The sequence below is a fragment of the Trichococcus sp. ES5 genome (assembly GCF_900067165.1).
Taxonomy (GTDB): Bacteria; Bacillota; Bacilli; order Lactobacillales; family Aerococcaceae; genus Trichococcus; species Trichococcus flocculiformis.
Genome location: NZ_FJND01000003.1, coordinates 184,799 through 242,469 on the forward strand (window position 1 = coordinate 184,799; position 57,671 = coordinate 242,469).

50 protein-coding genes and 1 riboswitch are annotated in these 57,671 nt (G+C 43.8%); of the genes, 42 read left to right on the forward strand and 8 right to left on the reverse strand.

The annotated features are described in order from the left end of the window. The 5 genes from TES5_RS15510 to TES5_RS04435 form a co-directional block, all read left to right on the forward strand. On the forward strand, positions 1–231 hold a 231-nt coding region (locus TES5_RS15510), incomplete at its 5' end, for a transposase (RefSeq protein WP_232309285.1). 205 nt (positions 232–436) lie between these two features. Then, complete coding sequence (locus tag TES5_RS04420) at positions 437–1,756, forward strand: PTS sugar transporter subunit IIC (protein ID WP_068560220.1); 1,320 nt, start codon at positions 437–439, stop codon at positions 1,754–1,756. Between the two features lie 65 nt (positions 1,757–1,821). Beyond that, positions 1,822–2,172 (forward strand): PTS sugar transporter subunit IIA, encoded by a 351-nt coding sequence (locus tag TES5_RS04425; RefSeq protein WP_068560222.1) that lies wholly within the window; start codon positions 1,822–1,824, stop codon positions 2,170–2,172. Positions 2,173–2,346: 174 nt separating this feature from the next. Next, entirely contained in the window at positions 2,347–3,390 is a 1,044-nt protein-coding gene (locus TES5_RS04430; RefSeq protein ID WP_068560224.1) for a LacI family DNA-binding transcriptional regulator, read from the forward strand. A gap of 114 nt (positions 3,391–3,504) precedes the next feature. Beyond that, complete coding sequence (locus TES5_RS04435; RefSeq protein ID WP_068560227.1) at positions 3,505–4,395, forward strand: DUF1801 domain-containing protein; 891 nt, start codon at positions 3,505–3,507, stop codon at positions 4,393–4,395. 249 nt (positions 4,396–4,644) lie between these two features. Here the strand turns inward: TES5_RS04435 and TES5_RS04440 are convergent, their stop codons facing one another. Further along, positions 4,645–5,424, reverse strand: coding sequence for an SMI1/KNR4 family protein (locus TES5_RS04440; RefSeq protein ID WP_068560230.1), 780 nt, complete (start codon positions 5,422–5,424; stop codon positions 4,645–4,647). A gap of 182 nt (positions 5,425–5,606) precedes the next feature. Between TES5_RS04440 and TES5_RS04445 the strand changes: the two genes are divergently transcribed. From TES5_RS04445 to TES5_RS04490, 10 genes are all read left to right on the forward strand, one after another. Then, entirely contained in the window at positions 5,607–6,164 is a 558-nt protein-coding gene (locus tag TES5_RS04445; RefSeq protein WP_068560232.1) for a LemA family protein, read from the forward strand. A gap of 36 nt (positions 6,165–6,200) precedes the next feature. Further along, positions 6,201–7,109 (forward strand): zinc metalloprotease HtpX, encoded by a 909-nt coding sequence (htpX, locus tag TES5_RS04450; protein ID WP_068560236.1) that lies wholly within the window; start codon positions 6,201–6,203, stop codon positions 7,107–7,109. 227 nt (positions 7,110–7,336) lie between these two features. Next, positions 7,337–8,086 (forward strand): hypothetical protein, encoded by a 750-nt coding sequence (locus tag TES5_RS04455; protein WP_068560239.1) that lies wholly within the window; start codon positions 7,337–7,339, stop codon positions 8,084–8,086. Positions 8,087–8,260: 174 nt separating this feature from the next. Further along, positions 8,261–9,346 carry a D-alanine--D-alanine ligase gene (locus TES5_RS04460; RefSeq protein WP_068560242.1) on the forward strand — a complete coding sequence of 362 codons (1,086 nt, stop codon included), beginning with the start codon at positions 8,261–8,263 and terminating at the stop codon, positions 9,344–9,346. Between the two features lie 138 nt (positions 9,347–9,484). Continuing rightward, positions 9,485–10,861, forward strand: a complete 1,377-nt coding sequence (murF, locus tag TES5_RS04465) for a UDP-N-acetylmuramoyl-tripeptide--D-alanyl-D-alanine ligase (RefSeq protein WP_068560245.1) — start codon at positions 9,485–9,487, stop codon at positions 10,859–10,861. Between the two features lie 405 nt (positions 10,862–11,266). Then, positions 11,267–12,835: a degradosome RNA helicase CshA gene (locus TES5_RS04470; RefSeq protein ID WP_068560248.1), complete on the forward strand. Its 1,569-nt coding sequence runs from the start codon at positions 11,267–11,269 to the stop codon at positions 12,833–12,835. 121 nt (positions 12,836–12,956) lie between these two features. Beyond that, complete coding sequence (gene acpS / locus TES5_RS04475; RefSeq protein ID WP_068560421.1) at positions 12,957–13,307, forward strand: holo-ACP synthase; 351 nt, start codon at positions 12,957–12,959, stop codon at positions 13,305–13,307. 14 nt (positions 13,308–13,321) lie between these two features. Further along, a complete protein-coding gene (gene alr, locus TES5_RS04480; protein WP_068560251.1) occupies positions 13,322–14,443 on the forward strand; it encodes an alanine racemase in 1,122 nt (373 codons plus the stop codon). Positions 14,444–14,833: 390 nt separating this feature from the next. Then, positions 14,834–14,879, forward strand: a riboswitch (PreQ1 riboswitch). Between the two features lie 6 nt (positions 14,880–14,885). Further along, positions 14,886–15,374: a QueT transporter family protein gene (locus TES5_RS04485; protein WP_068560253.1), complete on the forward strand. Its 489-nt coding sequence runs from the start codon at positions 14,886–14,888 to the stop codon at positions 15,372–15,374. A 144-nt stretch (positions 15,375–15,518) separates the two neighbouring features. Then, positions 15,519–16,166 carry an MBL fold metallo-hydrolase gene (locus tag TES5_RS04490; RefSeq protein ID WP_068560256.1) on the forward strand — a complete coding sequence of 216 codons (648 nt, stop codon included), beginning with the start codon at positions 15,519–15,521 and terminating at the stop codon, positions 16,164–16,166. Between the two features lie 178 nt (positions 16,167–16,344). Here the strand turns inward: TES5_RS04490 and cbpA are convergent, their stop codons facing one another. Beyond that, the gene (gene cbpA / locus TES5_RS04495; RefSeq protein ID WP_068560259.1) at positions 16,345–16,986 is read right to left on the reverse strand and encodes a cyclic di-AMP binding protein CbpA; all 642 of its coding nucleotides are present in this window, start codon (positions 16,984–16,986) and stop codon (positions 16,345–16,347) included. Between the two features lie 385 nt (positions 16,987–17,371). Between cbpA and TES5_RS04500 the strand changes: the two genes are divergently transcribed. The 11 genes from TES5_RS04500 to TES5_RS04555 all read left to right on the forward strand — a co-directional run bounded on the left by TES5_RS04500 (position 17,372) and on the right by TES5_RS04555 (position 33,073). After that, positions 17,372–18,682, forward strand: coding sequence for a hemolysin family protein (locus TES5_RS04500; protein ID WP_068560262.1), 1,311 nt, complete (start codon positions 17,372–17,374; stop codon positions 18,680–18,682). A gap of 94 nt (positions 18,683–18,776) precedes the next feature. Then, on the forward strand, positions 18,777–19,505 hold the full coding sequence (locus TES5_RS04505) for an O-methyltransferase (RefSeq protein ID WP_068560265.1): 729 nt from the start codon (positions 18,777–18,779) through the stop codon (positions 19,503–19,505). 481 nt (positions 19,506–19,986) lie between these two features. Beyond that, positions 19,987–21,363, forward strand: coding sequence for a L,D-transpeptidase family protein (locus tag TES5_RS04510; protein WP_178137830.1), 1,377 nt, complete (start codon positions 19,987–19,989; stop codon positions 21,361–21,363). Between the two features lie 210 nt (positions 21,364–21,573). Then, positions 21,574–22,281: a response regulator YycF gene (gene yycF, locus TES5_RS04515; RefSeq protein WP_068560270.1), complete on the forward strand. Its 708-nt coding sequence runs from the start codon at positions 21,574–21,576 to the stop codon at positions 22,279–22,281. Between the two features lie 6 nt (positions 22,282–22,287). Next, the gene (gene walK, locus TES5_RS04520) at positions 22,288–24,135 is read left to right on the forward strand and encodes a cell wall metabolism sensor histidine kinase WalK (protein WP_068560273.1); all 1,848 of its coding nucleotides are present in this window, start codon (positions 22,288–22,290) and stop codon (positions 24,133–24,135) included. Beyond that, positions 24,132–25,448 (forward strand): YycH family regulatory protein, encoded by a 1,317-nt coding sequence (locus TES5_RS04525; RefSeq protein WP_068560276.1) that lies wholly within the window; start codon positions 24,132–24,134, stop codon positions 25,446–25,448. The genes walK and TES5_RS04525 overlap by 4 nt, the downstream gene beginning before the upstream one ends. Then, positions 25,438–26,349, forward strand: coding sequence for a two-component system regulatory protein YycI (locus tag TES5_RS04530; RefSeq protein WP_068560279.1), 912 nt, complete (start codon positions 25,438–25,440; stop codon positions 26,347–26,349). Before TES5_RS04525 ends, TES5_RS04530 begins: the two co-directional genes overlap by 11 nt. A gap of 360 nt (positions 26,350–26,709) precedes the next feature. Further along, positions 26,710–28,575: a DUF2207 domain-containing protein gene (locus tag TES5_RS04535; RefSeq protein ID WP_068560282.1), complete on the forward strand. Its 1,866-nt coding sequence runs from the start codon at positions 26,710–26,712 to the stop codon at positions 28,573–28,575. Between the two features lie 132 nt (positions 28,576–28,707). Continuing rightward, positions 28,708–30,228: a pyruvate kinase gene (locus TES5_RS04540; RefSeq protein WP_068560286.1), complete on the forward strand. Its 1,521-nt coding sequence runs from the start codon at positions 28,708–28,710 to the stop codon at positions 30,226–30,228. 367 nt (positions 30,229–30,595) lie between these two features. After that, positions 30,596–31,384 carry an MBL fold metallo-hydrolase gene (locus tag TES5_RS04550; RefSeq protein ID WP_178137832.1) on the forward strand — a complete coding sequence of 263 codons (789 nt, stop codon included), beginning with the start codon at positions 30,596–30,598 and terminating at the stop codon, positions 31,382–31,384. A gap of 411 nt (positions 31,385–31,795) precedes the next feature. After that, positions 31,796–33,073: a S1C family serine protease gene (locus tag TES5_RS04555; protein WP_198143293.1), complete on the forward strand. Its 1,278-nt coding sequence runs from the start codon at positions 31,796–31,798 to the stop codon at positions 33,071–33,073. A 689-nt stretch (positions 33,074–33,762) separates the two neighbouring features. On the opposite strand, the gene TES5_RS04560 is transcribed toward TES5_RS04555, so the two are convergent. Continuing rightward, positions 33,763–34,431, reverse strand: coding sequence for a potassium channel family protein (locus TES5_RS04560; protein WP_068560295.1), 669 nt, complete (start codon positions 34,429–34,431; stop codon positions 33,763–33,765). A gap of 24 nt (positions 34,432–34,455) precedes the next feature. Beyond that, complete coding sequence (locus TES5_RS04565; protein ID WP_232309286.1) at positions 34,456–35,835, reverse strand: TrkH family potassium uptake protein; 1,380 nt, start codon at positions 35,833–35,835, stop codon at positions 34,456–34,458. Positions 35,836–36,159: 324 nt separating this feature from the next. On the opposite strand from TES5_RS04565, the gene rlmH reads away from it, so the two are divergent. From rlmH to TES5_RS04605, 8 genes are all read left to right on the forward strand, one after another. Beyond that, positions 36,160–36,639: a 23S rRNA (pseudouridine(1915)-N(3))-methyltransferase RlmH gene (gene rlmH, locus TES5_RS04570; RefSeq protein WP_068560297.1), complete on the forward strand. Its 480-nt coding sequence runs from the start codon at positions 36,160–36,162 to the stop codon at positions 36,637–36,639. A gap of 415 nt (positions 36,640–37,054) precedes the next feature. Further along, positions 37,055–37,375, forward strand: a complete 321-nt coding sequence (locus TES5_RS04575; protein WP_068560300.1) for a hypothetical protein — start codon at positions 37,055–37,057, stop codon at positions 37,373–37,375. Continuing rightward, the gene (locus tag TES5_RS15135) at positions 37,372–37,545 is read left to right on the forward strand and encodes a hypothetical protein (RefSeq protein WP_157080385.1); all 174 of its coding nucleotides are present in this window, start codon (positions 37,372–37,374) and stop codon (positions 37,543–37,545) included. Before TES5_RS04575 ends, TES5_RS15135 begins: the two co-directional genes overlap by 4 nt. Before the next feature lie 76 nt (positions 37,546–37,621). Then, positions 37,622–38,518, forward strand: coding sequence for an AbaSI family restriction endonuclease (locus TES5_RS04580; RefSeq protein WP_068560303.1), 897 nt, complete (start codon positions 37,622–37,624; stop codon positions 38,516–38,518). Between the two features lie 500 nt (positions 38,519–39,018). After that, complete coding sequence (locus TES5_RS04590) at positions 39,019–40,908, forward strand: site-specific DNA-methyltransferase (protein ID WP_068560307.1); 1,890 nt, start codon at positions 39,019–39,021, stop codon at positions 40,906–40,908. Positions 40,909–40,925: 17 nt separating this feature from the next. Then, positions 40,926–43,862 (forward strand): type III restriction-modification system endonuclease, encoded by a 2,937-nt coding sequence (locus TES5_RS04595; protein WP_068560310.1) that lies wholly within the window; start codon positions 40,926–40,928, stop codon positions 43,860–43,862. After that, positions 43,852–45,123 carry a hypothetical protein gene (locus TES5_RS04600; protein WP_068560313.1) on the forward strand — a complete coding sequence of 424 codons (1,272 nt, stop codon included), beginning with the start codon at positions 43,852–43,854 and terminating at the stop codon, positions 45,121–45,123. The genes TES5_RS04595 and TES5_RS04600 overlap by 11 nt, the downstream gene beginning before the upstream one ends. Next, positions 45,113–46,969, forward strand: a complete 1,857-nt coding sequence (locus TES5_RS04605; protein WP_068560316.1) for a DEAD/DEAH box helicase — start codon at positions 45,113–45,115, stop codon at positions 46,967–46,969. The genes TES5_RS04600 and TES5_RS04605 overlap by 11 nt, the downstream gene beginning before the upstream one ends. Positions 46,970–47,335: 366 nt before the next feature. On the opposite strand, the gene TES5_RS04610 is transcribed toward TES5_RS04605, so the two are convergent. Then, positions 47,336–48,388: a hypothetical protein gene (locus TES5_RS04610; RefSeq protein WP_068560319.1), complete on the reverse strand. Its 1,053-nt coding sequence runs from the start codon at positions 48,386–48,388 to the stop codon at positions 47,336–47,338. Between the two features lie 256 nt (positions 48,389–48,644). Here TES5_RS04610 and TES5_RS04615 point away from each other — a divergent pair, with 256 nt between their 5' ends. After that, positions 48,645–49,451, forward strand: a complete 807-nt coding sequence (locus TES5_RS04615) for a hypothetical protein (RefSeq protein ID WP_068560322.1) — start codon at positions 48,645–48,647, stop codon at positions 49,449–49,451. Positions 49,452–49,920: 469 nt separating this feature from the next. On the opposite strand, the gene TES5_RS04620 is transcribed toward TES5_RS04615, so the two are convergent. After that, complete coding sequence (locus tag TES5_RS04620; protein ID WP_068560325.1) at positions 49,921–50,481, reverse strand: TetR/AcrR family transcriptional regulator; 561 nt, start codon at positions 50,479–50,481, stop codon at positions 49,921–49,923. Between the two features lie 185 nt (positions 50,482–50,666). Between TES5_RS04620 and TES5_RS04625 the strand changes: the two genes are divergently transcribed. The 3 genes from TES5_RS04625 to TES5_RS04635 are packed head-to-tail and all read left to right on the forward strand — an operon-like array spanning position 50,667 to position 53,998. After that, positions 50,667–51,605, forward strand: a complete 939-nt coding sequence (locus TES5_RS04625) for an ABC transporter ATP-binding protein (protein WP_068560328.1) — start codon at positions 50,667–50,669, stop codon at positions 51,603–51,605. Beyond that, positions 51,592–52,485 carry an ABC transporter ATP-binding protein gene (locus TES5_RS04630; protein WP_068560331.1) on the forward strand — a complete coding sequence of 298 codons (894 nt, stop codon included), beginning with the start codon at positions 51,592–51,594 and terminating at the stop codon, positions 52,483–52,485. The genes TES5_RS04625 and TES5_RS04630 overlap by 14 nt, the downstream gene beginning before the upstream one ends. Before the next feature lies 1 nt (position 52,486). Then, on the forward strand, positions 52,487–53,998 hold the full coding sequence (locus TES5_RS04635; protein WP_068560334.1) for an ABC transporter permease: 1,512 nt from the start codon (positions 52,487–52,489) through the stop codon (positions 53,996–53,998). Between the two features lie 564 nt (positions 53,999–54,562). On the opposite strand, the gene TES5_RS04640 is transcribed toward TES5_RS04635, so the two are convergent. Further along, complete coding sequence (locus tag TES5_RS04640; RefSeq protein WP_068560337.1) at positions 54,563–55,117, reverse strand: methyltransferase domain-containing protein; 555 nt, start codon at positions 55,115–55,117, stop codon at positions 54,563–54,565. A 105-nt stretch (positions 55,118–55,222) separates the two neighbouring features. Here TES5_RS04640 and TES5_RS04645 point away from each other — a divergent pair, with 105 nt between their 5' ends. The 3 genes from TES5_RS04645 (at position 55,223) to TES5_RS04655 (ending at position 56,433) form a co-directional block, all read left to right on the forward strand. After that, a complete protein-coding gene (locus TES5_RS04645) occupies positions 55,223–55,411 on the forward strand; it encodes a TetR family transcriptional regulator (protein ID WP_068560340.1) in 189 nt (62 codons plus the stop codon). Positions 55,412–55,582: 171 nt separating this feature from the next. Beyond that, positions 55,583–55,708 (forward strand): hypothetical protein, encoded by a 126-nt coding sequence (locus tag TES5_RS15680; RefSeq protein ID WP_255356044.1) that lies wholly within the window; start codon positions 55,583–55,585, stop codon positions 55,706–55,708. A 419-nt stretch (positions 55,709–56,127) separates the two neighbouring features. Continuing rightward, positions 56,128–56,433: an RNA-guided endonuclease TnpB family protein gene (locus TES5_RS04655; protein ID WP_068560346.1), complete on the forward strand. Its 306-nt coding sequence runs from the start codon at positions 56,128–56,130 to the stop codon at positions 56,431–56,433. A gap of 187 nt (positions 56,434–56,620) precedes the next feature. Here TES5_RS04655 and TES5_RS04660 read toward each other — a convergent pair whose 3' ends face one another. After that, complete coding sequence (locus TES5_RS04660) at positions 56,621–57,178, reverse strand: Dps family protein (RefSeq protein ID WP_068560349.1); 558 nt, start codon at positions 57,176–57,178, stop codon at positions 56,621–56,623. 154 nt (positions 57,179–57,332) lie between these two features. On the opposite strand from TES5_RS04660, the gene TES5_RS04665 reads away from it, so the two are divergent. Next, complete coding sequence (locus tag TES5_RS04665; RefSeq protein WP_068560351.1) at positions 57,333–57,620, forward strand: heavy-metal-associated domain-containing protein; 288 nt, start codon at positions 57,333–57,335, stop codon at positions 57,618–57,620. Positions 57,621–57,671 lie beyond the last annotated feature (51 nt).

The following is a 57,671-nucleotide window of genomic DNA, read 5'->3' on the forward strand; positions in this document are numbered from 1 at the left end:
CGCATGATGGTCAGCGTCCTTTCCTATAACATCAACAATTTTATACGCACACTAGCTTTCCCGGAAAAGGCCAAAGGCCTACAGATACAAAGTATTCGTCTTCGGTTTTTCAAGATCGCTGGGAAACTGATCCACAGCGGAAGACGCATGATGCTAAAACTCAGCACCCATCATGTCTACCAAGATGAATTTTTTCATATCCTACGGCAAATTCAATCCTTGTCTTGGTGAGGAGACCCCGCAAATTTAAAAAAAACGTTCGAACAAAGGGATTAGTATGCCCAAAAACACAATAACAATCGCATTCCGTGCTTCTTTTCGTCTCTAAGAGACGTTTTGAAAGGGAAAAAATAATAGCTCTGCCAAAAATCCAATATTGCAGATGAAATAGAGTTGTTCATATCAAGATTTGGGGTGGTATGAATAATTCAGGTTAGTGCCTCTAGCTACAAAATTGAATGCGCAAAGACATATATGTGCAGTAAGAGATGCCTTCATTTTATCATTCCCATTAACGATGGCGGGCTCTTTGATGGTGTTGCTGAATAATGTATTCTTGTCGGCGGATGGATTCATGTTCAAAATCCTGCAATTCGATAAGCTGTTTCCTGGTATTGTAAAATTCCAAGCCGTCTTCGCTCCTGTCGTTAAAGGTTCCGCAGATATTTTCTCGATCCTGATTGTCTTTTTGATAGCCAGAAACCTTGCGAAACTGATGGATGCGGATGACCTGCTTACAGGTTTGACGGCAATCTCCGTTTATTTCATCATCTACCCTGATTATTTCAACAATGAAGGCATCAATTATATTACGACACAATACACGGGTGCTCAAGGCTTGTTCGTAGCGATTTTGGTAGGGCTTTTGGTAGGGGAATTAATGTCCAGATTATCAAAATCAGATAAGTTGGAAATCAAAATGCCGGAACAAGTGCCACCGGCTGTCGCTAGATCGTTTAAAGTGCTGATACCGATCATCATCACGACAATCTTCTTCTCTGTCCTGAACTACTTCGTGAAAATGGCCGCACCAGGCGGATTACACGAATTGATTTACAGCATCATCCAAACGCCATTGACCAGAATGAGTCAAAGTCTCTTCTCTGTGCTTGTATTGGCATTGTTGTCCCAATCGCTCTGGGCAATGGGAATCCATGGACCAAATACGATTGCGGCCATCAGAGATACTATGTTTTCTGAAGCCGGAAATGCGAATCTTTTGTACTATGCGGATAAAGGGACTACATGGGGAGCGCCTTATCCAATAACTTATAGTGGTTTAGCTACGGCTTTCTCTGAATACGGTGGTTCGGGTGCGACGTTAGGTCTGATTATTGCTATGCTTATTTTCTCAAAAAATAAGGAATCAAAGAGTATCGCGAAACTTTCTTTGGCACCAGGATTATTCAATATCAATGAAATGGTCATATTTGGATTACCGATCGTTTTGAATCCGATTTATATCATTCCATTTATCATAGCACCATTGGTCAATATCATGATCGGCTATACCGCTGTTATGGTTCTTAAGATTATGCCGCCAGTAACGATTGGTGTTCCTTGGACAACCCCAGGGCCATTAATGCCGTTCTTAGGTACAGGCGGAAATATCACTGCATTGTTTGTCGGATTTATCTGTCTTGCAGTGAGTGTGTTGATTTACTCTCCGTTTGTTATTGCTGCTAATAAAGCTGCAGTCCTTGAAGAGGAAGCAGAAAATGAAATATCGGCGCAAGAAGTAACCGGATCAATCTAGACGGAATAGCTGCTGATGCGTTATTCAAAAAATAAGCTGGTTGATTCAGAATAGGAGATTTACACATGGATGGAATGGAATTGACTGCTTTCAATATAATCAGTAATGTGGGAATGGCAAAATCACTTGCTGTCGAAGCTTTGAGAGTTGCCAGGGAAGGCAACTACGATGAAGCAGAACAAAAAATGGCCGAAGCATCGGAATGTCTTGTGAACGGACATCACGCACATGCCTCCTTAATACAAAAAGAAGCTGCCGGTGAAAAAGTTGAATTCTCGCTGATCATCATGCATGCAGAGGATCAAATGATGGTGGCAGAGACAACGAAATTACTGATCGAAGAAATGATCGAAATGTTCAAGCAGTTAAAGGGTACAGAAGGTAATACAGAAAAAAAAGAAGCAGGCTCACTATAATTTTTGCGTCACTCAGACACGAAAACTATTTTCGATGGTGAGATAGCTCAAAGCATTCAGGGCACCCGGGATCCTCCTGGGTGTCTTATTTTTTTTAAAAAGATTGAAAAAACTAGTCAAATGGTATAGTGTTTGATTATGAACACGAGTTTATGAATGAGAGGGGATGCGTTTATGAATAGTACTGAAATTGCAAAACTTGCAGGTGTATCCCGCAGTACTGTATCCAGAGTAATCAATAATTATTCAAATGTCCCGGAAGAAACAAGAGAAAAAGTCTTAAAGGTAATCAAAGAACATGATTATGTTCCGCATGCTTCAGCAAGGATGCTCGCGGGGAGCAAGAACAAAGTGATCGGACTTTTTATTGTAGATCTGATCAACGAAGAAGACGGACTAAAAAACAGAATCACCAAAAGTCCGTATTATTTGGAGTTTACTAGTTCCGTGATAGAGACAGCCAGTGAAATGGACTACTTGGTCCTTGTTCATATCATACACACTGTTGCAGGTTATGAAAAAATCAAAGAGTGCTTCTACAATAAGATAGTCTCCGGAGGGATTTTTATAGGCCAGAATGATGATGATGAATCGATAAAGACAATAATCGAAAGAGGCTACAGAGTTGTATTGGTTGATCAATCAGTCCGACCAGATGATGTCACATACAATCAGTGCACGATAGTGAATGCTGACAATTACGGTGGTGCCTATCGTGCAACGAAATATCTTACAGATATGAAACATAAACAAATCGCACACATTACAGGTGGTACGGCTAAATTCTCATCCAAAGACCGAATCAGAGGATACAAAAAAGCCCTGGAAGATGCCGGAATAAAAGTAAATAAGGACTTGATCATAAACAGTGAATTTGTCGAAAATGCCGGCTATGAAGCGACCCAAAAATTATTCAACGGAAAAAGTAAGTTTTCGGCCATTTTTGCCAGTAATGACAAAATAGCATTTGGTGCGATCAAAGCCATCCAAGAAGCAGGGCTCAAAGTTCCGGAGGATATTTCTGTGATAGGGTTTGATGACATTGAATCATCCAAATATTTTAATCCGCCACTTACCTCGATAAAGATGGAGTTGGTGGAGATGGCAGATCTCGCAACAAAGTCGATTGTTGCCTCTATTGAACAGGATGTGAAGCCTTCTGTAAATATAGTGCCCGTCACATTGGTGGAAAGAGAGAGCTGTGCACTGTTGAAATAAATTGGATCAACCGGCATATTTCCCCTGAATCGGCTGTCGTCAGGGCTAGGATTTTACGGGGAGGCGATGGTTTTGCTATGATAGCTTTAACAAAGGATGAGGGGGTAAGCGAAGATGGCGTACGAACCTAAAACCAAGCCCACGGAAGTGTCCGTGGAGAAGTTCATCGAGGAAATCCAGCAGCCGCAAAAGAAAGAGGATGCTTACACGCTGTTGGCGTTGTTTGCGGAAGTGACCGGAGAAGAAGCCAAAATGTGGGGGCCGAGCATCATCGGATTCGGGAAATATCATTACCGGTATGCGAGCGGCCATGAAGGCGATGCCCCGCTGGCTGCTTTTTCGCCGCGCAAGACCGCGCTGACGTTTTATTTTATGCTGCCGGATGGAAAACGTGAGGAGTTACTTGCGAAGCTCGGCAAACACAAAACCGGAAAGGGCTGCGTGTACGTCAACAAGCTTTCCGACATCGATACAGCTGTGCTGAAGGAGATGATCCGGGAAGACATCGCTCATGCAACCCAACTTTACGGAGGAGAGGCAGCTGACAAAGCACTTCCTGCTTCTGCTTCCATTGCGAAGCGGTTGGGATTCGAAAAATTCCAAAAGCGTGCCGTTCTGGGGAAAGAGCGCGCCGTGGCGGATGATTTTGCGGAGTTGGATTCCTATGATACGGATGTGGATGCCGGAAAATACGATTTGATTTTTTCCTACGTCCTGACGTTGGAGGAACTGAAGGCACGCGTCTGGGATACGATCAACCACGACCGCCTGAATCCGGAAGGCTATCTTTACATCGCTTATCCGAAAATCGGGAACAAAAGCTATGACACATCGGTACATCGCGATGCCATCTTTCCGAGTCTGGGTGTGGACGACGGCAAAGGTACTGTCGGCGACAGTACCTTGAAATTTGCGCGGCTGGTAAAGCTGGATGATACGTTCACGCTCGTCGGGATGAAAAATGCTGTCAAAAGTAAAGACCACAAGACGAAGAATCTTTACTAGCAGTAGCTGAAGGAACAAGCATAATCACAAAAACAGGGGACTGCCGCGTGTGGCAGTCCCCTGTTTTTGGAAGTAGTTTTTTTAAGGATCTCCGATCTCCGTTGAACGGAGGCTTCGCCGGAGTTCCGACAGATTTCACGGATTCTTCTCCGGCGAGCCTTTCTTCATCGGAAATGACGGCGTTTCCGCGGCACCAGCTCCGGCGAGGACTCGCTAACCGGAGCAGTGACTGATTCTGCCTTTCTGCATTCACTCATCCGCCAGTTCTTTTGCCAACGTTCCTGCCAACCTTTGAATGGCAGCATCAGAATCGGCAAGGAAATTCGCCAGTACGTCCGTGACGTTATCCGGCAGTTCGTTCCGGAAATAGAGTATCTGCGTTTCCAAAGCTTCGCAGGCGATGCTTCGGAAGGCCGGATCGGGATGGTCGGAAAAATAAGCAATCCATTGGAGATACCATTGTTTGTCCGGGTCATCCTCGAAATGCAGAAACAGTTCCGGCAATCCTGCGGCGTCGGTCAGCAAAAAGGCGTGCGCGCCTTCCGTGTGCGTAAGCCGGATCTCCTCAGGAACGGCAATGGGCGCGGGATTCAAGAGCTGCAGAAATTGATCGAAATCTGCAGCCACTGTCTGCCAATTGTCCGTTTCGATATCGATGTAGCGGATGCTGGGTTCGCCGGACAGGGATAATTTTGAATAGTCGAAGGCAAATAGTTGGCTTCCGTTGATGCTGAAAAGCACGAAATAATCCGGCAGTCCTGCTGAACGGATAACTGCTTGCTGGGCATACAGGCTGTTCGGGCGATTGTCGTGAAGACCCAAAATTTCATGGACTGCTGCATAATCGAGGCCATCCGATGTCGGCTCTTTGGTCGGGATGCGGGAGCACAACAGATAGCCGCCATTCTGTTCTGCCAGCAGGTCAAGATAAGCCTGTGGCAGATGAACTGCAGTGACATCTTTGTACAAAAGATCAGTTTTGAAGAGGATGGGCAGATTTTTAAAAGTATGTTGCGGGATAAAATACATAAGTACACCTCATCTATTTTTCTTTCCTTCATGATAGCACAGATGCCGGAACTTTTCGGCGCAGAGATCGTTCGTCTATTTTTTTACAAAACGAATAGACTCTTCTATAATGGAAGGTGTAGACGGAAAGTTGTCTAGGTCAGCTGCAGAGGCGGCGCGAGAGAAAGGGAGTTGTGAGCAAAATGGAATGGTTAATAGGAATCATTGTAGTGGCAGCGATCATCGGGGCAGTATGGGTTTCGTTGTATAACAGTCTTGTGAAAAATAGATTATGGGTAACAGAGGCTTGGAGTCAAATCGATGTCCAACTGAAACGCAGGAACGACCTGATCCCGAACATCGTTGAAACAGTCAAAGGTTATGCGAAGTATGAGCAAGAAACTTTGACGAAAGTCATCAATTTGCGCAATCTGATTTCGGATATGGGAACGGAAGATCCGGCCAAGAAGATGGAATTGTCCAATCAGCTTTCGAGTCAATTGCGGACCGTATTTGCTTTGGCGGAAGCATACCCTGATCTGAAGGCGAACCAGAATTTCCTGGCTTTACAGGAAGAATTGTCCGCTACTGAAAATAAAATCGCTTATGCGCGCCAACTGTACAATTCCAGTGTCACACAATACAACATCAAACTAGGCACATTCCCGAGCAATATTGTGGCAAATGTCCATGGTTTCCGTCCGGAAGTCGTTCTGGCTACTCCGGAAGAAGAAAAGAATGTACCGAAAGTATCGTTCTGAGAAAATATGATTTTGATGGAAAGTTGGTGAGTACCCTTGCTCCATCAACAAATTGAGCAGAATAAACGGCGCACCGTACTGATTGTCTTCTTATTCTTTCTCCTGTTTGCGGCATTGGGGGCGGCCATCGGCTATCTGAATTGGGATAATGCCTTGTCCGGGCTTGCGCTTGCGCTGACTATCGGAGTGGCCTACGTCGCCATCATGGTGGCACAATCCACCCAAGTGGTCATGAGCTTGAACAATGCCCGGGAAATAACCGATAAGGCGCAATTCCCGATGCTTTGGAATATTGTGGAAGAACTGACGATTGTGACACGGTTGCCGTTCCCGAGAATCTTCATCATCGAGGATGAAAGTCCGAATGCTTTTGCTGCCGGAAATTCGCCGGAAAAGGCATCGGTTGCTGTGACGACCGGCTTATTGAAAAAACTGAACCGGGAAGAACTGACAGGTGTGTTGGCGCATGAGTTTGCGCATATCCGCAATTACGACATCCGCCTATCCACTGTCGCTTTGGCGATTGCGGGGTTGATCGCATTTTTGGCCCAATTCAGCACCCGGATGATGTTCTGGGGTGGCGGCGGCCGACGACGCAAAAGCGATAACAGCGGAGGAGCGGGCATCATATTGCTGATCCTTTCCTTGCTGATTCTTGTCCTGTCGCCTTTTGTAGCCACGATCATCCGTCTGGCGCTGTCCCGCAACCGCGAATATTTGGCGGATGCGAGTGCGGTCGAGTTCACGCGCAATCCGGAAGGGCTGAAATCCGCTTTAATCAAAATAGCGACAAGCGAACCGATGGAGGCGGCGAATGCTGCCAGCGCCTCGCTCTACATTGTGAATCCCTTCAAACGGATGAGGGAAGGTGAAGCAGAAAGTGACGGTCTGTTTTCGACACACCCCTCAACGGCAAACCGAATCAAACGATTAGAAGCTATGTAAATAGCTTCTTTTTTTCGGACGTTTCAATCAAATTGAACCAATATAGTTCGGTTTTTGATTTGAAAACCCTTTCAATTTGTTGCTGTGAAAAAAAATAGGAGAAAAAGGCAAATTATCTTTGTAAAAGATACGGATTTGTAATAATATTAACATGGTACTGATACCTTAATCGGTTCGGCAAGTAGTAGAATGATAATAAGGGATATTTTGGGAAGGGGGGATCGTTCATGAGCGAAGATATGTTATATGTTCATTATGAAACAGTCAGCAATTATGTTTTGAGCAAAGGGATAGCGGTGAAAGATTACACAAAGTTAGCCCGGAAGCTTCCAGAAAACTTGTTGTTGGTGGACGGAAGAAAAAGTATTGGAACATATGATAATCATACCGGTTTTCAGGTAATCAAAGGCCAAGAAAACGTAAAAGCTTTCTTCCAAAAAGGGACGGACAATCAAGCCGCTATGGGGAAGTGGATTGATTTTGTGAATGTAGACATGTTGCATCTCCTCACACCGATAGAAATATCCGAGATCCTTTATATCGCCCATGCGCACACACACTTGCACTCACCTTTCTACTATAAATTACAAAATAACTATATCTATCTCACGTTGCCGAATGGCTTCATTAAGATGTATTACCGCTATCTGGAGCAATTCCATGAGTTGTTCGCCGAAGCAATCACCGTCAAGTTAAAAGAGAAAGTGAATGAAAAGAAGCGTTTCTATCAGAAAAGCAAAGAAATTGCGCCATTCCCGATTGAACGCGTGAAGGAATTCATTCCGATCTTCAAAGAAGGTGCCGTGATCTCTTTCAGACAGATGAGCATCGAAGGGAGCACATACTGCATCCCATTGTTCATCGCGGAAGACCGTTACGCCAGCATCGGCGGCCGTTTCAACGAGAAGGATTCGGTAGGCACCATCTGTTATGATATGGAACGCAGTGAATGGAAAATAGATATAGACTTCGAATGAGCCTAAGCCGAAACTTAGGCTTTTTCTGTTTTCATTGAACCGAAATCAGTTGGTTCATTCTAGGTAATAGCAAGCCTACTCCACTTTTCACAAAAATCGTTTTAGCTAAAAAATAAATGTGGTACAATGTTCCTTGAGTTAAAGCAGTTATCAAAAAATTCGGAGGATTTCTCGATGAAAATTTATTTGATTTATGGCGGAAAGAGCGCTGAGCACGATATTTCGATCCTGACAGCACATTCGATCATAAAAGCGATCTATTTCAACTATTATGAAGTTGTGCCCGTTTATATCACCAAGGCAGGCGCATGGATTCAGGGGCAATCCCTTTCTGAACCAGTGGCATTCTCTGAGAATCTTTATTTGGAGCCGGGTTCCGAGAAGCGTTTTGCCGATTCGCAGGAGGGGCAATCATACGGCGAAGTGATTTCACCTGCAGATATCCAGTCTGAAGATGCTGTCATTTTCCCGGTATTGCATGGACCGAACGGTGAAGATGGTACAGTGCAAGGGCTATTTGAAGTGTTGAATATGCCTTATGTTGGTTGTGGTGTTCTTGCCAGCGCCAGCGGGATGGATAAAATCGTCAGCAAACATCTTTTCCAACAGGCAGGGTTGCCGCAAGTGCCATATGTTGCCGTTACCCGTAATGACTGGAAAAATGACCGCGAGAAGATTTTCATTCAATGTGAAGGTAGCCTGATTTACCCGATGTATGTAAAGCCAGCCAATATGGGCTCAAGTGTCGGCATTTCCAAAGCTACGGATCTTGAAGAGTTGACCGCTGCAATCGAGACGGCTTTCCGCTATGACCGTCGCGTGGTCGTGGAACAAGGCATCGAAGCCCGTGAAATCGAAATCGCTGTATTGGGAAATGACGATGTCCATACATCCGTACCTGGTGAAATCGTTAAAACCAAAGATTTCTACGACTACGAAGAGAAATACGGCAATGAAGAAGTTTTGCTGCAGATCCCTGCCGAATTACCGGAAGAAATCACTGCCAAGCTGCAGCATTATGCAACAATCGCTTTCCGAGCGCTTGACGGCAGCGGGTTGAGCCGATGCGATTTCTTTGTGACCAAAAACTATGAAATCTACATAAACGAAGTCAATACTTTGCCTGGCTTCACTTCCCGCAGCATGTATCCGTTACTTTGGGAAGAAACGGGATTGAAATACAGCGACTTGGTGGAAGAGCTGATCCAGTTGGCCTTGAAGCGCCATGAAGAAAAATTATCCTATCAATTTGTAGAATGATGAACAAAAGGCCGTGATTTTCCTGATCGTCAGCAGCACTGAAAGCATGTACTGCTTGCTGCGAACCCGGGAAAGGACGGTTTTTTTTGAGAGCGGCCGAAGGAACTGCCGAAAAAAAACGGAAATGAGGAACTGAGTATGAAACCATTACGCATCATTGATGTTGTGAAAGCTGTCGGAGCGATCGACTATACGTCGGCCAACCGCTTCGCTGAAATAAATTCCGTAGTCTTCGACTCCCGAAAAGCAACGTCCGATAGTTTGTTTGTGCCTTTGCAGGGGGAAACGGATGGGCATGATTATGTCCAATCGGCAATCAAAAACGGGGCGACGGCAACTTTATGGAGTCGTCCAGCAGGAGAAGCGCCAGAAGAGATTGCCGTCATTCTGGTGGATGATACGCTGGAAGCTTTGCAAAAACTGGCGGAAGCCTATCTGAATATGATCCAACCAAAAGTGGTCGCGATCACCGGCAGCAACGGGAAAACGACCACTAAGGACATGACGGCTGCCATCCTGTCCGCGCGTTTTCGTGTCCACAAGACGGAAGGTAATTACAATAATGAAATCGGTATGCCGATGACCATTCTGGAGATGCCGGAAGACACTCAAGTGCTGGTGCTTGAGATGGGCATGAGCAATTTTGGCGAAATCAGTTTGTTGAGCCGATTGGCAAAACCCGATATCGCCATCATCACCTTGATCGGGGACAGTCATCTGGAGTTCCTCGGGAGCCGCCTTGGCATCGCCAAAGCCAAAATGGAAATCTTGGAAGGATTGAAACCGGAAGGGACATTCATCTATCCTGGCGACGAGCCGTTGATTGCCGACGAGCTGGCTGAGGAATCCCACTTCCGTCAACTGACTTTCGGTACAGATGAAACGGCGGCCGTGTATGCCTATGACATCGTTCCAGGCAAAACCAGAACAACATTTCACGTGAATCTGGATCCGAGCGTCGATCTGGAGATCCCTGTACTGGGTGTGTACAATGTCCGGAATGCTTTGGCAGCCTTAGCCGCTGCGCAAGTATTGGACATGCCGCTTGCTGAAGTGAAAGAAGCTTTGGCGACCTTCCAGCTGACCGCCAACCGTACGCAGTGGCTGGATGGCGTAAATGGCTCGCAGTTGTTGAATGATGCGTATAATGCTAGCCCTACTTCGATGACGGCTGTGCTGCGCTCATTCGCGAAGCTCCCGCGGGAGGGAAAGAAAATTGCAGTGCTCGGCGATATCCGTGAACTGGGCGAACGTTCAGCTGAGCTGCATGCAGGATTGGCAGCCGAAATTTCCCCTGAAGAGTTTGATCAGGTCTATCTTTACGGCCCGGAAATGGGCGCCCTTTATGAAAATTTAAGGACTGTCTTCCCGGAAGGCACGCTTTATCATTATGTTGGGGAGAAAACACCACTGGTCGAAAAGTTGAAGTCAGAGCTTCAAAAAGCCGACCAAGTGCTGATTAAATCCAGTTTCGGCACTGATTTATTGGCTGTTGTAGCAGCGTTGCGTGTATAATAGGAAATATAAAGGATTTGGATGGGCTACGTCGTCGCGAAAGCAAACAGACCCCTTTTAAAGCCAATCTGGAACGCATATGTCAAATGTCGGTAAATTGTAGAATTACTTGTCATTTTCATTGAAAATATACTTACAACAAGGTTTTTTTGTAAGGAACTTCATTATTTTAAGAGGAAATGATTTGTAATAATCTACGGAACGTGTTATTATTGCTGTTGGTAAGAATAGAGAAATAAGAGGGTTTTTTCTGCGAAGTGCAGAATGTTTGATTTATCAAGCTTTCTATTCAAGGGATTAAGTAAAAAAGGTTTATCTTTTATTTATAAGATTATGAACCGCATGAGATATGTGGGTAAAAGAAAAGACTCTCTAAATTTTAGTTTCTCAAAATTAGGAGGAAACATGAAATTTTCAGAATTAGGGTTAAACGCGGAGTTATTGAAGTCGATTGAGCAAATGGGATTTGAGGAAGCAACACCGATCCAAGAACAAACCATTCCTTTGGCATTGCAAGGGTTGGACGTTATTGGGCAAGCACAAACAGGTACTGGTAAAACAGCTGCTTTCGGATTGCCAATGCTGCAAAAAATCGATAACAACAACAAAGTTATTCAAGGTATCGTTATTGCACCTACACGTGAGTTGGCTATCCAAACGCAAGAAGAATTATACCGTTTGAGCCGCGACAAAAAAGTATCCGTGCAGGTTGTCTATGGTGGAGCTGACATCAACCGTCAAATCCGTGCTTTGAAAAACAAACCGCAAATTATTGTCGGAACACCAGGTCGTCTTTTGGACCACATCAAACGCAAAACAATCCGTCTGGATCACATCGAAACATTAGTTCTGGATGAAGCAGATGAAATGCTGAACATGGGCTTCTTGGAAGACATCGAAGCAATCTTGAGCGAAACACCGGCTGAACGTCAAACATTGTTGTTCTCAGCTACAATGCCTGACTCAATCAAAAAAATCGGTGTCAAATTCATGCACGCTCCAGAGCATGTCAAAATCAAAGCGTCACACACTGCAGCTAACTTAATCGATCAGTATTTCGTTAAATGTAAAGACTTTGAAAAATTCGATACAATGACTCGTTTGTTCGATGTGCAAAATCCTGAATTGGCTATCGTATTCGGCCGTACAAAACGTCGTGTTGACGAATTGTCAAAAGGTTTGGAATTACGCGGTTACCGTGCGGAAGGCATCCACGGCGACTTGACGCAACAAAAACGTATGAGCGTATTGAACGCATTCAAAACAGGCGATTTGGATATCTTGGTAGCGACTGACGTTGCTGCTCGTGGATTGGATATTTCAGGTGTTACACACGTATACAACTACGATATCCCGCAAGATCCAGAGAGCTATGTTCACCGTATCGGCCGTACTGGTCGTGCCGGTAAAGAAGGTATGTCAGTGACTTTCGTTACACCAAACGAAATGGACTACTTGCGTACAATCGAAAACCTGACCAAAAAACCGATCACTCCATTACAACCACCGAGTGATGAAGAAGCTTTCCGTGGCCAAGTGAAAACAGCTATGGATGAAGTGGAAACATTGGTTAAAGAAACAGAAACAGACAAATACAAACGTGCAGCTGTTCGCTTGCTTGAAGAACACACTGCTGAAGATTTGGTGGCAGCATTCTTGAAGAGTCTTTCTAAAGATGCTACTGATGTTCCTGTTAAAATCACACCAGAACGTCCATTACCTTCAAGAAAAGGTAAAGGCGGCGGTGGTTACAAAGGTAAAGGTGGCGGCGGCTACAAAGGTAACCGTAGTTCATCAGACAGACGTGGCGGCGGAGAACGCGGCGGTGAGCGCAGTTTCAACAAAAATCGCTCAAGCGACAGCAAACCACGCTCCGGCGGCAAACGCTATGATGACAAACGTGGTGGCGGCAGCAGTGCCAGCGCACCTAAAAAAAGCAGCCATAGCTTCACTATCCGTAACAACAACGACTAATCAGTGATAAAACCTCTTCTCCAATTGGCTTCCGCCAGGAGAAGAGGTTTTTCTTATGCTGGAATTTTTTTTTGTTTTTGGTAAAATGAGAACAATGAATGAAAAAGAGGCGGTGAACGGAATGATTTATGGAATAGGATTGGACGTGACCGAGCTGGACCGCATCACAAGTGCCTATGAGCGGCGGTCAGATTTTGCGGAAAGGGTTTTGACCGAAGCGGAACTGAAATTGTTTCTGGTTTTGAGCGGGTCACGCCAAATGGAATTTCTGGCTGGACGCTATGCCGCAAAAGAGGCCTTCTCGAAGGCTTACGGAACAGGTATCGGTAAATTGTCTTTCCAAGATATCGAAATTTTGCCCGGAGAGTACCGGAAGCCTGAAATAACCAAATCTCCGTTCGAAGGGAAAGGGTTCGTTTCCATCACCCATTCGGGGAACATCATTGCCGCGCAAGTGGTACTAGAAAAGTAAAGGGGTCTTACAACATGGTAGTAGGAAAGCACCGTCCCACAGTGGAAACCATCGATTTGGAAGCTATTTCGTGGAACATCCAACAAATCAGGAAGAGTCTGTCTCCTGAAAAGAAATTTTTTGCGGTCGTCAAAGCGGACGCCTACGGACTGGGCGCTGTCCCGGTCGCGAAAAAGGCAAAGGAAGCAGGCGTGGACGGCTTTTGTGTCGCGCTGTTGGATGAGGCAATGGAATTGCGGGAAAACGGACTGTCCGATGACTTCATTATGGTCGTGGGCCCAACTGAGTCAGAAGACGCTGCGCTCATAGCTGATAACGGAATCAGCGTTGCCGTAACGGCAAAGGAATGGTTGGATGACGCCTTACCGTATCTGAACAGACGGAAAACGGAGCTGCCGATTCGGGTGCATTTGGCCATCGATACGGGGATGGGACGGATTGGCTTGCGGACGGTCGAGGAGGTCAAAGCCTTTGAGGCTCGTATTGCTGAACTGGATGGTTTTGTTTTCGAAGGTATCTTTACGCACTTTGCGACGGCTGATGGTGAAGATCCGACCTTGGTTGATCGCCAACTCGTTTTGTTTGAAGACATCTTGAACGCATTGGCTCAGCGACCGCCGATTGTGCATCTGGCAAATTCCGCCATTTCCCTTTGGCATGAAGCATTCCAGACGGATGCGGTCCGCGTCGGTATCGCAATGTACGGGTACAATCCTTCTGACACCGTATTGGAGCTTCCGTATGAATTGAAGCCATCGGTACAGCTGGATACGCACATCAGCTATGTCAAGCAGATGCATGAAGGCGACACAATCGCATATGGCGCCCGTTACCGCGCTTTTGAAGGAGAATGGATCGCTACGCTCCCAATCGGCTATGCGGACGGATGGCGGCGGGATCTTCGCCATCAGACGGTTATCGTCGATGGGCAGCGCTGCCCAATCCGGGGAGTCATCTGCATGGATCAGTGCATGATCAGTCTGCCGAAAGAATATCCAATTGGGACGAAGGTGACGCTCTTGGGCGAAAACGGTGGGCTTGTCAACAATCCATCCGAAATGGCCGTAACGATTGATACGATCGGATATGAAATTTTGACGGGGATCAACGCCCGCGTTCCGCGTATCTACAAATAGAAGGAAAGATAAATCTGGAAAGCTGTCGGTTGCCTGTTAGGGGCAGACAGCTTTTTTTGCTGTGTGTGTGATAGAAACGAATGTGGGGGAGAGAGGGCGAGGGAGAGGGCGCTCCAACTCCGGCTAAGAGTTGTTCCGCCGGAGAAGAGCGGCTGGACTGTGTTCCACCTCCAGCTAGGGTTGCCTCGCCGGAGAAGAGCAGCTCGATCGCATTCCACCTCCGTCCAGAAGCGCTTTACCGGAGGAGAACAGTCATACAGGATCATACAGAGTCATACATAATCCGCATCTCTGGCGCTCTCGCCTTTAGGTAATGAAAATCAGATGAAAATACGTCGCCAGTCGTTTTCAAAAGCGAACATGTATGGTAAACTGTCCTAGCTCAAAGATGAGTGCGTGGTTCGTCTACCATCCCACGAAAAAAAACTAGGAGGTTTTTAGGTTGAATACAAGAAAAATGGTTATCAATACAATTATTGCAGCGCTGTATGTTGCCATGACAGGGATTTTTGCATTTATGTCATTCGGTGCCGTCCAATTCCGTGTTTCAGAAATGCTGAATCATTTGGTGGGCTACCACAAAAATTATAAATACGGTGTTTTGGCGGGTGTTTTTATCGCCAATCTGATTTTTTCGACGTTAGGAGCTTGGGACTTGGTGTTCGGATTTGGCCAGACATTGATCTCTTTCCTTATTTTGGAAAAATTGTTCAAACCCAACGATTCTGAAATGAAGCGCATGATGATGACCGCGTTCGTCTTCACGATGACGATGGTCCTTGTCGCGATTGAACTCTATATCGTTCTTGATTTGCCTTTCTGGTTCAGTTTTGCGACAGCGGCATTCGGGGAAGCGGTCGTGCTGGTTGTGTCGGCGCCGCTCATGAAATACCTGAACAAAATCATCGGTTTTGCCGAGAAAATGGCTTGATCCGTTAACATTTAGTATGAGAAAAACTGGGGAACGGAGGCTTTTGCTGGATGGTCAGCAGATCCTCCTGTTTTTTTTGCTAGGATATTTCTCATCATTCTCTTATAATAGAGAGGTAATCGAAAAAGAGGGAGGAAATAATATATGGAAATGTACGCAATCACAGTCGGTCCTATCCAAGAAAATTGTTATTTTTTGATCGGAGACCATGAAAATGACACGATCATCTTTGATCCGGGTGAGCAAGCTGAGGACATCATCGCAGCCATCGAAGAGAATGCGTTGCATCCGATAGCGATCGTGTTGACCCATGCGCACTACGATCATATCGGAGCCCTCGAAACGATCCGGGAAAAATACGACGTTCCCGTTTACCAAAATCCGATTGAACGGGAATGGCTGTTGGATCCGCAACTGAACGGGTCCGCGCGCAATCCGAACGTTCCCGATGTCCGATTGGCAAAGGAGGCGGATGTCTTCTTCGAGGAGATGGGCTCTTACGAAATCGGTGAATTCCGTTTTGAGATGCAACATATTCCTGGACATTCACCAGGCAGTACTGTTTTTATTTACCGCGAGAACGGGTTCGCGATCGTTGGGGATGTCATCTTCAAAGGCAGCGTAGGCCGCAGCGATTTGCCGGGCGGCAGCCATGAAACACTGATCGAGGGCATCCAGAAATATATCGTAACCTTGCCAGGGGAAACGGTCCTGTTCCCGGGACACGGCGATCCTACGACAGTGAGGGAAGAAATCTATTCAAACCCTTATCTGAATGGCGCTACGCGCTGATCCGGGTATGCGCAAAAAAGTCGGGCAAGCACAAGGCTTCGTCCGACTTTTTGTATTAGTTTTTAGATCGAGCGGGCGTCTGGAGCCTGGAGCCTGAGCGGAATTCCCGATGAGGGCCTCCTCGCCGGGAAAACGCCACTCCGGGCACTCAATGTAATGTAATGTGATGGGTTGGATTTCAGAAATCCACTTGCAGGTTTTCGATTTCCGTCACGCGGAAATCCTTGCGCTCCAGCGCCTTGACGATGGAGTCCAGCACCTGTTTGGGCGTGCCAGCGGGTAACGTGACCAATACCCTGCGCAAAGCGTCCTCACGGTTGATGTCAAGAGAAATGCAGCTGGCGATGGAGGAATAGCGGTTGATGATCTTAGTGATATGATACAGATCGCCTTTTTGACCGGGCGCGATGACCGTCAGAACGTAGCTTCCGACATCGATGCTCCATGATTGGGCCAGCATATTCAGCAAGGCATTATGGGTCAGGATGCCGTAAAAGGTCATATCCTTATTCAAAACGGAAATATAGGGCAATTCTTTGATGGTAAAAAACACTTTAAAGAACGAACTGTCTATCGAAATGAATTTTGTGGCATTCTTCAGCAAGTGCGTAACGGGCAGGTTCATTTCGCCGCCGTTCGCTTTATGCCGATAGATATGCATCTTGTAGATGTTTCCACGAAAAATGGTTTCTGTTTCGTCCAGAATCGGAACACAACGGAAGCCGGACTCTTCGAGGATATCCAGTGCATCCTGAAGCGTGGCTGACTCTTTGACGATGGTCAACTCCCTTTTTGGGATGGCAAGTGAGCGGATAAGCATATTATTAAAATCCTCCTAAAAACGCGGTTGTCTAATGTGATAATAACATTAAAATCAAAAAAAGCAACGGTTAAAAACACATAGTTGGAAATTCTTAAACATTTGATAAATCAAGCAGTAAAGCCCTTCCAGCGCTGTGCCGAACGCGCTGGGAAATTAGATTGGGATGAGAATGCTTGTCGATCCAGGTAAGCGCAAGAAAGAAGAACCGGACAGCTGAAACAGGCGGCCCATGAAAAATCTCTTGATTTTTCGAGCAGAGTTCACTATATTTAGTAGTATATAATTGAACAGAATCTATATTTTTTTATGCAGTTGCGCGGTGTTTTGATTCCAAGCCTGTTCCAACTGCGTGAGTCATCATCAAAAAGGAGAAAAAAATCATATGAACCCAGACCCCGAAGGCCAGTCGTTACTATCAAAAATAGCCTTGATCCTAACCCTGACTTTACTGAATGCTTACTTTGCATCAGCCGAATTAGCATTTGTTTCCATCAACCGCTCCAAAATCGAGAAGCTTGCCAAAGACGGCGATAAGAAATCGCAAAAGGTTTTGCGTCTCTTGGAGAATCCGGATGATTTCTTGGCCACTATCCAAGTTGCCATCACTTTTGCCGGATTCTTCAGCAGTGCGTCGGCTTCATCCAATTTTGTCGGTTATATCGAACCGTTGTTGGGAAATATCGCAGGTGGTAAAACGATAGCGATGATCATCATCACCATCATCCTTTCCTATATAACGCTCGTGTTTGGTGAGCTGTACCCTAAACAGATTGCCTTGCAGATGCCCGAAAGTATTGCGCGTCATACTGCAGGTCCCATTGTTGTCGTCAAGACACTTTTTAAGCCGTTCGTTTGGCTTTTGTCTTTCTCGACCGGTATCCTGAAGAAGTTGACGCCGATCGAATTCACGAATGAGGAAGAAAAGCTCACCCGTGATGAAATGAAGGCCATTCTGGCGCAGAGCCGAGGCGAAGGAGTCATCGATCCATCCGAGTTTACGATGATGCAGGGAGTCCTTTCGTTGGATACGAAGCTTGCCCGCGAATTGATGGTGCCGCGTACCGACACTTTGATGATGGATTTGGATGATGATCTGGAATATAATATCGCGCTGGTTCTGAACAGCCAATACTCACGGATTCCGGTCTATGAGGAAGATAAGGACAATGTCATCGGCGTTCTGCATATGAAAAATGTTTTGAAGGCATCAAAGGAAGTCGGTTTCGAGCGGATTTCTTTCCGTGAGTTGGTCAACACGCCTTTGTTTGTCCCTTCCACTATCTATATCGATGATCTCCTGGTCGAATTCCGCAAGACCCACACGCATATGGCCATCATTAAGGATGAATACGGCGGGGTGGAGGGAATCATCACCCTCGAGGACCTGCTGGAGGAAATTGTGGGGGACATTGAAGATGAATATGATGAAATTTATCGCCTGTCGAAAAAAATCGATGACAATCATTATGTCGTCAATGGACGCATGCCGTTGGACAAGTTCAACCAGTTGTTCAAGACGGCGATCGCTTCCGAAGAAGTGGACACGATCGCTGGCTACATGATCGAGGAGCTCGGCTATTTTCCGAAAGATGATGAGCATGCGACGATCCAGACAGGAGAGTACCTGCTGACGACTACACAAGTCGAAAGTGGCCGGATCCGCGGCATCCGTGTCACGAGAGAGCCCGTCTAAACAGTGGTTGTAGACGATGATTAAGCGCAAGGCTGGGATTCCGTCCCAGCCTTGTTGCCATTAATAATAGAGTATGCGATAAGGAGAAAAGAGTATGGCATTGAACGAAATGATGGACAGACCGGTCGTAAAGAAAGAACTGGTCGCTTTTATGCGCGACAGACTGAAACGTTTCCCTGGAAAATTAGGAGAACTGGAAAAGACTGCGAATGAAAGAGGCGTGCCGATCATCCCGCATGAAACAGCGGTTTTCCTGAATATGCTGCTGGGACAGATCAAACCTAAGCAGATACTGGAAATCGGAGCGGCAATCGGCTTCTCGGGCAGTCTGATGGCGCAGCACGTCGGAGCGGAAGGACATGTCACGACCATTGATCGTTTTGAGGTCATGATCAACCACGCCAAAGCGAATTTTGAAAAACTGGGCATCACGGACAAGGTGACGCTTTTGGAAGGCGATGCGGCGGAAGTCCTGCCTACTTTGGAAGGACCGTATGATTTTATCTTTATGGACAGCGCGAAATCCAAATATTATGAATTTTTGCCCCACTGCATCCGGCTTCTGAAAAAAGAAGGCATGCTGGTCATCGATGATGTTTTCCAAGGCGGAACCATCTTGGATGATGAAAAAGACGTTCCCAAAAGGGTCCGCAAGATCCACCGCCGTCTGAACAAGCTGATGGATACCGTACTGGACCATCCGGCATTGGAAACCTCCCTCGTGCCTCTTGGTGATGGCCTCTTGCTGATCGTCAAAAAAGAAGACTTTGATTTCGGCTATATTTTGGATGAAATCAAAGTAGAGAAACAGAATCAAGCATAGGAACCACGAAGAAGGGCCGTCTCGAAAAATGTGACGGCTCTTCTTTGTGGTTTGCCGGCATGATTATCCATTCCGCAGGCCGCGATTGTGGCGAGATTCCCCGCCAAAACTACTTTCGCGGGGAATCTCGTGTTATCCGCGGATGTTTTTCCCCGTCAAGGCTGTTTTGGCGGGTTTTCTATAGGTGATTTGAACTGACTTTGCCCGCCAAGGCTATTTTGGCGGGTTATTTTTTAGCAAATATTTAATTTCCGGATGCAACCTTTTTGTTGGTCATAACTTATGAAAGCGGAGTGTGTCTGTTTGCATTTCTTCCGTATTGGTATTATGATGAATGCCTGAGATCCATCCTATTATCAAAAAATTAAGGTAAAATAGGTTGATTTTTCAAGAAAACATGGTAAAGTAATAAAAAGTAAGCTTCGATTATTTGTAACAAAAACGTAATCTGATTGTAATGAAACGAGAAGGTGGTCTGAAAGTGAAAAAGAAACCCATCATCATTGGTGCTACAGCGATTTTATTGGTCGTGGCCGGATACTTTGGTGCAGGTAGCTATTATAAGGATAAATTCTTACCGAATACGATGCTGGATGGCATTGATATATCGAATGATACCGTAGCCCAAGCAAAAGCAGAAACAACAGCAGCAATCGCACAAACACAAATCCAAATTGTCGAAAATGGAGAAAATATCTATGCATTCTCACCCGCTGATTTGGGTGTGTCCATCGACAACACTGAGAAGTTGGAAACGATGAAGGCAGAACAAAACGTTTGGAATTGGCCAATCCTGCTTTTCCAAGAAAAGCAGGCAGAAACCGATCTGAGCGGCGTAGTTGTCGATGAGACAGCTTTGGCCGACATTTTGGCGGCTATGCCGTTGGAGAACGAAGTACGTACTCCGCCCGTGAACGCCACTGTCGTCAAAGCAACGGAAGGTTATGAAATTTCGCCTGAAACTACCGGAAACAAAGTCGATCTGGAATTGTTGAAGCAAGAAATGCTGGAAGCGATCATTGCCGGGGAAACAGAAATCGATCTCGCGCAGACCTATCAGCAACCAACCTTGACCGCGGACGATCCAGTTTTGACGGAAACATTGCAGAAATTGAATGATTTGACTGATACGGTCATCCAATATTCCATTTCCGGACAGACAGAAACTGTTCCGCAAACAGCCATCACCGAATGGTTGGGCGTAGACGAGAACGGTGATGTGTCGGTCAATCGTGAAGGCGTTGCAGCCTATCTTCAGGGGCTGAGCGACAGATACAGCACGTATTCCCGTACGCGCGATTTCTTGGCAACCGACGGCGAAACGGTCCAGGTTCCATCCGGTACCTACGGATGGACACTAGCTGTCGCAGCCGAAACGGATAAACTGATCAACTATGTTTTGGCAGGAGAAGATGTTACGGTAACACCAAACTATAACGGTACCGGCTATCATGCTGATGGCGCGGACATCGGCACTACCTATGTCGAAGTGGATCTTTCAAGCCAACATATGTGGTATTACAAAGATGGCGCCGTTGTGCTCGAAACGGATATCGTTTCCGGTCATCCGATGTCACCAACTCCGACTGGGGTCTTCTACATCTGGAACAAAGAAGAGGATGCCGTTTTGAAAGGCTACAATCCTAGAACGGAAAAGGACTACGAATCGCCTGTCGAATACTGGATGCCAGTCGATTGGACGGGCATCGGTATCCACGATTCTTCTTGGCAGCCGGCTTACGGCGGTGAATATTGGCTTACTGCCGGATCGAATGGCTGTGTCAATACGCCACCGGGGGTCATGGCTGAACTGTTTGGGATGATCGGTATCGGGGTTCCGGTCGTCATCCACAGCTGATAAATCAATATATGCATGCCATAATGTCGAATAGGGGGATAAGCCATCAGTCAGCTAAAGGATTGATGGCTTGTCCTTTTTGGTACAACCGCCGGGATTCTGACGGATAGTAATTCAGGAACGCTTTGCACATAACCGGCTGCAATTGTATAATAAAGAGTAGACGTTCCGAACGGGACAGAGAGTTTCAAGAAATAAGGAGGTTTGAAGATGAAAAAGGTACTAGTGGTAGACGATGAAAAGCCAATTTCAGATATAATCAAGTTTAATCTGACCAAAGAAGGTTATGATGTCTTCACTGCATTTGATGGTGAAGAAGCCTTGGCGCAGTTTGCAAAAGTGGGCCCTGATATCATCCTGCTGGATCTGATGCTGCCGAAGATGGACGGTTTGGAAGTCTGCCGGGAAATCCGCAAGACGAGCGATGTCCCGATCATCATGTTGACGGCAAAAGACTCTGAAATCGACAAAGTGCTCGGACTTGAATTGGGTGCGGATGACTATGTCACGAAGCCATTTTCGAACCGGGAATTAGTCGCACGTGTAAAAGCAAACTTGAGAAGACAAGCCTCTCCGGTCGTTGCACCGCCTGAAGAAGACGATACGAATGAAATCAAAATCGGCGCATTGATCATCCATGAAGATGCGTACATCGTGTCGAAGCGTGGAGTAGAGATCGAGTTGACTCACCGTGAATTCGAATTATTGCATTATTTGGCGAAACACATCGGTCAAGTGATGACGCGGGAACATTTGCTGCAGACCGTATGGGGATATGATTATTTCGGTGATGTCCGCACTGTTGATGTGACAGTCCGCAGACTGCGTGAAAAAATTGAAGATACACCGAGCCATCCGACTTGGTTGATCACGCGAAGAGGAGTAGGCTACTTCTTGAAGAATCCGGATCAGGAGTAATTATATATGAACAAAAAGATACGTCTGGTTCACTCCATTCACTTCAAGATACCAATGCTGTTCATTCTCCTCCTGTTGGTATCCCTGCAACTGATCGGGGCTTATTTTATCCGTGAACTGGAAACGAAAATGATCAGCAACTTCGATAGCCAGATGAGCTTGAATGCAGGCTTTCTGGAGAAAACGCTGCAACCGATCCTGATGGCTGATGATACGGAAAAGCTGGAAGAGTCCGTACAGACCATCCTCAGCGATTTTACGGGCGCCAACATCCTGGAAACGCAGGTCATGGATGAACAGGGTTATATTCTCGGAATCAATGACCAAACGTTACAATCCTTGATCGGAACGAAGTCGACTGATCGGGATGTCCAACAAGTCATTCTTCTGGATGCCCCCTCTTCCTATCAATATGTGAAGGAAGACACGAATAGTCGTGTGCTGAAGAACATCAGTCCGATCTATTCGATGGACAATACAGGTACCCTCATCGGCGTGTTGGTGATGGAGTCTAACATCGAATCGGTCTATTCGCAGATGAGCCAGACGGTGAGCATCTTTTTGAATGCATCGGTCGTGGCGATCATTATTACGATTGTGTTGGCTGTTATCATCTCCCGGGGGATCACGCGTCCGATATCCGAAATGCGCCGGCAGACGGCGAATATTGCCGATGGGGATTATTCCGGCAAAGTGACCGTCTATGGAGCGGATGAATTGGGCGAATTGGCCGAAACCATCAATGATCTGTCTTATAAAGTAAAGGACGCCCAGGAAACAACAGAATCGGAGCGTCAAAGGTTGGACAGCGTTCTGCGGCACATGACGGATGGCGTGTTGGCCACCGATCGCCGCGGGAAAATCATCATCATCAACAGCCGTGCGATGGATCTGCTCTCGATTTCACAAGATAAAGCGATCGGACAATCGATCATGAAGGTGCTGAAACTGGGCGAGAAATTCACTTTCCGCCAGTTGTTGGAGACACAGGATGAATTGATCCTGAACATCCCGACAGATGATCAGGACACAATCCTGCGCGGGGAATTTTCTGTCATCCAGCGGGAATCCGGATTCATCAGCGGGTTGGTGTGTGTGCTTTCCGATATTACGGAGCAGGAAAAGGTCGAACAGGAACGCCGCAGCTTCGTTTCGAATGTTTCCCATGAACTGCGGACACCGTTGACGAGCGTGAAAAGTTACACGGAATCACTGATTGACGGTGCCTGGGAAGATGAAGAAATCGCTCCCGAATTCCTGAAGGTCATTTCAACGGAGACAGATCGGATGATCCGGATGATCACCGATCTGCTGAACTTATCCCGGATGGACCAAGGGAAACAAGATCTCAATCGGGAGTTCGTCAGCATCAACGAATTGGTTGCACATATCATCGATCGCTTCGAGATGGTGCTGAAGTCGGAACAGTACCGCAATAAAAAATACACGATCGAACGGGACTTTACGCAGCGCACGCTGTGGGTCGAAATCGATCAGGATAAATTTATCCAGGTGATCGACAATATCATGAACAATGCCATCAAATATTCTCCGGACGGTGGGAAAATCACCTGTAAATTGATGGAGACGCATAACAGTGTCGTCATCAGTATCACCGATGAAGGTTTGGGCATCCCGCGCAAAGATATCGGCCATGTCTTTGACCGATTTTATCGGGTGGACAAGGCCCGCGCGCGTTCGATGGGCGGCACCGGGCTCGGGTTGGCCATTTCAAAAGAGGTTGTTCAATTGCATGGCGGAAAAATCTGGGTGACCAGTGTGGAAAATAAAGGATCGACTTTCTTTATTTCCTTGCCTTACATTCCGATGGATGAGGAGGATGAGTGGGGATGAAACATAAAGAATCACCGATGCTGAGCGCGCTTTTGTACACCTTGGTTGCAATCAGTCTATTCCTTACGGTAAGGATCCTTTCCACTCCGAGTACGGTCGGTTTGAGCCAAAATTCAGCGACCTCGGTCTCTGCCAATCTGACCAATACGAAGAATGTAGAGGACGTCTTTGCACCGATCAGGATGATCGTTCACACGGATAAGCGCATGTATTTGACGCAAATGCCCGAAATCATGCGAAGTGTGAATGAATTGCTGAGTGAAAGTGTGTTTAACGGAATCGAGGGCGTTTCCACCTATACGAAGGAGGAGTATGATGCGCTCATTCTCTCACCGACGCAATTGGAAATCCGTTTTGCCGAAGAGGTGCCGTTGGAGCTGCTTTCGCGGTACTTCACGAATCTACAGGAAGATTATTACGGCGAAAGTATCGGCCGGATCATCTTTAATTCCAAGGAAGAAGATCCCGTCTATCTTTTGAATGATGAAACAAAGCAAGTGTTCACAGTGGCACGTCCGGCTAATCTGCTGCAGTCGTTGGCGGAACTTTACGAGGGCCGAAAGGAAGCCTACGCAGAAGTCGAATCGTATGAAACCGAATTAGCCATCTCCTACCTTCCGAAAGAGGCGATTACGATCCAAAAGTTGGTCTATCTGGTGGAAAAGCCTTCGAACAGCTATTTCATCGATCTTCTTTTCAATGACACAACCGACCTGAAGGATAACGGAAACGATGAATTCGTGAGCTACAGTGATAACATCTCCGAGTTGAGCATCGATAAGGCAACAGGGCAGTTGAGCTATTACCGCAACATTCTGGATGCCGAAGAGCTGCCTGATTATCGCTTGATCCGCGACAGTTTCCATGAAATCAAGATGTTGGATAATTGGACGAATCCTTTTTACTTCTATGGGTTTGATGAGGAAACGGACAATGTTTACTACCGCAGATACGTGAACGGCTATCCGATATTCGGGGAAGTCGATTACGGCTTGACGCGGATCCATATGTCCGGATCATCCATGACGGAACTGCAATTCCTGACGCAAGTCATCCAAACACCATTGACGGATCGCGGAGAGGATGTCGCCCTATTAAGCGGGAAAGATCTTTTGGCTGCGCTGGATGCCGGTGGCTACAGCAGCCAAGAAATTCAGATGATCGCCTTGGGGTATGATTGGACGTTCAGCGAGGAATCCAACCGTCTCGTCAATCTGACTCCGAAATGGTTCATTCAGATCAACGGCGTATGGAAGTCGTTGGACCAATGGATCGGCGGAGCGGAAACGGAGGCGGATGACAGTGGACTTTAGACGCATCAAAATCATTTTTATCATCACCTTCGCAGCCCTGAACATCTATCTGCTCAGCGTGCTGTTGGAAAAAAACGCGACGACATTGAGCTTCGGCAGCGAGAGCACCACGCTGAACATCGAAGAGGCAATGAAGGCCGATGATATCAGTTTCCCGACTTTATCGACCAATCAAGAGAAAATTCCTTTGTTGAAGACGGACAAGAGCCGCATTTTGGAGTCCGATCAGTCAAAATTGGAGAATCAGACGACAGTCTTTGAAGATGGTGTGTTGTTCAGCACCTTGTCCGAGCCGATCCCGCTTGAGATCGATGCGGAAGAATTGGCGATTGTCGACAGGACGCCTATCACTGATTTCATCTTACAGGGCAACGTACTCAACGGAGCTGAGTACAGTTTCCTTACCTATTTGCCGCTCAGGAGACAACTTGTTTACGCGCAAGTCGCAAATAATATCCCCATCGGCGACAGCACGGGCAGCATCATTTTCAACTTAGATCCCGATTATGAAGTCATTTCCTATGAACAGACTTTTGCGGGTGAGGCGGAAGTGCAAGGCAACAGCAGGACCGTGATTTCGCAGAAGCGCGCGGTCGAAGCGCTGTACCTCAACAACCAGATCCCTGCGAATTCAACGGTGCGGGCGGTGCAGTTGACGTATTACCGCACGTTGAGTCTATCGGATATGGATATCTATAGCCCAATGTGGTACATCGAAATCGAAATCGAAAACGCGCCTGTGGAAATCAGACGGGTGGACGCTTTGACCGGCAGCATCATCACGACGTCCAGTGTTTCGCTTCCGTCAGCTGAAGCGCAAATCCAGGCGAAGACAGCCACCAGCAGTGCTTTGTTGCTGGAGGAAGAGGACTCCTCGGAAACAGACAATGCAGTGGATTGAAGCGGAATTTATTTTTCAACGGCACAAACAAAAGGAAGAACCTTGAATTGAGGTTCTTCCTTTTTATATATAGCCAATCTTATCCTATTTTCGAGTGCGTAAATGCATCACCTTCGGCGTTTTCAATATTCCAATCAATTTGAGCATCTAAGCTGATTGTCCAGCTATCCGAGCCTGCCTCTCGGAAATTAGATAAATCTGACCCATTGCGCTCTGCGATGCTCATTCAGGGCCAGATTTCCTAAATTTCTTTCGAGGCAGAGCGGGCTCGGATAGCTTTTCTTACTGCCTTATGTTTGTTAAAATGGGGGTATCAGAAGCGACAAGCTTGATGGAGGGTATCGGAAGGGGAAGGTAACGATGAAACGGATAGGCTCGATTGTGCTGGTTATGTTCTTTTTTTTGATCGGATTTGGCCAGAAGGAAGTACAGGCCCGTTCCTATGAGATTACAAATTATGATGTGTTGGTCGAAATACAGCGGGATGGCAGCGCTTTTTTCACCGAGAGCATCACGTACGATTTTGAAGGGGAATACAATGGGGTGCTGTATGATTTGGATATTTCGGAGGTAGCGGACCCGACAGACGTGAAAGTTTCGATGCAAGGCTATCTGTCGGAAACTTCTTTCCCTTTTGCTTTAAGCGACACGGAGGAACCGGGGACGTTCAAACTGGACAACACCGGCGATTTCCTGAATTTCACCGTCTACAACAAAATGACGGATGAGATTCAGACAGTCAAATACCAATACCGCATTCCCGAAATCATCACGAATTACAACGATATCGCCGAATTCAACCGCAAAGTTATCGGTTCCGCTTGGGAGGATCCATTGAACGATGTGGATGTCACCATTCTGTTGCCGGAAGCGACAGCTGAAGAGGAATTACGCGCTTGGGGCCATGGTGGCGGTGAAAACAGTACCGTGACGCTGGAAGACAACCAAAAAGCCTTGCTTTACGTTCCACAGAATCCGGCCAATCAGTTCGTTGAGGCGCATGTGATCTTCCCGACACGCATTACTGCAGACAATCCGAATGTAGTGAACGAGGATAAATTCGATGAAATCTTGGCGCAGGAAGCCGCCTTGGCCGAAGAAGAAGAACGCAATGCGCTACTTTTCGGCGTCCTCAGTGCTGTTTTTGCCGCGTTCGCGCCGATTTTGCCGATTCTGGTGTTCCTCTGGGTAAGGAGAGCAAGAAAAAGAGAGATACCGCAGGAAATCCATCTGCCGGACCATATCTATGAATTGCCAGAAGACATGACACCGGCCGTCATGAATGGTGCTGTCTTCAGCGGTAATGTGCAGGCTGCCGATATTTCGGCGACTATATTGGATCTTGTGCGCAAAGGCTATCTGACGATTTCACCGGTGCAGATTCCCCAAAAAGGCATCTTTGGGCGGGAAAAAGCGCCGGAAGACTCCTTCCTGCTGACGCAGATCAAGGACACAAAAAATGCTCCGCTCCTGAGCCACGAAAAACAACTTTTGGAGTGGTTCATCAGCGATGTCGGCAATGGGGAAAGCGTCACCCTCGATGATATCGAGAATATCGCCGATAACTCGGCTGAAGCAAAACGATTCAATGAAAATCGGGAAAAATGGCAAGAACGCGTAATGGACGTTGCCACGCCAAAACGTAAAACCTATCGTTCGAAGGATAATAAGAAAGCCGTTGCCTTTGCAGCACTGGCTTTGGTGGCAAATATCTTCCTTGTGATCGCTGTTGTGTTCTTCGGCGCCATGAGCGGCAATTTTACCGCTTGGGCAATCGTTCTCGCCGTTTTGGGTGCGGCTTTCAGCTTCATCCAGCTTATGGCAGTGGCGGTCAAGCCGATCATGACTGCGGAAGGTGAACGGACGAAGCAGGAATGGAACGGCTTCCGCAATATGCTGAAGGACGTGGGTGATTTCCCGATGCGTGAAGTCGGATCCATCGCTTTATGGGATCATTTCTTGGTTTATGCTGTTTCTCTGGGCGTGGCCGACAAAGTCATGAAACAGATGCAGGTCGAATTCCCGGTGAATGAAATCCAGGCTTCCGCATTCGGCAGCTATTATTACATGAACAACGCCATCTTCCTGTCTTCGCTGAACAACAGCATCAACACAGGTGTAACCAAATCGATGCCGACTTCCTCGAACAGCAGCGGCTTCGGCGGCGGTTTCAGCGGTGGTTCATCCGGCGGTTCCGGTGGCGGTTCAGGCGGAGGGGCGTTCTGACGAGCGTCATCCATACTTTCAAAAACATCCTATTCTGAAGCAGAGCAGGGTGTTTTTGTTTCAGATACCGAGTTATATTTCAGCAGGCAATCCTTTGTTTTAAAGATGATGAAAGGCCGAGGTGGGTGCGGAATGAAAGAAAAAGAACGGAATGAATTGCTGTCATTATACGAGGAGATGAAGGCGCTCCGTCAGGCGGTCTATGAGGAAGGCAATGGCCTTTATGCGGAATGGAAGTCGGGTATTTCCCGGACAGCGTTTGAGTTGAGCGCCAAAAACTTGGCCTACTATCTGGCGCTGCGCAGAAGGGATATCCGCCCGTTGCAGAACCGACTGTCGAAATGGGGCTTGTCCTCATTGGGAAGGACGGAATCGAAAGTACTCCAACAACTGGATGCGATTGTGCGCAACTTGGCGCTGATGTCAGGGGCGATCAAGCAGCTGTCCGACTATCCGAAGACGCCCGAGAAATTCCCGGGCCGGAAAAAACTGGCGACCGAGGCGACCGCCTTATTGGGCGATGCGCCGAAGCACCGGACGACCCGGATCATGGTCACCCTTCCGGAGCAGGCCGCAACCGACAAAGACTTCCTCGTCCGCCTGCTGGAGCGTGGCATGGACATCGCCCGTATCAACTGCGCCCATGACGACAGTGCCGTCTGGCTGAAGATGATCGAAAATCTGAAGGAAGCCCAAAAGACTGCCGGCAAGAGTTGCCGCATCTATTTTGATATCGCAGGTCCGAAAATCCGGGTGGATGCCGTCAGCAGTGAAAAGGAGAAGCCACGCCTCAAAGTTGGGGACTTGTTCTTCCTGACGGCGGATGCTTCCTTCAAAGATCTGAAGCACTATCCGGCCATTGTGTTCAGCGAAAGCCTGAACCTCTTTGATGAGCTGAAGGTCGACAGTCCGGTCATTTTGGATGATGGCGTCCTGGAAGGCCGTGTTGTGGAGCAAAAATCGCAAGGCGTCGTCGTGCAGGTAGGGAAGACTGCAAAAGCTAAAGGGATCAGAATAAAGCCGCAGAAAGGGCTCAATTTCCCGGAGTCGACCTTTAGGATGCCGATATTGACGGATAAGGACCGCGAAGACTTATTGGTTGCCGAAATCGAGGCCGATATCCTGGGCTTCTCCTTTGTCCGCGGAAGCAAGGACATCGTGGCCATCCAAAACACATTGGCAGAACAAGTAGGAAGCGAAGCAGCGCTGGCCATCCCACTTGTAATCAAGATCGAAACGGTAGAAGCCGTGAACCATCTGCCGGAGTTGATCGTGGCTGCAGCCAGCAAAAATCCGTTGGCGATCATGATCGCACGTGGAGACCTGGCTGCGGAGGCCGGCTTCTTGAGGCTGTCGGAACTGCAGGAGGAAATACTCTGGATCTGTGAAGCTGCACACATTCCCGTCATCTGGAGCACACAAGTACTCGAGAACATGGTGAAGAATGGCGTGCCGACGCGGGCGGAGATGTCGGATGCGACGATGGCCGGGCAGGCGGAGTGCGTCATGCTGAACAAGGGCGATTTCGTGGAAGAAGGGATCGCCTTGTTGGATGCGATCCTCGTACAGAGCCAGCAGAACAGATCGAAGAAGACCGCCAAACTGCGCGCGCTCAAAATCGCCAAGAAAGCCTGGCGCAAAACCAAGAAATAAGTGAGGATGCATCATGCATTCTCGCTTTTTTTGACTACAGGGGCCAAATTGTTGAATGTTCCTCAGGTATTCGACAATTTCAATCCGAAAATACGTCAAATTGTCGAAAGTTTCTCGACATTCGACTATCTCGGCTCAAACTGGTACCAAATTGTCGAATCTGCCGCACCTATCCGACAAATTTAGCACCGCTTCCCCTCGACTCCTGTTTGTCAATGTCCTTAAATTAAGAATGTTCCCCATGCAGCGCCTGAAGATTAACTTTTCTTAACACTGAGAAAAATTACTGGCATTTTCCAAAAAATAAGTTAAACTTATGGATGTATTGGAGGCGCTAAGTGTGATTGAAACAATAGAAAAAGAGGGCATGCACGTCAGCTATCTGGCGAGCGGCAGTTCCGGCAACTGCACCTACATCGAGACGCCGAAACGGAAAATATTGGTCGACTGCGGGTTGAGCGGCAAGAAGATAGCTGGTCTGATGGAAAAAATTGGCCGGAACCTTGCGGATGTGGATTCGATCCTCGTCACGCATGAACACCGCGATCACGTGCACGGCCTGGGCGTCCTGGCGCGCAAATACCACATGGATCTTTATGCCAACGAAGCGACCTGGAAAGCGATGGACCACATCATCGGCAACGTCAAGACCGAGCAGAAGCACATTTTCGAGATGGGCCAGGTGCTGACTTTGGGCGATGTCGATATCCAAAGCTACGGCGTTTCGCATGATGCGGCCGAGCCGCAGTTCTACTCCTTCCATCATGAAGGCAAACAGATGGTCATGTTGACCGATACCGGCTATGTCAGTGATCGTTTGCGCGGCCTTTTGCGGGATGCGGATGCATACCTGATTGAAAGCAACCATGATCTTGAATTACTGCGCATGGGCGGATACCCATGGTCACTGAAACAGCGTATTTTGGGGGATGAAGGCCATCTTTCCAATGAGGACGGAGCTGCTGCCGTCGCCGAAATGTTGGGCGACCAGACGAAACGCATCTACCTTGGGCATTTGAGCCGGGACAACAACATCAAGACCCTGGCACACCATACTGCCGAAAGCATTTTGATGCAAAAAGGCCTGGGTGTCAATGAAGATTTTTTTGTATATGATACCGATCCGGACGAGCCGACTGAACTTTTCAGAGTGTAGGCGACAGGCGGGATGGCAAGTGCAGGAGGGGCGGATCGAGCGATTCCGCTCCTTTTTGCGTACGCGGATATGATACAATAAGCTTACTGAAGAGCGATTTTCTGAAATATCTCTCACTATCTTCATAATTTATTCAAAATAAGGAACTATACTGAGCCTGTAGAACGATAAGGAGGAATCAATATGGACAGGGACGAAGAAAAGAAAAACAATCCGTTCGAACAAGATGCGCATAATGAAACGGAAACTGAAATTGAATCGACTGCCGCCGACGCTGCAGCTGCTGATCACATTCAAGAAGACTTATCCGAAGAAAAGGAAATAGAGGCAGAATACACTGAAATCGAAGAAACAGCCAGCGAAGAAGAAGAAGAAGAAGAACCGATTGTGGAACCAGCCGCAAGAGCGACGATGAACAAAGAGGAACGGGCGCGCGTATACAACAACGTCAGCGAAACCGAAGAAAGCTCCAGACGTCCGAAAGACCGTAAAAATTCACCGATCAAGAATGGCATTGTCGGCGGGTTGATCGGTGGTGGGATGGTCGCCCTGATCGGTGCGGGCTTGCTTTTTGGCTCGGGTATCCTTGGCAACGGATCCGGAACGGACGATGCCGGAAATCCAGCCATTAACGAAACCGTGAAGGACATCGCTGTCAATGTAACGACCGACACGACTGCCGCTGTGGAAAAGGTGCAGGATGCGGTCGTCTCCATCATCAATATGCAGGCGGGCAATACGAATATGTTCGGTTTTGATTTGCCGCAGAGCTCCTCAGACACCACAAACGGTACTCTGGAAACATCCAGTGAGGGCAGCGGCGTCATCTATAAGATCGAGGGTGACCTGGCCTATATCGTTACCAACAATCACGTCATCGACGGAGCCGACGAACTGGAAATCCTGATGAAGGACGGCACGAAAGAAGTAGCGAGTGTCGTCGGCAGCGATATCTGGACCGACTTGGCTGTCTTGACGATTCCTGCAACGAATGTCACGGCAGTGGCCTCATTCGGGGATTCGGACGCTGTCAATGTGGGTGAACCGGCCATCGCAATCGGCTCTCCACTCGGAACCGAGTTCGCAACCTCGGTCACGCAAGGCATCATTTCAGCCAAAAACCGTTCCGTCTCGACGGATGTGGACAGCGACGGCATCATTGACTGGGATGTGACGGCACTGCAGACGGATGCGGCGATCAACCCGGGCAATTCCGGTGGTGCCCTGATCAACATCGCCGGTCAGGTCATCGGCATCAACTCGATGAAAATATCCGATTCGAATGTTGAGGGAATGGGCTTTGCAATCCCAAGCAACGATGCCTTGACCATCATCAATGAACTGGAACGGAACGGTGAAATCGTCCGTCCGATCCTGGGAGTTTCCATGCTGGATCTTTCCCAGATTTCAGCGTCCCAACAAAGCTCCGTGCTCAAATTGCCAGAAGATGTCACGGAAGGTGTCGTCATTGCAGAAGTCCAAGCCTTATCCGCAGCTGAATTGGGAGGCTTAAAACAATACGACGTCATCACGGAAATGAACGGCGAAGCCATAACGAGCATCGTCGACCTGCGCAAGATCCTGTATGCACTGGAAGTGGGAACCGATGTGGAAATCTCCTATTACCGTGAAGGCACGCTGCAGTCAACGACTGTCACTCTGACGGAAGGACAGACTTCAGCCGAATAAACTGAATAAACAGCAGTATCGAACACCCCGTATGGCGGCTCTTGAGAGCAGTCGTGCGGGGTGTTTTGGATTTGTGGTCTGTAGTTGTTGGTGACAGGGGGCTGGGAAGGGGATTGGATCCGGAAAGATGAATAAGTCGGAGGAATCCATGCTCTTGGGCTGAAATTCGGTCGAAAAGATGAATAAATCCAAGTTATCCATCTTCCAACCAGAAAATAAAGCATAAAAGCGCAGAAATCCACATGGATGTGGATAAATTCTGTGGAAAAAAAGTTTTTGTGTGCAAAACGCGTAAATGCTTATGGGAACAGTGCTTTCTGAAAACGGAAGTTATCCACAGAAAATGGATAAACCTGTGCATAAAATTATGTCTGCATGTGAAATTATGTTTTTAAACGTTGTTAAATGGCGAGTTCAGATCTATAAGATTGCTCAATAGGCGGTGTGCATAACTACGTGTATAGGGAAATAATTCGTTTTAAAGATAATCAAGATGATGTGCCATAAAATAATGCTACCACTAAATAACGGGGGAACGTGTGTACATGTGGATAACTAATGTGGATAAGGTGTGATTTGAGTGTGTGAAGTGGGTACAACAGCAGCTGGAAACTAAAAAATGGGAATCTGAATCCGATTCTGATTATCAAACAAAAAGCAGCACCCCAATAATGGGATGCTGCAGTAAGTTAAGTCAGTTGATTCAAATAGTCGTAACGTTCAAAAACATCCGATTCAGTGATACCCACAAGAACGATGTCTTTATCCACAATATAATCGCCCGAGAAGGATACGTTCAGGTGCTCCCCGCGGTGTTTGCGGAGGCCGATGATGTTGATGTCGTACTTGTTGCGCAGATCCAAATCACCCAGCGTTCTGCCCACCCATTTAGCTGGAGGATAGAATTCAATGATTGAAGTCTGATCATCCAGATTCACCACATCTTCAATGTTTGTGCGCAGGATATTTTTCGCGAGGCGCATGCCGGTTTCTTTCTCAGGCAGGATAACAGTGTCTGCGCCGATCGCTTCCAGAACTTCACGGTAATTCTTGTTTTTTGCTTTGGCGATGATATGCTTGATGCCGAGTTTTTTGCAGTTCATGACGGCCAGCACGCTTGCTTCCAATACGGTACCGGTAGCGATCACGACCACATCGCAGTCGGCGAGGCCAATCGATTCAAGTAAAGCCAAATCGGTTACGTCCCCGATGATGCCTTTTGTGATGAATGGTTCCAGACGGTTCACGTTCTCAGGATCCTTGTCGACAGCGATAACATCCGAATCGAATTCACTCAATGTTTTTGCGATCGTCGATCCGAAAATACCAAGCCCCAAAATTCCAACCAATTTACTCATATGTAGATACGCTCCTCTTTGCTATTATCCGATTAGGATAGTTCCTTTAGAAAATTCAACATCATGGACTTTCTGCGTGCGTCTGACTAGGCTGTCCAACATTGTGATCGGTCCGATACGCCCTGCGAACATCAGTACCATAATCACGGATTGGCTCAATTCCCCTAGAGTAGGGGTAAGATTGGCGCTGACGCCCACCGTCGCAAGCGCAGAGACTGCTTCAAAAAGAATGTAAATGAAATCTACTTCAGGATTCAGGATACTCAATACGCTTGTACCGAGAATCAAAGTTCCCAGCAGCGCCATAAAGATGACGAAAGCCTGACGGACTTGCTGGCGACTGATTGTATGGTTCGCGATATTCACATTGCTCTGTCCGCGCAACTCGTTGTAGAGTGTCAGGAAGATGATTGCGAATGTCGTAGTTTTCAGACCGCCCGCGGTACCCCCTGGAGAACCACCGACAAACATGGTCAACACAAACCAGAAGAGTGTAAAAGGATAAACGGTCGTATAGTCGATTGTCGCGAAACCGGCTGTACGCATGGTGACGGTCTGGAAATAACCGGCCATAAGTTTTTGCGGGAAGGTGAATGTTCCGATTGAGTTCGGGTTATTGTATTCAACCGCAACAAAGAAGACAAGACCAACAAGGATGATAACAAGCGAAACGCTGATAGCAAGGCGGCTATGCAACGACAGGCCACGGAAAAAGACTTTCAGGCTAGGTCTGCATTTTTTGCCAAAATAGCATTTTACGCTTTTCGATACGTCGAACCAGACCGAAAAGCCGATACCGCCCAAAATGATAAGCGAAGTGATGACAAAGTTCACCAATGGGTCATGGACATAATCCACGAGGCTGACATTTCCCATCGGATCGAATCCGGCATTACAAAATGCTGAAATCGCCAAGAACAGGGAAGTAAAAAGACCAAGCGGCCAACCCATTTCCGGCACAAAGCGGATCGAAAGCAAAACGAAACCGGTCAATTCGATGACAGCGGTATATTTCAGGATATCCGAAAGGTATTCCCTGAATCCATGCGCATCACCACGGTTGATCCCTTCCTGTACGGCCAAACGGTTCCGAAGACCAATCCTGCCTTTCAGGCGCGTAATGACGGAAGCGATCAGGGTCATCAATCCCAAGCCCCCGATCTGCATCAGGACCATCCCGACGACCTGTCCGAAGATAGTGTACGAGTCGTATACAGATTCGGTGAACAGGCCGGTCACACAAACCATCGATATAGCAGTGAATAGGTTGTCGAAATAGGTTGCATTCGAAGTGGGTAGCTGACTGATCGGCAGCGTAAGTAAAATCGATCCGGTAAAGATGACAAAGGCAAAGCTCGTTGCGATCTTTTGCGAAACAGACCAACTCGAAAATTTCTTTAACACAATGGTTCCAATTCTCCTCTCAAATAGCATGCGGATAGGATTTGTTACTTCATTATATAACTATCGCATGATTAAGCAACTCAAAAGCATAAATGTATCTTAAATCATTTACGGAAAAAAGCAACTGGTTTTCATTCCTTTTTCAGACAAAAATTGCACTTTCCTTCATATTATAATAAGACTGTACAACCAGTTTGGTTAATAATAAGATAAACAGAAAATCATAGATATATTTCTGTCAAAAAGCCGTTAAAAAAAAGACGGTTGCGAAATCGCACGTGTTCCCATAGGATAGTAGTTGAGAAGAAAAAGGAGCGAAAAGCAATGAACATAAAAATCATTACGGTGGGAAAACTGAAGGAGAAATATCTGAAGGAGGGCATCGCCGAATACACAAAGCGGCTCGGCAGCTACTGCAAGCTGCAGATCATCGAAGTCGGGGACGAAAAAGCGCCCGAAAACCTGGGCGATAAAGAGATGGAATTGATCAAGGACAAAGAAGGCGAAAAGATCCTCGCCAAAATCCCGGAACAGAGCTACGTCTTCGCGATGGCGATCCAGGGCAAACAGTACGATTCGGTGGAATTCGCCAACGAAATCGACAAACTCGGCACCGCTGGAAAAAGCGACATCGTCTTCATCATCGGCGGCTCGCTCGGCCTCAGCCAAGCTGTCCTTTCCCGCGCCAACCAACACATCTCCTTCGGCAAACTGACCTACCCGCACCAACTCATGCGCCTCGTGCTCGTCGAACAGATCTACAGAGCGTTCCGGATTATCCATGGGCATGCTTACCATAAATGAGAGAGTGTGATGATTCGCGTCCAGAAGGTGAGCACTAAGAGGACAATCACTAAATGGCCTGTTCTTGGCCGTGTGGGATTGTCAGCTTAGGCGGAACCGTCTGCGAATCAGAACACGTTTGAGAGGTCATTTTTTTGAGCAGAATGGCGGTATGACGGCATTTTTGAGTGAGCTACAGAAATACCTGGAAAAAGAGAATAGAATCGACAAAGCGGAAAGCCTATGATGACGGGCTTTCCGCTTTGTTTTTGCCTTCCGACTAACTTACGGAACTAATATAAAAATTATTGTGGCACCAGCACATGTCTAAAGCGTTAAAATCATTATTAAATATCTGCAAATATTCTTTAATTATTTTTCGTGGTTGTAGTAATATTAAGGTGTGAGTAAAAGAGTAGAAGAGGATGTGGTCTGAGTGAGTGAGAAGTCCTACGAAATAAGTACTACAACAAAAAACAGCTTGGAAGTTGCACAAGCAAATTATGAAACGGTTGTAAGCGACGCCCTACCCGAAGAACTGGAAGATTCTAAAGATGTAATCCTATCTCAATTGAATTTGAAACCAAAAAAACTTTATATGAGAGCCAGAATGGAGCTGGAGGACAATCCAGAGCTGACGACTGCTGAGCTCAGAGACCTTTTGATAAATGACTTGTTAAAGAACACAAAGAGTAAGCTGTTGAAGATGATTTTAAAACATGCCATCAAGAAAAGCTTAAAGGAGAAAAAACTATGAGTTCAGTACAAGTAGGGGCTATAAAAAAAGCGTTGAGTGTACTTTGGAAGTATAGAGATCCAATAGCAGAAGCAATTCTTTTCTTGGCGGATTTAATTGCCAAGACTGCCAAAAAAGATCATGAGGTAGAACGTGGTGCAAAGAACACCTCAGATTCTTCTATGGGATGAAATCCACGCGATTGTGTGCCTTAAAAGGCTACCATGATAGGATATGGGAAGAAAATAAATTGTAAAGGGGGATTATATGGACAAAGTTGAATATTTAATCAAAACCTTTTCTCGAACAAAACGGAAGGATTATGAAAATTACATCCTGAATGCTGTTTGGCAAAAGATAGATTGTTTGGATCTACGGCCTGTAACACAGCAATATGTGAAAGGCCATGGCAACGAATACTACCTGATCGACTTATATTTCCCCCAGATAAACGTTGGTGTAGAAGTAGATGAAGCTTTTCATAAAAACAATGTCGAATCAGATCTGAAACGTAAACTGACCATCGAAGAGAAACTTTCCTCCATTCGTGAGGAGAGTCTTTTTGAATTGAAGCGTGTGGATGCTACACTACCCTTAAAAGAATTATCGGAGAGGATAGCAATGATTTCATCGGAGGTAAAAGAAAAAGTGGCAGAAAAAAAGATTACACATTGGGATACGGATGTAGCGGTCAAAGACCAAGTAATGGAAAAAGGGTACTTATCGGTTGATGATTTTTACCGTTTTCGTGTGATTACTGACGTAGCAAACCAGTTGTTTTTCAAAAATTATAAAGGATACCAGCAAGCGAGCATCAAAATCACTATTGATGACAAGCCTGCGCATGTTTGGTTCCCAACTATTTCAACAGAAGCAAAAGTAGAGCACAGTCAATGGTTGAACTACTTGAATGAAGATTGGAGCGTCATCAAAGAGGAGAACATCCGCGAAGACGGGAAGATAGTGACAAATGAAGTCGGCGAATTGAGAGCAGTGTTCGCCAGAATGAAAGATAATTTCGGGAAATTCAGTTACAGATTTATCGGGAATTTTGAATTGAAGAGGATTTCTGAAGACAGAAAGTCTTGTGAATATCACAAAGTCAGTGATCGACTGTACATTGATTATGAAAACGAAAAGCTGTCGATGCGAAGGTTTCTGTAAAAATAGATACAGACGATTGAGGGAAGAGAGCCAACACGAAAAAACTGAAGCGTTACACCTGGATCGACTAATATACAAGCGTCATGTTATGGAAAATGAAAAATAGCCGGATGCCAACAGAAAAATGTAATCCCGTATACAGTAAATATTGAAGATATGGTCCGTTAATCGGGCTAATTCAGGTGGAAATTTAACAATTAGAATTGTTCATAATAGAGCTTTCAATAGATTGGAGGTTTGTTAAATATCTTTCATATGATCAACAGCAAACCTATTAGAACGCTAAAAATCATTGGTCATTATGATATAATGAGGGAAGTTTATATTGTTCGAAAAGATAACTTGACATATAATTGGAGGCCAGTCAGTATGAGCAGAGCAGAGCAGAGCAGAGCAGAGCAGAGCAATAATGTAATATTTATAATTATATCGTTTATCAGCAACCGTTTGAGTGTTTCCTCAGACGGCTATTTTGCGTTACCTGGAAATGGGGTGGCGTAATGATAAAAGATAATTTAGATTTTAATCAAAGCGTCAAACCAAACACTGAATTTCTAGAGCAGCTTCTACAAAAATTACCTGAGTTTTTTACTTCAAGTGACAGTGATAAAGAAGCTAAATTTGATATGGAAAAATTCCAAAAAGCACTCAAAGAACAAAACGTTGAGGAATTATCCAGTGGCTATCAATTAGATTTCATTGGTAAAAACTATGCGAAAAAACAATCCGGGGAGCGGCCGACAACTGTTATTGTGCCAGATAATGAACACAATAATAAATTGGAGAATAAAGACAGTAAAAATTTGTTCTTTACTGGTGATAATTTGGAAGTCTTACGGCATTTGCAACAAAACTATGCAAATAGCGTTGATGTCATCTATATTGATCCGCCATACAACACAGGATCAGATGGATTTGTTTATCCAGATAAATTTGAATATTCTGATGACCAACTTAAAGATATGTTCAATCTGAATGATGACGAACTCAGCCGTATGAAATCTATTCAAGGGAAATCAACACATAGCGCATGGTTATCTTTTATGTATCCTCGTATATATTTAGCAAAAAAGGTGCTAAAGGATACAGGAGTAATATTTATTTCAATTGATGATAACGAGCAAGCAAATTTAAAATTATTAATGGATGAAATTTTTGGAGAGGGAAGTTTTATACAAGAAATTGCTTGGAGAAGGACAGATAATCAGCCAAATATTGGGAATGCTGCGAAAGTAAAAGAATATATCTTAGTCTATTCAAAAAATATAATGAATTTGGAATATGGAAGATTACCTCTATCCGAAAGTGCATTGAAAGAATACCGGTATGTAGATACTGATGGAACAAAATTCCGAAGGGGGATTTTACTTGATAAAACTCGGGGTAGACATTCCTATCCAATTACAACAAAATCTGGAAATATTTTGAATGGACCATGGATGGTTACAAAAGAGAAATTTATTGAAATGGACACAAGTGACAAAATATATTGGACTAGTGGGGGGGATGAGCAGCCCTACTCTAAGATTTTTCTAAAGGATAGCAAAGGGGCAATTCCTAATGATTTTTGGGGTATTGAATATGGAACGAACCAGCGAGCAAGTCTTGAGGTTGAACGATTATTTGGTGAACGATTATTTGATTTTCCAAAGCCAGTGAGTTTATTGAAAGCATTGTTAAATTTAGGAACACGCAATGATTCCCTGATCTTAGATTTTTTTGCAGGATCAGCAACAACAGCAGATGCAGTTATGCAACAAAACGCTGAGGATGGGGGAAAACGAAAATATATAATGGTACAGTTACCAGAGTTAACTAAATCAGATTCAACTGCTTACAGATCTAGTTATTTATCTATTGATCGGATTTCCCGTTCACGCATTGAAAAGGCTGCTGAAAAAATAAAAAATGAGAACCCGCTTTTGGTAGATACACAAGATTTTGGTTTTAGACATTTTTATGTTGTCGAACCGAACCAACAAACCATGGATAAACTTGATTTTGATAATGAAATGCAGCTCGATATTTTTGATGATATGATTTCCGCATTCTCAAGTGTAAATCTTGATGTAAAGGGCAATGCAGAGGGACTTGACACAATTTTACAAACATATTTAGTTAGTGACGGATACAAGTTTGATGTTTCAGTGGAAATGCTAGATTTTGCGGGTGTGAAGCTCCCATATGTAAATAATCAACGAATTTACTTGATTACAAATGATTGGACAGCCCAAAATACCAAAGCACTAGTAAATGCAATTGGTAAGAATGAAATCTCCGTTCAAACGATTGTTGTGTATGGTTATACCATTGATATGGAGAGTCTACGAGAACTTGAGATTGCTTTGAATCAATTAGAGAATAAAGTCCATCTTTTGGTTAGATACTAGGAGGAGTGAATCTAGAGATGAAAATTTTATTAGAGGAACTACCTCATCAATTAGAAGCACTTCAGGCAATTAACGATGCCTTTCATGGAATAGATGAAACAACCGCGGATCTTGACAAGGATTATGTCTATGCCAATCCGGTTATAAATGGCCGGGGACATGATAACGCCAATATTGATATAAAAATGGAGACAGGGACAGGAAAAACTTACGTCGGTGTTCGTACCATGTACGATTTGCATCAGAAATATGGTCTGTTCAAGTTTATTGTTGTTGTTCCAACGCCTGCCATAAAAGAAGGTTGGAAAAATTTCATTGAGGCTGACTACGCTAGACAACACTTTTCTCAGTACTATGAAACTACAAATATCAACCTTAATGTGATTAATGCCGGAGATTTTAATAGTAAAAAAGGATTACTGCCAGCCCATCTGGTGGAATTTATAGAAGGCGACCGTTTGAATTCAACTACAATCCAAGTTTTGCTGATAAACGCTTCGATGTTGAATTCAGATAACATGAAAGGCATCATCTCCCGTGGAAAAAATAAAGGTCAGGAACGTTTTAATCAAACCATGCTTTCCGGTTTTACAAAACCATTAGAAGCGATCCAGGCAACTCGTCCAATTGTACTAGTCGATGAACCACACCGTTTTCCACGTGATGGCGAATTTTATAAGGCAATTCAAAGTGTAAATCCTCAAATGATTATTCGCCTTGGAGCAACCTTCCCTATTTTGAAAGTCGGAACGGGCCAGAATGCTAAGGAAATGAGAGATTTTTATCGAAAACAACCCCAGTTTAATTTAAATGCTGTAACTTCCTTTAACGAAGGTCTTGTTAAAGGAATTGATATCTATTTTCCAAATGTAACGGAATCTGAAGCTCAGAATAGATTTGTTATTGATTCGGTTACTAATAAAGAATTGGTATTGAAAAATGGGGGAACAAGTTATAAGTATTTGATTGGAGATAGCATCGGCTTTGATGGTGATATTACTTATGAAGGTGCTAAAATGCTGTCCAATGGTTTAGAACTTGAAAAAGGTATGGCATTTTTACCAGCAACAATGACTAATTCATACCAAGAGTTAATAATTCGAGATGCAATTGATAAGCATTTTGAGGCTGAAATCGCCAATTTCATGAGGGAAAGTGACCAGCAAGCAAAAGTAAAAACACTATCGCTATTTTTCATAGATTCTATTAAATCTTATCGTGATGAACAAGGATGGTTAAAGTTGGTTTTTGAAAAGCTCCTTCGACGAAAAGTTGAGTCTTTGATACGTGAATATCGCTTAAAGAAACTACCACGAGAAAAAGAATACTTGTCATTTTTACAGGCAACGTTAGCAAAATTAACGGAAAATGTTCATGCAGGCTATTTCGGCGAAGACCGTGGCACTGGGGATGAAGCCATTCAAGCAGAAGTGGATGATATTTTACGAAATAAAGAGAAGCTTCTGTCATTTAAAGATGAAAAAGGTGACTGGGAGACACGTCGGTTCTTGTTCTCTAAATGGACATTGCGTGAAGGCTGGGATAATCCGAATGTTTTTGTCATTGCCAAACTGCGTACATCCGGTAGTGAAAATTCAAAAATTCAAGAAGTTGGACGTGGGTTGCGGTTGCCGGTTGATGAAAACGGTCATCGCTTGATGCAGGATGAATTCCCGAGTCGTTTGCGCTTTTTAATCGGTTATGACGAAAAAGATTTTGCTCAGAAACTAGTCATGGAAGTAAATGATGATGCGACGATTAAGTTAGATGAAACCAAACTAACAAATGAAATGATCCAATTAATCATTGAAAAAACCGAAAATATGGATGAAGAAACGTTACTTGAACAACTTGATACAGCCGGTGTAATCAAACGAAACAATGACTTCAAGGGAAATGGTTTCGAAAAATTAGTTGAACTTTATCCAGTTCTTTTAGATATGAATCGTGTCAAGAAAGATAAAATTACAACCGGTGGTCCGGCAACAAAGCAACGTATTAAACTTAATAAAGATAATTGGAATAAGATGCGGGAGTTATGGCAGACTTTCTCGAATCGCTACATGTTGGAATTCGATCGTATCAATGAAGATGCTATGCAGCTATTAATAGATGAGATGATGAACAACGAGGAGAATTTTGTCCTGCAATATCCGGAGTTTTCGCATGGGGAAGTGTATTACAGTAAAGAGCAAGGTGAAATGCGTGTTCGTGAGCAAGTTACAAACTATGAAAACCGTAAACCAATAGAAGGTATGGCATATGGGGAGTTTTTACAAAAATTAGTAAAAGCTACAAAACTTAAGCCAGCCCAACTTCACCGAGGATTAGCCACAATCTTAAAAAATAGCTACCACGGTGACACAAAGTATTTAAATGAAATTACTTTAAATCGTTTGCTACGCGATTTTAGACAAAGGTTCGAAGAACGATATGCGCAAAGTTATCGCTATCACGCATTAGATTTTCAAGCGAGCACCTCAGTTTTTGACGCCCAACTTAATGATTTTAAGGATGATGTTTTAGCGACTGTGATAGGTGTGAACGAGGACAGTGATGTAGTTGATGATGGACGCCAACTATATGAGACACCACCACTTCGCTATGATTCTGTCCATCCTGAAAAGGATTTACTGAAGCGTGGGTATGATTCTAGTGTAACCTTATTTGGCAAACTTCCCAAGAAGGCAATCCAAGTACCAAAGTATATGGGCGGGACCACTACACCTGACTTTGTCTACATGGTAGAACGAGAAGATGAAACGCATGTCTATTTACTTGTTGAAACGAAAGCGGAAGGCACAGGAAAACGCTTAAGTGATGACCAGATTGTTGCTATCCAAGAAAAGTTCTTCGGAAAGCTTCAAAAACATGGGATTGAATATAAAGAAGCGACTACTGTAGAGGACATTTACACGAAATTGCGAGAGGTGGCGAAAGGGAATGGTAAATAATTTAATGGAATTAGCCAGATCCGGAGAAATTGCATTTACCGGCGCTAAACCAAAGCTTCCTACGACTATTCCGAATTTAACGGATACGATGCTCGATGTGTATCGGATCCCGCTTAAATACTTATATTTTAATGATGAGAATGGTCGTATATCAACTCAGATCAAGCGTGATTTTGGAAGATTAACGCCCCATAGTGATGAAATAGGGACAGAATACAACGACAAAATTGCTCGTTTTATTGAAGAAGACAACTTAGCGAGTTTAAAGAAAACAAAAAAATCAATAAAAGAAAAAGGTCAGCAAGTCTACGGATACGTATTATTGGATGGTCGTATAATTGATGGGAACAGACGCTATACAGCCCTTCGTCAACTTCAATCCGAAACAGGTGCATCTCACTATTTTGAAGCAGTTATCTTGCCATTTACATATGACGCCAAGGCAGATCGTGCCCAAATCAAGCGTTTGGAGCTTGCTATTCAAATGGGTGTGGAAGAGAAACTGCAATATGATCCAGTTGATTTAGCCGTAGACATTTATCAGACAATTATTGAAGATGAATTGATGACAGCAAAAGATTACTCACGCGAGGCTAATATGAGTGATAAAGATGTTAAGGATAGGATCGCTACAGTTGAATTAATGCATGATTTTCTTGAATTTATAAATGCACCAGCAGATGCATACTATATTGTCAAAGACGTCAAACTATATAATCCATTGTATGAATTGGCAAAAAGATTCGCAATCAACTTTCCCGATAAAGGTCCTAAGTACGAACAAACAAAAGTAACCGCATTTGCTTTGCTTAGTAAAATGGTTTTAACCGGTGGGGATACGGTAAGAGAAGTTCGTGAATATGTCAAGAACATAGTAACTTCAACAGTCAATGATACATATAACGATACTGTAGAAGATACAATTGAAGATTTACGCGACAAATTAGAGTCTGAACCTATCACTTCCGCAGCTGAGTATCGTAAACGATTGGAAGAAGCCACACCAGAATTACGAGAGGTAACTGAGGTTTATAATTCAACTGTTAATCGTCAAGCTCGGGGAAAGAATGTTGATAATTTTGTTTCCAGCATTCGGGAGACTTTGAATATGTTAAGAGATATCAAACGTGGTAGTGGCTTGACAGGAAATCTTCATTTTAATAACTTCAGTAGAGACCAAGTCGAAGAAATTCGAGATATGATGGTTAAAGTAAATATCATAAGTGGAGACTTAATTGAGGTGTATGAAGATGAACTGTAACCCGCAGTTAATCAGTGATAATGGAGTTTTTAAGTTCATCGATAATACTGATGAGGTCTTGAAATCTCGGAAGATTGCACGTCTTTTTGAACGCTATCGTACTTATTTTTCTGACTTTGAGGGCTTGGAGTTGTCAAGAGAATTAAATTATATTGAATTGACAGAATTAATAAATAAAATTACTTCTAGGATTGGTGTTGAACTCGAAGTAGATAGTGAAATTCAAGCGTTTATTTCCCAAAATTATTATGCAATTGAGGAACAGCGTATTGCAGGTCTGACAATAAAGGATTATGACGATCGGTGGAATGAAGAATTAAAGGAGTTCCAAAATATAATCGACTCAGAAATAACACGTCCCTTGAAAAAACAACAAGATCAAGCCAGTTTTTTTCTAGCTATGATGAAACGAGCTGCTAATTTCAGTGTTCCTGGAGCAGGGAAAACAGCAATGATGTATGGAGCTTTTGCATATTTGAGTTCCCATAGTATCCATGAAGTTGATAAAATTTTAGTTATTTGTCCGTTGAATGCCTTTGAAGCTTGGAAGGCAGAGTTTAAAGAAGTGTTTGGTAGTAAACGCGAATTAAAGTTTATGAACTTAAAAGAATTCAATGACCCTGGGGACGTTCGTACGAGTTGGGGAATTGCTAACGTAATTGTGTTAAATTATGAATCTCTAGCTGGATGGAAGCTCACAGTATTAAACGAGTTAATAGACGAAAAAACAATGATAGTATTTGATGAGGTTCATAGGATAAAAAATCCACTGGGAAAGAGAGCAAACAAAGCTTTGAATTTAGGGAAGCAATCAGGTTACCATTATGTCCTGACTGGTACGCCTATTCCTAATTCTTATAAAGATATTTATAACTTCCTACATTTACTTTACGATAACGAATACGAAACATTTTTTGGTTGGAGTATAGTTGATTTAGATAACCCAAATCCAACTGAAATCAATGAAAAAATAAGGCCATTTTATTGGAGAACCAATAAGAAGGATTTGAATGTTCCTCCTGCAGAAGATGATAATATTTTTGAGATAACCCCTAGTAAAGAACAAGAACAGCTAGCTACTATTATTCATGAAATAGAGACTAATGTCTTAACAAGGTATATTCGTCTACTTCAAGCTTCGACGAATCCAGCTCTTTTGACTGAAAAGATTGACTTAAATAACTTGGGTTTTTTATTTGATGAAGTTGACTTTAGTGTGGAAGGGGCATTAGATTCTAAAGAAATAGCAGAAGCTAAACAGAAAACGTATTTTGACTTGAATGTTGACTCGATTAAAACGCCTAAATTTGAAAAAGGTATGCAATTAATTCGCCAATTGGTTTCTGAAGGAAAGAAAGTACTTGTCTGGGGAATGTTTGTTGGGACGATGCGAAAGATACATCAGGAACTTAACAATGCTGGTATCTTTTCTCATCTTATTTATGGAGCGACACCTAAAGATGACAGAGTAGATTTGATTAATGAGTTTCGGGATGGAGATGTTCAAGTATTAATTTCAAATCCAGCAACTTTAGGTGAATCGATTTCGTTACATCAATCGGTACATGATGCAGTATATTTTGAATACAATTTTAATTTAACCTTTATGCTACAGTCTCGAGATCGTATCCATCGTTTAGGATTATCTGCCGACCAGTATACAAGGTACTATTATCTTATGTCCGAAGGGACTTCTGCCCATAAAAGCTTTATAGATAAACAAGTATATGACAGATTAAAGGAAAAAGAAGAAGTAATGCTAAATGCAATTGATGGACAATTTCTTTTACCCGAAATTTCAGATGATTATTTAGATGATGTTAAGAAAATCTTATTTAGAGAGTAAGCCCGAAATATAAAAAACAGCACACTAAAGGTGATCAGTGGATTTCTCTTTCGCATTGGGCGGCTCTATTTATCGCAATTGCTGGCTCTATCATCCGCACAGGTGGCTCAATCTGTTCGCAATACTCAGAATAAAATCTCAAAGAAGCTGCCCTCATCCTTTAGATAAAGGAAATGGGCAGCTTTTTGTGAATAATAATAGTGGCTTTATTTCATTTTGTTTTTTGTGACTACTGCGAGAAATGCTGTTGCAGCAATACTTAATGTGCCCTTACCAACCTTCATCCAATTTTCATTTCTGCTTTTTTTGCAGTTTTCGCATATTTTCCTATTTTTCCGTGTTTCCCTACCACATTTTTCGCAACGATTAGTTTCCATCCTGTGACATCTCCCTTTTATCAGCTATCTCCAATAAATCCGGTATAAAGCGAACATCAAGTAATTCTTCGTTTTCATTAAGAAAGTCAATCATTGAATTTGATGCCGCAACAATATTGTTTGATAAAAATTTAAAAGGGTTAGTTGGGACGGATAAGTGCTCATCGAGGAATAGAGCGTCTTCACCAGAGAAATCTTGAAGAATCATTTCCTTAAACTTGTATATGGTGTGATTAAGCGTATCAAATTCACTTAATTCAAACAAAGCTGCAATTTGATAGCTAAACGCATCTTTCATATAAGTGAGGTTTTCCAAAGCAGCCATAGCAAGCCTGTCCCCATCGGCAGCACTTATATTATTACTAAATATGGGAATCATTCCAGTTGATTTTGGATTTGCCAATTGAACTTTGGTTTCAAGTAATTGATTCAGAAATAAATTTTTCGCATTAGTCGCTTGCGTTAATGAATCAAGCAACAAAGCCTTTTTTGTGTCAGGATCTTTCGTTAACATAGCCATTTCATACTTTTCTTTTGCAGATTGAACTTCAGCGTATCGATTCAAATCAAAATTCCTATTTACGCGGTCTACTTTTTCTCCAAGTATACCTAATTCATAGGTTATCTCTTGCAACTTTATAGATAATCCTGCTGTAGCAAGTGCTGGTCCAAGATTAGACGGTAATTCTTTAATGGGTATATTTTTGAAAATTCGCCCTGTTTCAGAATTAACAAATTGAGCATACTTCACGCCGGATTCAGTATAAGTACCAAAAGTAATATCTCCATTAGCTAATTTCCCTGCCATTTCTTGTGATATATCTAAAGCAATCTCGCCATGTCGCTTTAACTCTTCAACAAAAGTAGGAATATTAGGTAATTGAGAGGCAATCATTGAGACTAATTTGGATTGCCTTTTTTCTTTATAGCTTTCGAGCGGTTGTTTACGAATAGCGGGATTAGGGTCCAAGTTAGTAGTCGTTTGAACAATTTCTTTTTCGGTTGTTTCAGAGAGCTGATTAGAATCTTCAGTATTTTCCATATCTTCCTCCAAAAGAATTATTTTATTCAATTATACACCCGTGAATATATATTTGCCTTAAAAATTAAACAACATCCGGACACTCAACTATTTTTCAGGGTATAATATTATATAATCCACATACTATCCACAAGAAAAAATTGCAGACCAGTCTATGATTATTCTGAAATTGGGAACAACGCCTTTGCCAACAGCTCCTAGGAGGAACATAGAATAGTCCTAAATTTCAGTACAAATATTAGGGGGAACAACGATTTTGAGGAAATATCCTGTTTTACTAATTTGTTTAGTTATTGTCCTAATAATTCTTATTCCAATTGGAATAGATCATCTTATTATAGGGAATGGCATATATAGCAACATTTCTAACAGCGACTGGGTTTCTTTTTTGGGAAGTTATATTGGGTCCTTAATCGGAGCTGGTGTTTCAGTAGTTGGTATATTTATGACTATTAAATTTTCAGAGAAACAGTCTAAAAATGACAGAGAGTTTATGATAGAAATGAACAGAGAAGAGAGACGACTATCTATATCTCCATTGTTAATATGCCAAACAGATAATAATATACATAAGTTCGATAGCAGTTTTATATTTAGTCTGGATGGAGAAAAATCAAATACACCATTCAATGTTTTGATAGTAATCACCAATGTAGGAATAGGGGATGCAGTTGACTTTGAACTAAGCTTCATTTCTTATAACGAGGAAGATATGCGGCAGTCCCTAGTATCTAACTATTTCAAAAAAGATACTTCTATGAGGGTGTTAGTTGATTTGAGTATATATTTGCTTGAAATGCCTGAAGATATAGACGATCATTTAGAGAAGCAACCGGAAGGGCGTCTTTTAGAGTATGCAGTTCCAGAAAAATACAATCACCGTGGCGGTAATATAAAAATGGAAATTAAGTATAAAGATTTAATAGGAAATGCCTATTCTCAAGAAATGAATCTAAGTATCCGAACTGGATTTCAAAGAATAACAGGTGTTGATAAACATTGGGTTCACAGCCACCCAAGTGTGATGTTAACCGCACAAAAAGCCAGATATGTTAAGAACTAATTGATCCATTTAAAGTAAATGTATTATTTATTAACGGATCAAATAGCCAATAAGAAAATATACAGTTGAGATACGAGTTACATAACATGAATGGTGCGATAAAAAGACCGCAGTTGAATATGATACGCACATGCTTACCATAAATGAGGTCATTTTTTTGGGGAGAATGGCGGTGTGACGGTATTCCTGAGTTAGTGACAGAAAAGGTTTGAAAAAGAGAATAGAATCGATAAAGCGGAAAGCCTATGATGACGGGCTTTCCGCTTTTTTTTACCTTCCAATTAACCTACGGAACTAAGACGCTAATCCTGTAAGAAAGGGTTAGCATCTTAGTTTTTTAAGCTTATCGCGTTCGTAACTTAAGAAATTTGCTATTCCTTACGGGTCTGTCATAGTCTTTTAGAATAGTTACAAAATGAGGAATAATCTGCAGTGGGAACAAGCCATTTACGCAAAATTGTTAATGCTGTCAACGAAGTCTATCCAGTGTTTGCGTATAGAGTTCAATAACCTCTTTACGACTAATTTGACTTTTCTTATCTTTGTACCAAAAAACAGATTGAATCGTGATGCCCATAATAATCTGTCCTTTATAACTTAGTTGCAGAGGCAGTTCCTTGTCAGTGTCCTCTTTTTTTACGTAATTGTTTAACATACTCTTTCCGTATTCCCGTACACTTTCAAGTTCAAAGATGCTGTTCCCATTCGTTTGAATACTGAAAATGAGGTGTAAGAGGTTGTCGAATTGATCCAAAAGCTGCTCGAAAACAACAATGAAAAAATCAACACCTTCATCGTTTGACTTTTGAATGGCAAAATCAAATATTTTATTCATCTTGTGTTTAATGAAAAAAGTTATGAAGTCATATTTATCCAAGAAATGCTTGTAGAAAGTGGGGCGACGAATCATGGCAGCATCACATATTTCGGTTACGGATATACTCTCAAATTCTTTTTCTAGTAGTAAGCGTTCAAATGCTTCAACTAGGGCTTTATACGTCTTTTGAACCCTTAAATCTAATTGCTCCATCCTGGGTTTCCTCCTTAAGGAAAACTGTCAATTATCAAAAAAATGTAAGTTAAGTATCAAATGCCAATTATATGTATCTTGTTCTGCTTTTCGAGATTAGTATAATAGAAATTGTAACAAATGTAAATAAAGAAACAGATGTAATTTATCTTCCATAAGTAAACCAAAAGAAAGGCAGTGACACTATGTCAGTTATTGAAGTAAGACACGTAACCAAAGATTATGGGCACGGAAGGGGAATATTCGATGTTTCCTTTGAGATAGCAGAAGGAGAAGTCTTTGGCTTTCTTGGGCCTAACGGTGCCGGGAAGACCACTACTATCCGCCACTTGATGGGATTTTCCAAGCCTCAAGAAGGGGAACTATATATCAATGGTAAAGACTGTTGGAAATCAGCAGCTATCATTAAACATGATGTTGGTTACTTGCCTGGAGAGTTGGCCTTTCCGAAGGGGATGACCGGAGAGGGCTTTATCAAATTCATGGCTGAAGAAAGACAAATCAGCGATATGTCCCGAACAGATTATCTGAAGGAAATGTTTGAATTGGATTCAGCAATGAAAATTGAAGCAATGAGTCTTGGATCTAAACGAAAGCTGGCATTAGTGACAGCCTTCATGCATAATCCCAAGGTATTAATTCTGGATGAGCCAACCTCAGGATTGGACCCGGTCATGCAAGAACGTTTCATCCAATTTATTTTGGAAGAAAAAAAAGAAGGAAAGACCATTCTGCTCTCTAGCCACATCTTCAGTGAAGTGGATGCAACGTGTGACCGGATTGCCATCATCAAGGATGGAGTGGTTGTCTCAACTATTGAAGCAGCCAAACTTAAACATAATACAAACAAAACTTTTAAAATAGAGTTTGCGACAAAAAAAGATTACCAACAGTTCCTGGCCCGAACGAAATTTAAAATTCCGGTCGAACGGCCCGATCAGAATCAAGTTAAGTTAAATCTGACAGATGAGACGATGCAACGGTTGTTTACTGAACTAAGTGAAGTAAGTATTCGTTTTATCTCAGAAATTAAATTTACACTGGAAGATTACTTTATGGACTTCTATGATCGTAAGAAATCTATAGCAGCCGGAGAGGAGAACCTAGAACATGGCGTACATTGAAATTAAGCATCTGACAAAGGACTATGGAAAGAAACGCGGTATTTTCGATATGTCATTAGAAGTTGAAAAAGGTGAGATATATGGCTTTGTTGGTGTAAACGGTGCAGGCAAGACCACGACGATCCGACACATGATGGGCTTTTTAACACCGGATGAAGGAACGGTCACCATTAATGGGCTTGATGCGAACAAAAGTAGTGCAGAGGTAAAGCGCTATGTATCGTATATACCTGGTGAAATTAATTTTCCAGGTAATTCGACCGGAGAGGATTTTATCAAAAATCAGATTTATTTATCAGGTCGAGGTGATTGGGAATATGCAGAGAATGTTATTGACCAGCTCCAATTAGACGCGAAAGCGAATGTCCGAGCCATGAGCAAAGGAATGAAGCAGAAAACCGCTATCGTCTCAGCTTTTGCCTCTGATGCCGATATTTTGATAATGGACGAGCCAACGACAGGACTGGATCCTTTGATGCGGGATATCTTTATCGAGCTATTGAAAGAGGAAAAAGCCAAAGGGAAAACCATTTTTATGTCCAGTCATATTTTCCAAGAAGTGGAAGAGGTCTGTGACCGCGTCGCAATCATTCGTGATGGGATGATCATTGATGTGATTGATATGAAGGACATCCGCTATAACAAGATGAAAACTTATAAAATGGAGTTTAAATCGATTGAAGATTTCGAGCACTTCCGCAGTCTCGGTTATGACCTACATCGGGTTAAGGTGGACGACCTGCAATTAAACATCATGATTCATGATCAAGATATTAATCGTTTGATCCAAGATTTAAAGAATTTTAACTTAGTGTATTTCAAGGAAATTAAAGTCACATTCGAAGATTATGTCACGCAAGTGTTCAAGGGGGAAAAATAACATGTTCTCAAAACCAATTTTTAAGCAAAGTATTCAAGCCAATTGGAAGCTCTGGGTTATTATTACTTTCGTTGCAGCGATGATCCTATCGGCCTTTACGGTAACTTTTGATGCAGAAGGCTTTGCGGCAATCGCATCTGCTGCTGAAGGGACAAGATTTTCTAATATCTTATCAACGATGACAAGCTTATTGGGAAGTCTGGAAAACTTCTATAAACTGATTGCCGTTATCCTGGGAATTGTCTACGTCGTGTTCACCGCAAACAACCTGGTGGTTAATGAAGTGGATTCTGGCTCAATGGCCTATACCTTATCCACTCCGATTAAACGGTCCAGTGTTATTTTTACTAAATCGATCTTTTTGGTCCTTTCCATTGTTTTGATGTATGGAATCGTTGGATCCACCGGTCTGGTTGCAGCCCAACTTAAGTATCAAAACGTCACCGGCTATACCATTACCGATGATGTGCGGGCAGCCGCTGAGGCATTGAATCAAGATGAGGGCTATATATCCGAGCATATGTATCTAATTTTGGAAAACGATCATGCCATGCGGGAAGCAGCTGCAGTCAGAAATATGGATACCGAAGCCTATACGATCTATCTTGAGAGTGTCATCAATGACCGCTCCTATGAGGAAGCCGCAGCAGTCATCACCGATGAACGCTGGGATATCTACAAAGATGATAAAGACATGGAAGACGAAGATATTGAAATCACTGCGGAGGAATTGGCCGCCGACCCCACCATGCTTCTGTTAAGTAACGATGCCCTTGTTACTGGCGCAAAAGTAACAGGCTTGTCAGTGAATGAATACCGACAATTTATCAATAATGAAATAGTTTCACTTGAACAGGAAACTGAAGTCGCCGTTAAAGAGGAAAAAACACCAAATGAAGAGGGTACAGAAGCGACTGCACAACCGGCTACACAACCGACTGTCATGGTATCCGAAGATAATGCCGATATCTTAATGCAATTAGTGATTGAGTCTTCAGCGAAAGCTTTGAATATGGAGACTGATCAAGTTGCGGATAAGATTGCCTTGATTAAAGATCCAGTGGCACTAGAAGCGGCGATGCTAGCAACGGATTTAACCGAGCAACAAATCATTACAATGGCTAATAATAGCATGGTCAGCTCTGCCAAAGCGGTCGATGAAGCGTTGGAATTTGATGCTGAAGCGTATATTTGGTTAAGTGTCGGACTTTTGTTGTTGATATTGGCTCTTAGTTCGATTTCCTTTTTTGCATCAACGCTATTCAACCGTACAGGTTTAGCTTTAGCTATTGGTGGCGGAATTCCATTTACATTCTTTATTATTACCATGGTACAACAATTGATGGATACATCAGAAAATCTCGAGTATCTGACTATAACGACTCTATTTGATACTGAAGCAATTCTAACAGGTGGAGATTTTGGTTGGGGATTGGTGGCTTTAGGAGGCATTACCTTCGTCTTGTATGCAGCCTCTAATGTCATTTTTACCAAGAAGGATTTGCCACTATAGAAAGACTGGTCATGTACATAATTATGAAAATAAAATCAAGTTATTAAGTATGAGATTAAATGAATGCAGAGATATTTTGAGTATTCAGAGCATTATTCGTGAAGTGGTTCGGGGCTGCCTTTTGGAGCACGCCTGCGAAGCAAACATTCGTATATATCAGAGAGGCTGGGACGTTTGTCCCAGCCTCTTGGCTATTTAATGATTGTCATCCCAGTCATCGATTTATAGCAGTAGTCATAAAAAATACAAATTTCGGTAAAGTTTTGAGTAACAGATCATTTTTGCATTGGTATGAACTATTCAGGGATAAATAGATAGTTTTAAATATATTTTGCTAATATAGAAACAATAAAAAAGAGTGCTTTTATGATAATTGGTCAACTACTCACGTCGGAAGGAACAAGAGCGGGGTGGCGCTACTCCGAGAACATAAAAAAAAGGCCCTAGAAAATGTAATGTGTCCGTACATTCTCTAGGAATTTTCACTTTATTTTTTTCTAACAGAACAACCGTGAATACGAAATAATTGTTCACCTAGATATTTGGGTCTTCTACGTTGGCCATTTACTTCTTTCCGACATAAATTCCACAACCAAAATATTTAAATGCAGCGAAAATATTGCGGGGCATACTAAGTGTCTTCCTGGCCCATCGCCTGCACTCCGGGCTTGTGAACAGCAATCTCACAAATCTGTACCAGGCACCAAAATACTCCCTGAGTTCCAGCCCCCTGAATTCGTAGCCCCACTGTTCCAAAGCCCGCACCTTATAGCTCTTCATTGTAACTTCTTTCAACCCCGTTCTTTTCCATATGCCATGCCATTCATCCGGAGTCAAGAAAACAGCTCCCAACACGTCGAAGATATACTTGGCCAAACTAGACGGGGGCGTCTTGATCCAAGAGCATTCATTGAATCCGACATAGCCCTGCGATTTCGTCACTCGCACTAGCTCACTTAAGGCACGTGACTTATCCTCAATGAAGGCCAGTACGGATTCCCCAATTACAGCATCGAAAGTGGATTCTTCAAAGGGCAGTTCCAGCGCATCCGCTATTTGAAACGCGACTTTCTCCTCTAGGCCTTCTTCAATCGCCCTTTCCCTCGCCTGTTCCACCATCTATCTGATTTCTGCTTTTTTTATATTTCGGGCTACCTTGAAAAAAATAGTCAACGATCTATATTTATATTAATAGACTAACCGATTTGGTCAATGGGAGGAAGTATGAATAATAAATTTTATCAGTTAGAATCACAAAAGCAGATGGATATAATTAATGCAGGCATTGAATATTTTGCAAGATTTGAATACAAAAAAGCATCTACAGAAGATATAGCGAAAAGCGCGGGGATATCCAATAGATTGAAATTAAATGGAAAAGTTGAGTTGTATGATATTATGATGAAATTTTAAACTTTATCAAATCTTACTTTGAGAAAAATGGTAATAACATTGTTGTTGCTACAGTTGAGGTGTTGTTAAAGCAATAGCAGTTGGCTCTTAATATGTACGAAGATGATGGCTTATTCTTTAACAATAAGAGAGCGGTTTGGTTTGCAGCAACTTGTTCACAGGAGGAGAATCATGGTTAAACATTCCGGAGGAAAAGTTGGAAAAGCGGCAAGGCAATTAGTCAATAAAAGTACTAGAAAATCCACAAAATCAAATGCAGCAAAAATTCTAAAAAAACACCAAGACAAAAAACACTAGAAGGTTTTACGGTGAGGAAGGCAATTGAATTTCGTGTGATTATAAGATCAGTAAATCAACTTTCGCACTTGAAAAACCTATCTAACCTATTGATATATCAGTGGATTTTGAACTTTCAATATCAGAAATGCAGAATGTATTCCAAACAAAAAATATCATTCGCTTATGATACGCATATGCATATCATAAATGAGGTCATTTTTTTGAGTAGAATGGCGGTATGACGGCATTTTTGAGTGAGCTGCAGAAATACCTGGAAAAAGAGAATAGAATCGACAAAGCGGAAAGCCTAAAAACGACGGGCTTTCCGCTTTATTTTTACTTTCCGGATGATCTAAGGCTGTAACAATGGGATTGGAAAACAAAGAATGATAAGCACTGCAGTCTCAATATAATAGGGAAAAGTGGATGTGGCACACATGAACCGAAAACTTTCGAAAGCCATCAGCGAAGTCAGCTGGTCGCAATTCCGCACAATGCTGGAGTATAAAGCGAATTGGTATGGGAAAGAAGTCGTTGTTGTAGCAAAAAACTTCCCTTCCAGCCAGCTATGTTCCTGTTGCGGCTACCAAAACAAAGACGTGAAGAGTCTCCGTGTGCGTAAGTGGACTTGCCCCGAATGCGGGAGCCATCACGACCGGGATTTCAACGCAAGCATAAACTTGAAGCAGGAAGCCATGCGCATTTTAGCTTCCAGAACCGTGGGGGCCACGGGGTTAGCCTAACGAGAATCTGACCGATAGGTCGGAGTTTTTAGGAATCTCCCACCTCTAAGCGTAAGCATAGGTGGGAGTAGTTCAATTAGTGGCCTAACCCACGACCAGTTAAAAGCAAGTCGCTTTTTCAGCAGCCTCACGGAATCGCCTAGGTTATTTTGATATTATAGTAACTTCTATTTAATACGCTCTTTCTTTAGTCTTCATCCTCCTCCATCGCGTCATCGTCTTCGTAAGCTTCTTTACCAAGAAACGCCTGCATCATCCAAAGCGTTTTATCCACGTAAGCTTTGTAACTGATTAAGGTGTCTTCCAAAACCACATCGCCTTCGTCTTGCGCCATGGTGATGGCACGCATGGTCACATCGCGGGTAGTACGGTAGTCGTCAATCAAATTCTCGACCATCTTCTCGGCTGATAAAAATTTGTCGGCGGGGTCTTCTTTCAAGAAACTGTATTGTTGGAACTGAGCAGTAGTCGAGAATGGTTTGTTGCCGGAAGCAAGCAAGCGTTCGGCAATTTGATCGAACCATTCTTCGTTTTCATTATACAATTCTTCAAATTTTTCATGCAGTGAGAAGAAGTGCGGTCCTTTGACATACCAGCGGTACTGATGCAGTTTGACGTGCAAAGTGGCGATGTTAGCTACAATATGGTTGGTCATGGCAGCGGCGGTTGGGTTGTGATGGTGTTCGTGTTCCTCTTGTTCTGTTTCTTCTTGCAGTTTTTCTTGAACTGTTCTGTCTTCTGACATGTTCATTCCTCCTCGTATAGTAACCGGAACGTTCATGTTCCGGGTTAAATTAAGTATAGATTAAATCCTTTTAACAAAAATTGATAACCATCAAGTTTTCTTTAGGTGCTGGGCGTTATTATATAGTTAGAGAAAAACAGAAGGAGGAGATAGCATGCAAAAAGCCATCCTGAATTTAGAACCTTTATCTTGTCCAAGCTGCTCGCAAAAAATCGCGAACGCGGTGAAAGGGCTGGACGGCGTGGATCAAAATAGCGTCAAGGTTTTGTTTAACGCTAGTAAAATAAGAACCAATTTTAATGCGGAGCAGATTACTATAGAAGCAATTGAAAAAGAAGTCCAGGATTTGGGCTATCCGGTCCTAAGCACAAAGGTGAAAAAAATGAAGAAACTTGATGCCGGTCAATTCTTATTCCTGGCAATCAGGATATACTTTGGTTAACAAGTAAGCGAGGCGGAAACGAAAGCCTTACTTACAAAAAAAGGAGAAATG

Excerpts from the sequence above, each read along its gene's own strand:
- TES5_RS04425 (WP_068560222.1), top strand. The coding sequence starts at position 1,822 with ATGGATGGAATGGAATTGACTGCTTTCAATATAATCAGTAATGTGGGA.
- TES5_RS04430 (WP_068560224.1), top strand. The coding sequence starts at position 2,347 with ATGAATAGTACTGAAATTGCAAAACTTGCAGGTGTATCCCGCAGTACT.
- TES5_RS04435 (WP_068560227.1), top strand. The coding sequence starts at position 3,505 with ATGGCGTACGAACCTAAAACCAAGCCCACGGAAGTGTCCGTGGAGAAG.
- TES5_RS04440 (WP_068560230.1), bottom strand. The coding sequence starts at position 5,424 with ATGTATTTTATCCCGCAACATACTTTTAAAAATCTGCCCATCCTCTTC.
- TES5_RS04445 (WP_068560232.1), top strand. The coding sequence starts at position 5,607 with ATGGAATGGTTAATAGGAATCATTGTAGTGGCAGCGATCATCGGGGCA.
- TES5_RS04455 (WP_068560239.1), top strand. The coding sequence starts at position 7,337 with ATGAGCGAAGATATGTTATATGTTCATTATGAAACAGTCAGCAATTAT.
- TES5_RS04460 (WP_068560242.1), top strand. The coding sequence starts at position 8,261 with ATGAAAATTTATTTGATTTATGGCGGAAAGAGCGCTGAGCACGATATT.
- murF (WP_068560245.1), top strand. The coding sequence starts at position 9,485 with ATGAAACCATTACGCATCATTGATGTTGTGAAAGCTGTCGGAGCGATC.
- TES5_RS04470 (WP_068560248.1), top strand. The coding sequence starts at position 11,267 with ATGAAATTTTCAGAATTAGGGTTAAACGCGGAGTTATTGAAGTCGATT.
- acpS (WP_068560421.1), top strand. The coding sequence starts at position 12,957 with ATGATTTATGGAATAGGATTGGACGTGACCGAGCTGGACCGCATCACA.
- alr (WP_068560251.1), top strand. The coding sequence starts at position 13,322 with ATGGTAGTAGGAAAGCACCGTCCCACAGTGGAAACCATCGATTTGGAA.
- TES5_RS04490 (WP_068560256.1), top strand. The coding sequence starts at position 15,519 with ATGGAAATGTACGCAATCACAGTCGGTCCTATCCAAGAAAATTGTTAT.
- cbpA (WP_068560259.1), bottom strand. The coding sequence starts at position 16,986 with ATGCTTATCCGCTCACTTGCCATCCCAAAAAGGGAGTTGACCATCGTC.
- TES5_RS04500 (WP_068560262.1), top strand. The coding sequence starts at position 17,372 with ATGAACCCAGACCCCGAAGGCCAGTCGTTACTATCAAAAATAGCCTTG.
- TES5_RS04505 (WP_068560265.1), top strand. The coding sequence starts at position 18,777 with ATGGCATTGAACGAAATGATGGACAGACCGGTCGTAAAGAAAGAACTG.
- yycF (WP_068560270.1), top strand. The coding sequence starts at position 21,574 with ATGAAAAAGGTACTAGTGGTAGACGATGAAAAGCCAATTTCAGATATA.
- walK (WP_068560273.1), top strand. The coding sequence starts at position 22,288 with ATGAACAAAAAGATACGTCTGGTTCACTCCATTCACTTCAAGATACCA.
- TES5_RS04525 (WP_068560276.1), top strand. The coding sequence starts at position 24,132 with ATGAAACATAAAGAATCACCGATGCTGAGCGCGCTTTTGTACACCTTG.
- TES5_RS04535 (WP_068560282.1), top strand. The coding sequence starts at position 26,710 with ATGAAACGGATAGGCTCGATTGTGCTGGTTATGTTCTTTTTTTTGATC.
- TES5_RS04540 (WP_068560286.1), top strand. The coding sequence starts at position 28,708 with ATGAAAGAAAAAGAACGGAATGAATTGCTGTCATTATACGAGGAGATG.
- TES5_RS04550 (WP_178137832.1), top strand. The coding sequence starts at position 30,596 with ATGCACGTCAGCTATCTGGCGAGCGGCAGTTCCGGCAACTGCACCTAC.
- TES5_RS04555 (WP_198143293.1), top strand. The coding sequence starts at position 31,796 with ATGAACAAAGAGGAACGGGCGCGCGTATACAACAACGTCAGCGAAACC.
- TES5_RS04560 (WP_068560295.1), bottom strand. The coding sequence starts at position 34,431 with ATGAGTAAATTGGTTGGAATTTTGGGGCTTGGTATTTTCGGATCGACG.
- rlmH (WP_068560297.1), top strand. The coding sequence starts at position 36,160 with ATGAACATAAAAATCATTACGGTGGGAAAACTGAAGGAGAAATATCTG.
- TES5_RS15135 (WP_157080385.1), top strand. The coding sequence starts at position 37,372 with ATGAGTTCAGTACAAGTAGGGGCTATAAAAAAAGCGTTGAGTGTACTT.
- TES5_RS04580 (WP_068560303.1), top strand. The coding sequence starts at position 37,622 with ATGGACAAAGTTGAATATTTAATCAAAACCTTTTCTCGAACAAAACGG.
- TES5_RS04590 (WP_068560307.1), top strand. The coding sequence starts at position 39,019 with ATGATAAAAGATAATTTAGATTTTAATCAAAGCGTCAAACCAAACACT.
- TES5_RS04595 (WP_068560310.1), top strand. The coding sequence starts at position 40,926 with ATGAAAATTTTATTAGAGGAACTACCTCATCAATTAGAAGCACTTCAG.
- TES5_RS04600 (WP_068560313.1), top strand. The coding sequence starts at position 43,852 with ATGGTAAATAATTTAATGGAATTAGCCAGATCCGGAGAAATTGCATTT.
- TES5_RS04605 (WP_068560316.1), top strand. The coding sequence starts at position 45,113 with ATGAACTGTAACCCGCAGTTAATCAGTGATAATGGAGTTTTTAAGTTC.
- TES5_RS04610 (WP_068560319.1), bottom strand. The coding sequence starts at position 48,388 with ATGGAAAATACTGAAGATTCTAATCAGCTCTCTGAAACAACCGAAAAA.
- TES5_RS04620 (WP_068560325.1), bottom strand. The coding sequence starts at position 50,481 with ATGGAGCAATTAGATTTAAGGGTTCAAAAGACGTATAAAGCCCTAGTT.
- TES5_RS04625 (WP_068560328.1), top strand. The coding sequence starts at position 50,667 with ATGTCAGTTATTGAAGTAAGACACGTAACCAAAGATTATGGGCACGGA.
- TES5_RS04630 (WP_068560331.1), top strand. The coding sequence starts at position 51,592 with ATGGCGTACATTGAAATTAAGCATCTGACAAAGGACTATGGAAAGAAA.
- TES5_RS04635 (WP_068560334.1), top strand. The coding sequence starts at position 52,487 with ATGTTCTCAAAACCAATTTTTAAGCAAAGTATTCAAGCCAATTGGAAG.
- TES5_RS04640 (WP_068560337.1), bottom strand. The coding sequence starts at position 55,117 with ATGGTGGAACAGGCGAGGGAAAGGGCGATTGAAGAAGGCCTAGAGGAG.
- TES5_RS04645 (WP_068560340.1), top strand. The coding sequence starts at position 55,223 with ATGAATAATAAATTTTATCAGTTAGAATCACAAAAGCAGATGGATATA.
- TES5_RS15680 (WP_255356044.1), top strand. The coding sequence starts at position 55,583 with ATGGTTAAACATTCCGGAGGAAAAGTTGGAAAAGCGGCAAGGCAATTA.
- TES5_RS04655 (WP_068560346.1), top strand. The coding sequence starts at position 56,128 with ATGAACCGAAAACTTTCGAAAGCCATCAGCGAAGTCAGCTGGTCGCAA.
- TES5_RS04660 (WP_068560349.1), bottom strand. The coding sequence starts at position 57,178 with ATGTCAGAAGACAGAACAGTTCAAGAAAAACTGCAAGAAGAAACAGAA.
- TES5_RS04665 (WP_068560351.1), top strand. The coding sequence starts at position 57,333 with ATGCAAAAAGCCATCCTGAATTTAGAACCTTTATCTTGTCCAAGCTGC.